At 59.2% G+C, this 57152-nt stretch carries 57 protein-coding genes and 1 tRNA gene (1 of these 58 running past the window's edge); 49 read left to right on the top strand and 9 right to left on the bottom strand.

Annotation, left to right across the window (positions count from 1 at the left end):
• The 17 genes from QD461_RS14320 to lpxB all read left to right on the top strand — a co-directional run.
• Positions 1 to 714, top strand: the 3' portion of a protein-coding gene (locus QD461_RS14320; protein WP_414088352.1) for a toxic anion resistance protein. It extends 366 nt beyond the left edge of the window; only the last 714 of its 1080 coding nucleotides appear in the window; its start codon lies off the left edge, out of view; it ends in the stop codon at positions 712 to 714.
• Between the two features lie 5 nt (positions 715 to 719).
• A complete protein-coding gene (locus tag QD461_RS14315; RefSeq protein ID WP_414088351.1) occupies positions 720 to 2294 on the top strand; it encodes a substrate-binding domain-containing protein in 1575 nt (524 codons plus the stop codon).
• 7 nt (positions 2295 to 2301) lie between these two features.
• Positions 2302 to 2919 carry a 5-bromo-4-chloroindolyl phosphate hydrolysis family protein gene (locus QD461_RS14310; protein WP_414088350.1) on the top strand — a complete coding sequence of 206 codons (618 nt, stop codon included), beginning with the start codon at positions 2302 to 2304 and terminating at the stop codon, positions 2917 to 2919.
• Positions 2919 to 4025: a hypothetical protein gene (locus QD461_RS14305; protein ID WP_414088349.1), complete on the top strand. Its 1107-nt coding sequence runs from the start codon at positions 2919 to 2921 to the stop codon at positions 4023 to 4025. Before QD461_RS14310 ends, QD461_RS14305 begins: the two co-directional genes overlap by 1 nt.
• 188 nt (positions 4026 to 4213) lie before the next feature.
• Positions 4214 to 4981, top strand: a complete 768-nt coding sequence (gene rpsB / locus QD461_RS14300; protein WP_184708509.1) for a 30S ribosomal protein S2 — start codon at positions 4214 to 4216, stop codon at positions 4979 to 4981.
• 376 nt (positions 4982 to 5357) lie between these two features.
• A complete protein-coding gene (tsf, locus tag QD461_RS14295; protein ID WP_184708507.1) occupies positions 5358 to 6284 on the top strand; it encodes a translation elongation factor Ts in 927 nt (308 codons plus the stop codon).
• A gap of 135 nt (positions 6285 to 6419) precedes the next feature.
• Entirely contained in the window at positions 6420 to 7139 is a 720-nt protein-coding gene (gene pyrH / locus QD461_RS14290) for a UMP kinase (RefSeq protein ID WP_414088348.1), read from the top strand.
• A gap of 55 nt (positions 7140 to 7194) precedes the next feature.
• Positions 7195 to 7755 (top strand): ribosome recycling factor, encoded by a 561-nt coding sequence (gene frr / locus QD461_RS14285; RefSeq protein ID WP_184708503.1) that lies wholly within the window; start codon positions 7195 to 7197, stop codon positions 7753 to 7755.
• Between the two features lie 106 nt (positions 7756 to 7861).
• A complete protein-coding gene (locus QD461_RS14280; protein WP_184708501.1) occupies positions 7862 to 8608 on the top strand; it encodes an isoprenyl transferase in 747 nt (248 codons plus the stop codon).
• Entirely contained in the window at positions 8608 to 9441 is an 834-nt protein-coding gene (locus QD461_RS14275) for a phosphatidate cytidylyltransferase (RefSeq protein ID WP_414088347.1), read from the top strand. Before QD461_RS14280 ends, QD461_RS14275 begins: the two co-directional genes overlap by 1 nt.
• A gap of 121 nt (positions 9442 to 9562) precedes the next feature.
• The gene (rseP, locus tag QD461_RS14270) at positions 9563 to 11236 is read left to right on the top strand and encodes an RIP metalloprotease RseP (protein ID WP_414088346.1); all 1674 of its coding nucleotides are present in this window, start codon (positions 9563 to 9565) and stop codon (positions 11234 to 11236) included.
• Between the two features lie 202 nt (positions 11237 to 11438).
• Complete coding sequence (gene bamA / locus QD461_RS14265) at positions 11439 to 13772, top strand: outer membrane protein assembly factor BamA (protein WP_414088345.1); 2334 nt, start codon at positions 11439 to 11441, stop codon at positions 13770 to 13772.
• A 51-nt stretch (positions 13773 to 13823) separates the two neighbouring features.
• Positions 13824 to 14891 (top strand): UDP-3-O-(3-hydroxymyristoyl)glucosamine N-acyltransferase, encoded by a 1068-nt coding sequence (gene lpxD, locus QD461_RS14260; RefSeq protein WP_414088344.1) that lies wholly within the window; start codon positions 13824 to 13826, stop codon positions 14889 to 14891.
• On the top strand, positions 14884 to 15357 hold the full coding sequence (gene fabZ / locus QD461_RS14255) for a 3-hydroxyacyl-ACP dehydratase FabZ (RefSeq protein WP_184708490.1): 474 nt from the start codon (positions 14884 to 14886) through the stop codon (positions 15355 to 15357). The genes lpxD and fabZ overlap by 8 nt, the downstream gene beginning before the upstream one ends.
• Complete coding sequence (gene lpxA, locus QD461_RS14250) at positions 15354 to 16172, top strand: acyl-ACP--UDP-N-acetylglucosamine O-acyltransferase (protein WP_414088343.1); 819 nt, start codon at positions 15354 to 15356, stop codon at positions 16170 to 16172. Before fabZ ends, lpxA begins: the two co-directional genes overlap by 4 nt.
• Before the next feature lies 1 nt (position 16173).
• Positions 16174 to 17055: an LpxI family protein gene (locus tag QD461_RS14245; RefSeq protein ID WP_184708485.1), complete on the top strand. Its 882-nt coding sequence runs from the start codon at positions 16174 to 16176 to the stop codon at positions 17053 to 17055.
• Positions 17052 to 18233 carry a lipid-A-disaccharide synthase gene (gene lpxB / locus QD461_RS14240; protein ID WP_414088342.1) on the top strand — a complete coding sequence of 394 codons (1182 nt, stop codon included), beginning with the start codon at positions 17052 to 17054 and terminating at the stop codon, positions 18231 to 18233. The genes QD461_RS14245 and lpxB overlap by 4 nt, the downstream gene beginning before the upstream one ends.
• 28 nt (positions 18234 to 18261) lie before the next feature.
• On the opposite strand, the gene gltA is transcribed toward lpxB, so the two are convergent.
• A complete protein-coding gene (gene gltA / locus QD461_RS14235; protein ID WP_092845187.1) occupies positions 18262 to 19551 on the bottom strand; it encodes a citrate synthase in 1290 nt (429 codons plus the stop codon).
• Between the two features lie 281 nt (positions 19552 to 19832).
• On the opposite strand from gltA, the gene QD461_RS14230 reads away from it, so the two are divergent.
• Genes QD461_RS14230 through QD461_RS14215 form a run of 4 tightly spaced genes read left to right on the top strand, consistent with a single transcriptional unit; the run spans position 19833 to position 22289 of the window.
• Positions 19833 to 20786, top strand: coding sequence for a DUF4131 domain-containing protein (locus QD461_RS14230; RefSeq protein ID WP_414088341.1), 954 nt, complete (start codon positions 19833 to 19835; stop codon positions 20784 to 20786).
• On the top strand, positions 20696 to 20938 hold the full coding sequence (locus tag QD461_RS14225; RefSeq protein WP_414088340.1) for a ComEC/Rec2 family competence protein: 243 nt from the start codon (positions 20696 to 20698) through the stop codon (positions 20936 to 20938). Before QD461_RS14230 ends, QD461_RS14225 begins: the two co-directional genes overlap by 91 nt.
• Before the next feature lie 2 nt (positions 20939 to 20940).
• A complete protein-coding gene (locus QD461_RS14220) occupies positions 20941 to 21540 on the top strand; it encodes a ComEC/Rec2 family competence protein (RefSeq protein WP_414088339.1) in 600 nt (199 codons plus the stop codon).
• The gene (locus tag QD461_RS14215) at positions 21540 to 22289 is read left to right on the top strand and encodes a hypothetical protein (protein ID WP_414088338.1); all 750 of its coding nucleotides are present in this window, start codon (positions 21540 to 21542) and stop codon (positions 22287 to 22289) included. Before QD461_RS14220 ends, QD461_RS14215 begins: the two co-directional genes overlap by 1 nt.
• Here QD461_RS14215 and lexA read toward each other — a convergent pair.
• The gene (gene lexA, locus QD461_RS14210) at positions 22270 to 22992 is read right to left on the bottom strand and encodes a transcriptional repressor LexA (RefSeq protein ID WP_414088337.1); all 723 of its coding nucleotides are present in this window, start codon (positions 22990 to 22992) and stop codon (positions 22270 to 22272) included. The genes QD461_RS14215 and lexA overlap by 20 nt on opposite strands.
• 418 nt (positions 22993 to 23410) lie before the next feature.
• Between lexA and QD461_RS14205 the strand changes: the two genes are divergently transcribed.
• From QD461_RS14205 to QD461_RS14140, 14 genes are all read left to right on the top strand, one after another.
• Positions 23411 to 24298, top strand: coding sequence for a VOC family protein (locus QD461_RS14205; protein WP_414088336.1), 888 nt, complete (start codon positions 23411 to 23413; stop codon positions 24296 to 24298).
• Positions 24295 to 25134 (top strand): 3-deoxy-8-phosphooctulonate synthase, encoded by an 840-nt coding sequence (kdsA, locus tag QD461_RS14200; protein ID WP_414088335.1) that lies wholly within the window; start codon positions 24295 to 24297, stop codon positions 25132 to 25134. The genes QD461_RS14205 and kdsA overlap by 4 nt, the downstream gene beginning before the upstream one ends.
• Before the next feature lie 147 nt (positions 25135 to 25281).
• Positions 25282 to 26556: a phosphopyruvate hydratase gene (gene eno / locus QD461_RS14195; RefSeq protein WP_184708473.1), complete on the top strand. Its 1275-nt coding sequence runs from the start codon at positions 25282 to 25284 to the stop codon at positions 26554 to 26556.
• 234 nt (positions 26557 to 26790) lie between these two features.
• Entirely contained in the window at positions 26791 to 27102 is a 312-nt protein-coding gene (locus tag QD461_RS14190; protein WP_414088334.1) for an FtsB family cell division protein, read from the top strand.
• Positions 27103 to 27259: 157 nt separating this feature from the next.
• The gene (gene pdhA / locus QD461_RS14185) at positions 27260 to 28303 is read left to right on the top strand and encodes a pyruvate dehydrogenase (acetyl-transferring) E1 component subunit alpha (RefSeq protein WP_414088333.1); all 1044 of its coding nucleotides are present in this window, start codon (positions 27260 to 27262) and stop codon (positions 28301 to 28303) included.
• A gap of 16 nt (positions 28304 to 28319) precedes the next feature.
• Positions 28320 to 29702 (top strand): pyruvate dehydrogenase complex E1 component subunit beta, encoded by a 1383-nt coding sequence (locus QD461_RS14180; protein WP_414088332.1) that lies wholly within the window; start codon positions 28320 to 28322, stop codon positions 29700 to 29702.
• 15 nt (positions 29703 to 29717) lie between these two features.
• The gene (locus tag QD461_RS14175; protein ID WP_414088331.1) at positions 29718 to 31088 is read left to right on the top strand and encodes a pyruvate dehydrogenase complex dihydrolipoamide acetyltransferase; all 1371 of its coding nucleotides are present in this window, start codon (positions 29718 to 29720) and stop codon (positions 31086 to 31088) included.
• A gap of 24 nt (positions 31089 to 31112) precedes the next feature.
• Complete coding sequence (locus QD461_RS14170) at positions 31113 to 31754, top strand: SGNH/GDSL hydrolase family protein (RefSeq protein ID WP_414088330.1); 642 nt, start codon at positions 31113 to 31115, stop codon at positions 31752 to 31754.
• 52 nt (positions 31755 to 31806) lie between these two features.
• Positions 31807 to 33252 (top strand): dihydrolipoyl dehydrogenase, encoded by a 1446-nt coding sequence (gene lpdA / locus QD461_RS14165; RefSeq protein ID WP_414088329.1) that lies wholly within the window; start codon positions 31807 to 31809, stop codon positions 33250 to 33252.
• 55 nt (positions 33253 to 33307) lie between these two features.
• Positions 33308 to 33562 carry a GlsB/YeaQ/YmgE family stress response membrane protein gene (locus QD461_RS14160; RefSeq protein ID WP_414088328.1) on the top strand — a complete coding sequence of 85 codons (255 nt, stop codon included), beginning with the start codon at positions 33308 to 33310 and terminating at the stop codon, positions 33560 to 33562.
• Positions 33563 to 33632: 70 nt separating this feature from the next.
• Positions 33633 to 33881 (top strand): GlsB/YeaQ/YmgE family stress response membrane protein, encoded by a 249-nt coding sequence (locus QD461_RS14155; RefSeq protein ID WP_414088327.1) that lies wholly within the window; start codon positions 33633 to 33635, stop codon positions 33879 to 33881.
• A gap of 35 nt (positions 33882 to 33916) precedes the next feature.
• Complete coding sequence (gene lipA / locus QD461_RS14150; protein WP_414088326.1) at positions 33917 to 34888, top strand: lipoyl synthase; 972 nt, start codon at positions 33917 to 33919, stop codon at positions 34886 to 34888.
• 157 nt (positions 34889 to 35045) lie between these two features.
• Positions 35046 to 35639 carry an AAA family ATPase gene (locus QD461_RS14145; protein ID WP_414088325.1) on the top strand — a complete coding sequence of 198 codons (594 nt, stop codon included), beginning with the start codon at positions 35046 to 35048 and terminating at the stop codon, positions 35637 to 35639.
• Positions 35640 to 35648: 9 nt separating this feature from the next.
• Positions 35649 to 36095 carry a type II toxin-antitoxin system RatA family toxin gene (locus QD461_RS14140; RefSeq protein ID WP_414088324.1) on the top strand — a complete coding sequence of 149 codons (447 nt, stop codon included), beginning with the start codon at positions 35649 to 35651 and terminating at the stop codon, positions 36093 to 36095.
• A gap of 12 nt (positions 36096 to 36107) precedes the next feature.
• Here QD461_RS14140 and QD461_RS14135 read toward each other — a convergent pair whose 3' ends face one another.
• Both QD461_RS14135 and QD461_RS14130 read right to left on the bottom strand, forming a co-directional pair.
• Positions 36108 to 36602 carry a CinA family protein gene (locus tag QD461_RS14135; RefSeq protein ID WP_414088323.1) on the bottom strand — a complete coding sequence of 165 codons (495 nt, stop codon included), beginning with the start codon at positions 36600 to 36602 and terminating at the stop codon, positions 36108 to 36110.
• On the bottom strand, positions 36602 to 37822 hold the full coding sequence (locus QD461_RS14130; protein ID WP_414088322.1) for a bifunctional 2-C-methyl-D-erythritol 4-phosphate cytidylyltransferase/2-C-methyl-D-erythritol 2,4-cyclodiphosphate synthase: 1221 nt from the start codon (positions 37820 to 37822) through the stop codon (positions 36602 to 36604). The genes QD461_RS14135 and QD461_RS14130 overlap by 1 nt, the downstream gene beginning before the upstream one ends.
• 225 nt (positions 37823 to 38047) lie before the next feature.
• Here QD461_RS14130 and dusB point away from each other — a divergent pair, with 225 nt between their 5' ends.
• The 8 genes from dusB to hflX all read left to right on the top strand — a co-directional run bounded on the left by dusB (position 38048) and on the right by hflX (position 48264).
• Entirely contained in the window at positions 38048 to 39073 is a 1026-nt protein-coding gene (gene dusB, locus QD461_RS14125; RefSeq protein WP_414088321.1) for a tRNA dihydrouridine synthase DusB, read from the top strand.
• A complete protein-coding gene (locus QD461_RS14120) occupies positions 39070 to 40227 on the top strand; it encodes a two-component system sensor histidine kinase NtrB (RefSeq protein WP_414088320.1) in 1158 nt (385 codons plus the stop codon). Before dusB ends, QD461_RS14120 begins: the two co-directional genes overlap by 4 nt.
• Complete coding sequence (gene ntrC / locus QD461_RS14115; RefSeq protein WP_184708442.1) at positions 40224 to 41675, top strand: nitrogen regulation protein NR(I); 1452 nt, start codon at positions 40224 to 40226, stop codon at positions 41673 to 41675. Before QD461_RS14120 ends, ntrC begins: the two co-directional genes overlap by 4 nt.
• A gap of 283 nt (positions 41676 to 41958) precedes the next feature.
• Positions 41959 to 44232 carry an ATP-binding protein gene (locus QD461_RS14110; RefSeq protein WP_414088319.1) on the top strand — a complete coding sequence of 758 codons (2274 nt, stop codon included), beginning with the start codon at positions 41959 to 41961 and terminating at the stop codon, positions 44230 to 44232.
• Positions 44222 to 45586 carry a sigma-54-dependent transcriptional regulator gene (locus QD461_RS14105; protein WP_184708438.1) on the top strand — a complete coding sequence of 455 codons (1365 nt, stop codon included), beginning with the start codon at positions 44222 to 44224 and terminating at the stop codon, positions 45584 to 45586. The genes QD461_RS14110 and QD461_RS14105 overlap by 11 nt, the downstream gene beginning before the upstream one ends.
• A gap of 49 nt (positions 45587 to 45635) precedes the next feature.
• Positions 45636 to 46499 carry a D-amino-acid transaminase gene (locus tag QD461_RS14100; protein WP_414088318.1) on the top strand — a complete coding sequence of 288 codons (864 nt, stop codon included), beginning with the start codon at positions 45636 to 45638 and terminating at the stop codon, positions 46497 to 46499.
• 109 nt (positions 46500 to 46608) lie between these two features.
• Positions 46609 to 46851, top strand: a complete 243-nt coding sequence (gene hfq, locus QD461_RS14095) for an RNA chaperone Hfq (protein ID WP_003539403.1) — start codon at positions 46609 to 46611, stop codon at positions 46849 to 46851.
• A 78-nt stretch (positions 46852 to 46929) separates the two neighbouring features.
• A complete protein-coding gene (hflX, locus tag QD461_RS14090; protein ID WP_414088317.1) occupies positions 46930 to 48264 on the top strand; it encodes a GTPase HflX in 1335 nt (444 codons plus the stop codon).
• Positions 48265 to 48270: 6 nt separating this feature from the next.
• Here hflX and mazG read toward each other — a convergent pair whose 3' ends face one another.
• Complete coding sequence (mazG, locus tag QD461_RS14085) at positions 48271 to 49119, bottom strand: nucleoside triphosphate pyrophosphohydrolase (RefSeq protein WP_414088316.1); 849 nt, start codon at positions 49117 to 49119, stop codon at positions 48271 to 48273.
• A 22-nt stretch (positions 49120 to 49141) separates the two neighbouring features.
• On the bottom strand, positions 49142 to 49729 hold the full coding sequence (locus tag QD461_RS14080; protein WP_414088315.1) for a deaminase: 588 nt from the start codon (positions 49727 to 49729) through the stop codon (positions 49142 to 49144).
• 287 nt (positions 49730 to 50016) lie between these two features.
• Between QD461_RS14080 and cysG the strand changes: the two genes are divergently transcribed.
• The 5 genes from cysG to QD461_RS14055 all read left to right on the top strand — a co-directional run bounded on the left by cysG (position 50017) and on the right by QD461_RS14055 (position 55033).
• A complete protein-coding gene (gene cysG / locus QD461_RS14075; RefSeq protein WP_414088314.1) occupies positions 50017 to 51459 on the top strand; it encodes a siroheme synthase CysG in 1443 nt (480 codons plus the stop codon).
• 3 nt (positions 51460 to 51462) lie between these two features.
• Positions 51463 to 51777, top strand: a complete 315-nt coding sequence (locus QD461_RS14070; RefSeq protein ID WP_184708427.1) for a DUF2849 domain-containing protein — start codon at positions 51463 to 51465, stop codon at positions 51775 to 51777.
• A gap of 17 nt (positions 51778 to 51794) precedes the next feature.
• Positions 51795 to 53471: a nitrite/sulfite reductase gene (locus tag QD461_RS14065; protein ID WP_414088313.1), complete on the top strand. Its 1677-nt coding sequence runs from the start codon at positions 51795 to 51797 to the stop codon at positions 53469 to 53471.
• Between the two features lie 12 nt (positions 53472 to 53483).
• Complete coding sequence (locus tag QD461_RS14060) at positions 53484 to 53996, top strand: DUF934 domain-containing protein (RefSeq protein WP_184708423.1); 513 nt, start codon at positions 53484 to 53486, stop codon at positions 53994 to 53996.
• Positions 53997 to 54220: 224 nt separating this feature from the next.
• Entirely contained in the window at positions 54221 to 55033 is an 813-nt protein-coding gene (locus QD461_RS14055; RefSeq protein ID WP_414088312.1) for a ferredoxin--NADP reductase, read from the top strand.
• Positions 55034 to 55087: 54 nt separating this feature from the next.
• Here the strand turns inward: QD461_RS14055 and QD461_RS14050 are convergent, their stop codons facing one another.
• The 3 genes from QD461_RS14050 to QD461_RS14040 all read right to left on the bottom strand — a co-directional run bounded on the left by QD461_RS14050 (position 55088) and on the right by QD461_RS14040 (position 56510).
• The gene (locus QD461_RS14050; RefSeq protein WP_184708419.1) at positions 55088 to 55702 is read right to left on the bottom strand and encodes a GntR family transcriptional regulator; all 615 of its coding nucleotides are present in this window, start codon (positions 55700 to 55702) and stop codon (positions 55088 to 55090) included.
• Positions 55703 to 55898: 196 nt separating this feature from the next.
• Positions 55899 to 56090: a hypothetical protein gene (locus tag QD461_RS14045; protein WP_184708417.1), complete on the bottom strand. Its 192-nt coding sequence runs from the start codon at positions 56088 to 56090 to the stop codon at positions 55899 to 55901.
• A 162-nt stretch (positions 56091 to 56252) separates the two neighbouring features.
• Positions 56253 to 56510 carry a GlsB/YeaQ/YmgE family stress response membrane protein gene (locus QD461_RS14040; protein WP_184708414.1) on the bottom strand — a complete coding sequence of 86 codons (258 nt, stop codon included), beginning with the start codon at positions 56508 to 56510 and terminating at the stop codon, positions 56253 to 56255.
• A 375-nt stretch (positions 56511 to 56885) separates the two neighbouring features.
• Between QD461_RS14040 and QD461_RS14035 the strand changes: the two genes are divergently transcribed.
• Positions 56886 to 56961: transfer RNA gene (locus QD461_RS14035), tRNA-Lys, on the top strand.
• Positions 56962 to 57152: the final 191 nt, after the last annotated feature.

The raw sequence follows: 57152 nt of genomic DNA, 5'->3' as shown, positions 1-57152 counted from the left end.
GGGCTGGAGCTTGATCGCCATAAGGACGTTTTGCGCCGTGATATCGCGCTTCTCGATGACCTGCACGAAGAAACCAAGCAGTCCATCCTGCAGCTCGACGCCTATGTGCAGGCGGGAAAGGCGTTCGCCGAGCGTTTCCGCGCGACCGAACTCCCGCGCCTGAAGAGTGCCGCCGAAGCGGCGACCGTCAATCCAGGCGGCGGCATGCTGGAGGCGCAGATCTATCAGGACAGCCTGCAGGCGCTCGATCGGCTGGAGAAGCGCGTATTCTACCTGCAGCAGGCGCGTCAGCTCGGCATCCAGCAATTGCCGCAGATCCGTATCGTGCAGGCCGGTGACGAAACCCTGATCGAAAACCTGCAGGCGACTTCGGCGCTGACGGTGCCGGCCTGGAAGCAGAAGATGGTGATCCTGCTCGGCCTGACCCAGCAGAAATCGGCGCTCGAATTGCAGAAGACCATTACCGACGCCACCAACGACATGATCCGCGAGGCCTCAAGGATGATGAAGGACCAGGCGATTGCCATAGAACAGCAATCGCAGCGCGGTATCGTCGACATCGACACGCTCGCTGCGGCCAATCGCGATCTGATCGACACGATCGGCGGCGTGCTGAAGGTGCAGGAGGATGGCCGCGCCAAGCGCGCCGAGGCCGAGCAGCGGATGCAGAAAATGACCGTCGAGCTGAAGAAAGCAATGATCGAGGCCCGGTAATCGGCATGGCAATCCGTACACTTGTTACCGGCCTGACACTTGTGCCAGCTCTCGCGCTGAGCGGCTGCGACGTCGGCGGCCAAGGCCCGAAATTCTCGATCGTCTCCGGCTCGGAGAACACGGTCCTTCAGCCGATCGTCGAGGGATTTTGCAAGCAGAAGAACGCGTCTTGCACCTTCTCCTACGAAGGTACACTGGATATCGGCCTCGCTCTCCAGAGCGAGAAAGGTGTCGAGCAGGATGCCGTCTGGCCCGCATCGAGCGTCTGGGTCGACATGTTCGACGCCAAGCGCCGGGTGAAATCACTCACCTCGGTCGCGCAGATGCCGGTCATTCTCGGTGTGCGCAAATCCAAGGCCGATGCGCTCGGTTGGACCGGCAAACCGGTTTACATGAAGGACATTCTGGCAGCGGTGAAGAACGGCTCGCTGAAGTTTCTCATGACCTCGGCCACCCAGTCCAATTCCGGTGCGAGCGCCTATCTCGGCATGTTGTCGAGCGCGCTTGGCAATAAGCCTGTGATCGAGCCGGGCGATCTCGACAAGTCCGACGTTCAGAGCACCGTGCGTTCGCTCCTCGGCGGCGTGGAGCGTTCTTCTGGCTCGTCGGGCTGGCTGGCCGACCTCTATACGGATTCGGCGAAAAAAGGCGTCCTCTATGACGCCATGTGGAACTATGAGGCGGTGCTGAAGGAAACCAACGACAAGCTCGTGGGCATGGGTAAGGAACCGCTCTATGCGATCTATCCGGCTGACGGTGTCGTGGTGGCGGACTCGCCCATCGGCTTCGTCGATCACGGGCGAGGGCCGAAGGTCGAGACCTTCTTCAACCAGCTTGCCGAATATCTCCGCTCCACGCCAGTGCAGAAGCGCATCGCCGATACGGGCCGCCGAATCCCGCTTGCCGAGGTCTCCGCCAAGCCGGATCCGTCGTGGAATTTCGATCCGACGCGGTTGGTCACCGCCGTTCGTATGCCGGAGCCAGCCGTTATCCGCCAGGCGCTCGATCTCTATCAGGTGGCATTGCGCAAACCGTCGCTGACGGCCCTCTGCCTGGATTTTTCCGGATCGATGGAGGGGCAGGGCGAGGGGCAGTTGCAGGCGGCAACGCGGTTCCTGTTCAATCCGGATGAAACCGGCAAGGTGCTGGCGCAATGGACGCCGGCCGATCGCATTATGGTTATTCCCTTCGATGTCAATGTGCGCGCGACCTACGAAGGTTCGGGAAACCCAGCCCAGCAGAAGATGCTTGTCGACCGGGTTTCCCGCCAGCGAGCAGGCGGCGGCACGGACATGTATGCCTGTGCTAGCCGGGCGCTCGACTGGATTAAAAGCGCGCAGAACTTGCCGTCCTATCTGCCCGCCATCGTCATCATGACTGACGGCAAGTCTGATGATGCCAATCGCGATTTCATGAGCCGTTGGGCATCGGTAAATCCGCACGTGCCGGTGTTCGGCATCACCTTCGGCGACGCTGACAAGCGGCAGCTGGACGCCCTCGCGCAAGAGACCTCGGGACGCGTATTCGATGGACGTGGCGATCTGGTCAGCGCATTCCGGGCGGTGCGCGGTTACAACTAGGACAATAATGCGGAACTGGTTTAGCAATGACGGGAATTGGATCGTGGCGGGGCTTGCCGCCGCGGTTGTGGTTCCTGCGCTGAGCTTCCTGGCCGGTATGCCGGTCTGGATCGCCGCCATCATCGGCTTCCTGGTTTTCGTCGGCCTCATCTTCGTTCTGGCGCCAAAGCGCATGTTCGAAGGTCTGGATGCGAAGGCGATCGGCAGGGGACGTCTGGATTTCGCCCGTGATCTGCTGAGCGCGGCGGCACCGGCCGCGCAAAGACTGGAGGCTTCGGCCAGCCAGATCTCTAGCAAGGAGACGGCAAAACGGGTGCGTCATCTGGCGGAGATTGCCACCGATGTGTTTGCCAAGGTGGAGGCCAATCCGGAAAGCGCCGGCACGGTCCGGCGTTTCCTCAGCTATTACCTGCCGCGTGCCGCCGAGGTAGCGGAAGGGTTTGCCGCGATCGAGGCGAAGCGCCAGCCGGACACCGCTCGCCTCCGGGAGGTCGAGCTGGTTCTGACCAAACTTGAAGATGCATTCGTGCACTATTCCGACAGCCTGATCGACGACAGGCTCGATACGCTTGATACCGAGTTGCGCCTTATACAGGCATCGCTCAAAGAGGATATAGGACGCTGATGGCCATTTCCCGCCGCGCCTTCGGAGTAGGGCTTCTTGCTGCCGGCGTTGCCGGAACCGGCGGCTATTTCGCCGTCAAGGGTCGACCGGAACTGCAGGGACTGCTTGGCAACCGCACCAAGCTGTTCGGCTTCATCGGCGGCGAGAAGGAAGCATTCCTCGCCGATCAGGATGTGATTTCGGCGCTGCACGGCCACGGGCTTGAGATCAATAACCGTGTCGCCGGTTCTGTCGAAATGGTGCGCGAGCAGGCGCTGCTCTCACAGACGCCGTCGTTTCTGTGGCCTTCATCCTCGATCATGGTCGATATCGCCCGACAGAACGGCATCAAGATCCGCAACGACCGCGTTATTCTGAACACACCCGTTGTTGTCTATTCCTGGCAGCCCGTTGTCGATGGGTTGACCAAGGCCGGGCTTGTCACGACGACATCGCAGGGGCAGCATCAGCTCGATCTGAAGGCGCTGCTGGATGCGGTGCTGTCCGGTGCGAGCTGGTCAAAGCTCGGCGTCGGAGCACTCTATGGGCAGTCGAGGATCGTTTCCACCGATCCCAATCGTTCCAATTCAGGCTTCATGTTTGCCGGACTGGTGCTAAGTCTTCTGAGCGGCAATGTCGCGAGTGCCGCCAGTCTTTTCCAGTTCGGCGACAAGGCGCAGGCCATCTTCCGCAACATGGGCTTCAAGGCGTCGTCATCGGGCAAGCTCTTCGAGCAATATCTCGCGGGCGGTATCGGTGGCGAGCCGATGATTGTCGGCTATGAGAATCAGTTGGTGGAATGGATTCTCGCCGATCCGCAGCGATGGAAGAGAATCCAGGCTAGTAATGGAGCGAAGCCCGTCGTGCTTTATCCGCATCCGACTGTTTATTCCTCCCATCCGCTCATTGCCATCGATGAACAGGTCGACCGGATGATCGACGCGCTGATCAGCCCGCGATTGCAGGAGCTCGCCTCGACCAAGCACGGCTTTCGCGGACCGCTGGGAACCGTAACCGGCGACGCGGACAGCGCGATTGCCGGCTTGCTGCCGGCGGAAATCGATGCTGTCTTGCCTATGCCGGATGCCAATGTCATGCTGGCGCTACTCGATAAACTGGCTACCTGAGGGCAGGGTACGGTTATTTTTCGCTGCCAAAGCCTTGCATTCCACGCGAATCGAATGTAAGGGCACCCGCATTCCACACGTAAGGCATGGGATTGTCCGGGAGAAATCCGGATCGTTCCGCCCGGTGGCATTCTCGAAGAGGATGCTGTTCGCCTTGCGGAGGTTCAACCGGTAAAGGAGACAAAGGCATGGCATTGCCTGATTTTTCTATGCGCCAGCTTCTGGAAGCTGGTGTTCACTTCGGTCACCAGACGCACCGCTGGAACCCGAAGATGAAGCCTTACATTTTCGGCGATCGTAACAACATCCACATCATCGACCTCGCTCAGACGGTTCCGATGCTGAACCGTGCTCTGCAGGTTGTCAGCGATACCGTTGCTCGTGGTGGTCGCGTTCTGTTCGTCGGCACCAAGCGTCAGGCGTCCGAACTGATCGCCGACAGCGCAAAGCGCTCGGCTCAGTACTACGTCAACGCTCGCTGGCTCGGCGGCATGATGACCAACTGGAAGACGATCTCCAACTCGATCCAGCGTCTGCGCAAGCTCGATGAAATCCTCTCCGGCGAAGCCCAGGGCTTCACCAAGAAGGAGCGTCTGAACCTCGAGCGCGAACGCGAAAAGCTCGACAAGGCCCTCGGCGGTATCAAGGACATGGGCGGCACGCCGGACCTGATGTTCATTATCGACACCAACAAGGAAAAGATCGCGATCGACGAAGCCAAGCGCCTCGGCATCCCGGTCGTTGCCATCATCGACTCGAACTGCGATCCGGACCTGATCGACTATCCGATCCCGGGCAACGACGACGCCTCGCGCGCCATCGCTCTCTACTGCGACCTGATCTCGCGCGCTGCCATCGACGGCATCGCTCGCCAGCAGGGTGCATCCGGCCGTGACCTCGGCGCTTCCGAGGAAGCCCCGATCGAGCCGACCCTGGCGGACGGCACCGAAGCCTGATCGCGCCTGGAGGCGGGCAGTGGACTGTCCGCCCAAGCGCAATGACATCCGGGATAAGGCCGTTTGCGACTTAAATAAGTTCGAGCGGCCTTATCGCGTTTTGGATAACGCCTTGCCTCTTGCGTAATTCCTTAAATCGGAAACGATTTGAGGGAGAAATTATGCAGTAGATTTAAAGTGTTGCAGCGACCTTTGCGCGTCACTTGTGACGCGCGGCGCTGTAGGCGGTAAATCCAGGCTTGTTCCAATCAAGAATTCCACAGTATGACGCTGCTTCATAACGCTGTCATACTTAAGGGTACATTTCGTCCCTCAAATCGGTGCGCTTCGGTCGCAAACCGCATGCCGCACCACATGAACCCACAAGAGGAAGCTTATGACCGAGATTACGGCTGCACTGGTGAAGGAACTGCGCGAAAAGTCTGGCGCAGGCATGATGGACTGCAAGAAGGCGCTGACCGAAACCAACGGCGATATCGAAGCAGCGATCGACTGGCTGCGCGCCAAGGGCATCTCCAAGGCCGACAAGAAGTCCGGCCGCACCGCCGCTGAAGGCCTGGTCGCCATTGCCGGCGCCGGTCACAAGGCCGTTGTCGTCGAGCTCAATTCCGAAACCGACTTCGTTGCCCGTAACGATGCCTTCCAGGACCTCGCTCGCGGCGTCGCCGAAGTAGCTCTGTCCACCGACGGCACGGTCGAAGCCATCTCGGCTGCGACCTACCCGGCATCCGGCAAGCCGGTCGCCGACACCATCAAGGACGCGATCGCAACCATCGGCGAAAACATGACGCTCCGTCGTGCGGCCAAGCTCGAAGTCGAGCACGGCGTTGTCGCGACCTACATCCACAATGCTGCCGGCGACGGCATCGGCAAGCTCGGCGTTCTGGTCGCCCTGAAGTCCGTCGGCGACAAGGCCGTTCTGACCTCGATCGGCCGCCAGGTTGCCATGCACATTGCTGCTACCAACCCGCTGGCGATCCGCGCCGAAGAAGTAGATGCTGCAGTCGCCGAGCGCGAGCGCAACGTCTTCATCGAGCAGTCCCGCGAATCCGGCAAGCCAGAAGCCATCATCGAAAAGATGGTTGAAGGCCGCATGCGCAAGTTCTTCGAAGAAGTCGCTCTTCTCTCGCAGGCTTTCGTCATCAATCCGGACCTGACGGTTGCTGCTGCCATCAAGGAAGCTGAAAAGACCGCTGGCGCCCCGATCGAAGTCGTCGGCATGGCCCGTCTGCTCCTCGGCGAAGGCGTCGAAAAGGAAGAAACCGACTTCGCCGCCGAAGTTGCTGCTGTCGCCAAGGGCTGATTAGCAAAAAGAAGACATATCCCGGTTTGGTGAAACCATATCAGGGAAAACATCAGGGCATCGCGTGACAACGCGGTGCCCTTCGTGTATCCGGCATTCACAATCATTCCCCGGTGATCACTTCAAGGAGCTACCATGTCCCAGCCGATCTACAAGCGCGTGTTGCTCAAGGCCTCCGGTGAAGCTCTGATGGGCAGTCAGGGTTTTGGTATCGACGTCACCGTTGCGGACCGGATTGCGTCCGATATCGCCGAAGCACGCGCCATGGGGGTCGAGGTCGGTGTCGTGGTTGGCGGCGGCAATATTTTCCGCGGCGTTGCGGTGGCCTCGAAGGGTGGCGACCGTGTGACAGGCGACCATATGGGAATGCTCGGCACCGTCATCAATGCGCTGGCGCTGGCAACCTCGCTGCGCAAGCTCGACATCGAGACGGTGGTGCTTTCGGCCATTTCTATGCCTGAGATCTGCGAGAGCTTTTCGCAGCGCGCCACGCTCTATCACCTTTCGCTTGGCCGCGTAGTGATCTTCGCCGGCGGCACCGGCAACCCATTCTTCACCACCGATTCGGCCGCTGCATTGCGCGCTGCCGAAATGGGCGCGCAGGCCATCTTCAAGGGTACGCAGGTTGACGGCATCTACTCGGCCGATCCGAAGAAATTCCCCGATGCGGAGCGCTTCGACCATCTGACTCACAGTCAGGTGCTCGAGAAGGGGCTGGCTGTCATGGATATCGCCGCCGTCGCGCTCGCTCGAGAAAACGCAATTCCGATCATCGTCTTCTCCATCCACGAGAAGGGCGGGTTCGCCGAAATCTTGACCGGCGGCGGCCGCAAGACCATCGTATCAGACAACTGACATTCCTGTGGCGTCGGGTAAACCCGGTGCCGCCTTGTTACAGGGGAGCATAGACATGAGTGAAGCCACCGATCTCAAGGAACTGAAGCGTCGCATGGACGGCGCCATTGCGGCATTCAAGAGCGACATCGCCTCGTTGCGCACCGGGCGCGCATCCGCCAATATTCTGGATCCGGTCACGATCGAAGCCTATGGCTCGCGCATGCCGCTGAACCAGGTTGCCAACATCACCGTGCCGGAACCCCGCATGCTGACCGTATCGGTCTGGGACAAGTCGATGGTCGGCGCCGTCGAGCGCTCCATCCGCGAGTCCAATCTCGGCCTCAACCCCATCGTCGACGGCCAGAACCTGCGTATTCCATTGCCGGAACTCAACGAAGAGCGCCGCCGTTCGCTGGTGAAAGTCGCCCATGAATATGCCGAGAAGGCAAAGGTCGCGATTCGTCACGTGCGCCGCGACGGCATGGATGGCCTCAAGAAGGCTGAAAAGGATGGCGTAATCGGCCAGGACGAGAGCCGCTCACTATCCGAGCGTGTGCAGAAGATGACGGATGAGACGATTTCCGAGATCGACCGCTTGCTAGCCGATAAAGAAAAGGAAATCATGCACGTCTGATCGTAGCCTGGGACGCGTCGCTTTCTGTCCGAAAACATTTGAAAGCGGCGACAGCGCCCTAGATTACGAGGCCAGAGCATCTTCTGCCGAACGAAACCGGATCCAAATGTCAGCTCCTACGTTCTCTGTCGTACCCGAACACGTTGCCATCATCATGGACGGCAACGGGCGTTGGGCCAACGCGCGCGGCCTGCCGCGCACCATGGGCCACCGCAAGGGCGTGGAGGCGGTTCGGGAAACGGTGCGGGCAGCCGGTGATATCGGCATCAAATATCTGACGCTTTTTGCCTTTTCTTCTGAGAACTGGCGTCGCCCGGAGACCGAGGTGAGCGATCTCCTCGGCCTGCTGAAGGCATTCATCCGGCGGGACCTCGCCGAGCTTCATCGCCAGAATGTGCGGATCCGCGTCATCGGCGATCGCAGCAATCTGCGCGGCGATATCCTGCCACTGCTGCTCGAAGCCGAGGAGACCACCAGGAACAATACGGCTCTGACGCTGGTCATCGCTTTCAATTACGGCTCGCGCGACGAAATTGTGCGTGCCTTTGCGAGCCTGGCGAGGGATGTGGAGGCGGGACGGCTTCGCCCGCAGGACATCAGTCCGGAACTGGTCGACGCACGCCTGGATACGGCCGGAATTCCCGATCCGGACCTGATTATCCGCACGAGTGGCGAGGAGCGCCTGTCGAACTTCCTGCTTTGGCAGGCCGCCTATTCGGAATTCATGTTCATGCCGGAATTCTGGCCTGATTTCAGCCGTGACCTCTTCTTTGCAGCGCTGGAGAAATATGCCGCGCGCGACCGGCGCTTTGGCGGTCTTTCCGCCAAGCCGGCGGCGGCCGTGGGGTCCTGATGAGCCGCGAACTGAGGCTGCGTATCATCTCCGGCATCATCCTTGCCGCGATCGTTCTTGCCGCCACATGGCATGGCGGCCTCAGTTTCCGGCTTTTGGCCGCCGCAATCAGCCTGCTCGTCTATTATGAATGGTCGACCATATCGGATCTGCACGGAAGCGATCCGAAGGGAAATGCGCTTGGCTGGGTCGGTTTGGTCCTGATCGCCGGTGCGACAGTGACGGGCGAATCGGTCTACTCCATGGAGGTTCTGGCCGCCTTTGTCGTCGTCTCGGCGATCATGGTCGCCCTTCGGCAAAAGAGCTGGTGGCTGCCCGGTGGCATACTCTATTCCGGCCTGACCGCGATCGCCCTTGCCGAGATACGTGACGAGGATCTTCGCGGTTTCATATTGATGCTGTTCATCTTCGCGACCGTTTGGGCAACCGATATCTTCGCCTATTTCGTCGGTCGCGCGATCGGCGGTCCGAAGCTTGCGCCACGCATATCGCCGGGCAAGACTTGGTCGGGCGCGATCGGCGGCGCCGTTGCGGCCGTCATCGCCGGAACCGCGATCGTCTGGAGCTATTTTTCTGCCGATGACCTGCGGATTCCCATGCTTGCGCTGGTGCTGTCCGTTTGCAGTCAGGTCGGCGACCTGTTCGAGTCCTTTATGAAGCGTCGCTTCAATGTAAAAGATTCGAGTCACCTTATTCCCGGGCATGGCGGCGTCATGGATCGGGTCGATGGACTAATTTTTGCTTGTTTTGCAGCGTTTTTGTTGGCTATCGTAATATCGCTGACAATGAGCGGCGAGACCTTGTCATTGGGCGGCGTTCTGCTCGGGGTCTGATACCAAAGCAATTCCAGGGAAAGTGCGCAGCGGTTTTCCGCACGGAATTGCGAAAACAGAAAGATGGAGCGGTTCAGGTTTCAGTGAAACCGAACGGCTCTCACACGAACAGGATCGTTGCATGGGTAGCGCGGCAGGCTTCATCGGTTTTTTGACAAACAACGTCATCACGTTTGTTTTTGTCTTGTCGCTGCTCGTTTTCGTGCACGAAATGGGCCACTATCTCGTTGGCCGCTGGTCCGGCATTCGCATCATGGCCTTCTCGATCGGCTTCGGCCCGGAGATTGCCGGCTTCACTGACAAGCACGGTACACGCTGGAAGCTTTCGCTCATTCCGCTCGGCGGCTATGTGCGCTTCTTCGGCGACGAAGATGCCTCCAGCAAGGTCGACGTCGATCAGCTCTCGGCCATGACCGAAGAGGAGCGCGCGCAATCCTTTGCCGGTGCCAAGCTCTGGAAAAGAGCGGCGACCGTTGCCGCGGGGCCGATTGCGAATTTCATTCTCGCCATTGCAATCTTCGCCGTCCTCTTCAGTGTTTATGGCCGCACGGCAGCCGATCCCGTCGTTGCCATGGTGACGCGCGACGGCGCGGCCGCGGAAGCCGGCATAAAGCCCGGCGATCGGCTTGTGGCTATCGACGGCGTCAACGTGACCACTTTCGACGAGGTGCAGCGCTACGTCAGTCTGCGCCCGGGGCGCACGATCGCTCTGACGGTCGAGCGCGATGGCCAGAAGCGCGATTTCCAGATCGTGCCGAAACTAGTCGAAGACACAGATCAATTCGGCAACAAGATGGAGATGGGCCGCATCGGCATCGCGCTCATCGATCCTGTGGTGACGGTAGTCGAGCCCGCCGGGCCGGCCGCAAAGGCAGGCATACTGGCTGGGGATCGGCTGATTGCCATCGATGGCAACAATGTTGCCACCTATTACGACATTGGCCGCTACGTCAGCGATCGTCCTGGCAAGAACGTTGTGCTGACGATGCAGCGCAATGGCCAGATGCGCGATTTCCCGGTTGTTCCCAAGACCGTGACCGACACCGATGCCTCCGGCAACAAGAGGGATGTCGGCAGCATCGGCATCGGGCCGATCGATCCGCTGATCGGGTCGATTGCATCCAATAGCCCGGCCGCGTCCGTCGGACTGGAACTCGGCGATCGCATTCTTTCTGTGGATGGACGTGCGGTCGGCTCTGTCGGCGAAGTACAGCGCTATGCAGCAGCTCACGCCGACAAGCCCGTTTCGCTGTCCGTCGAACGCAATGGCCAGACACGCGACGTCTCGGTGACGCCGAAGGTGTCGGAGGAACTCGATGTGTTCGGTGCGTCAGCGAAGATCGCCAGCATCGGCATCACGGACGGCCAGAAGCCGCCCAAGCTACGTTATCAGTCCTATGGGCCGCTCCAGGCGATCGGCGAGGGCGTCAAGCAGACCGTCAACATCGTTTCCGGTACTTTTGATTATCTCGGCAACGTCATCGGCGGCTATATGAAGGCCGATCAGCTAGGTGGCCCCATCAGGGTTGCGCAAATGTCCGGTCAAATGGCAACCCTGGGCTTCTCCGCGGTGTTGCAATTTGCCGCCATACTTTCTGTTTCAATAGGGTTATTAAATTTGATGCCCGTGCCGGTACTTGATGGCGGGCACTTGATGTTCTATGCGATTGAAGCCGTAAGGGGAAAACCTTTGGGTGCACGGGCTCAGGATATCGCCTTCCGGATTGGATTTGCGATGGTGCTCTCACTCATGGTGTTTGCGACATGGAACGATATTAGTTCCCGGCTAGGCTAGAGGGGCAAAGCGAGAGGGAAAATTACGATTTATTTACGATGTTTCAAAGCTGTAGTGGCGAATGGGTCACGCTTTGAAATGAAGTAAACGGAAATTAACTTGCTCCCTTGCTTGTATGTCAAAAGCGGGTAAAACGACACACGTGGCCGGAATCGGGTTCGCTCGGGGCTGGGGACGACTGAAAAAAAGGTAAGAAGTGAAAATGAAGGCTGGTTCAAGATTATTGAACGCAGTGTCGGCGGTAGCGCTGTCTGCTGGTGTTGTTGCGTCGGGCGCTGGTGTTGTCACACTTGCCTCTGCCTCAGTCGCGGAAGCCGCTGTGATTCAGCGGGTCGATGTTCGTGGTGCGGAGCGCATCGGAGCGACGGCTGTCCGTGATAATATCACGATCAAGCCTGGCAAGAGCTTCTCTCCGGGCGACATTGATGCATCGGTGAAGCAGCTGTATGCCACCGGATATTTCTCTGATGTTCACGTCAGCGTTTCGGGCAGCACTCTGATCGTTTCGGTCAAGGAAAACCAGCTCATCAACGCTGTGGTCTTCAACGGCAACCGCAAGATCAAGGACGACAAGCTGCAAGGCATCGTCCAGACGCATGCTGCCGGTCCCTACAACGAAGCAACCGTTCAGGCCGACATCAAGACCATCAAGGACGCTTACGCCTCCATCGGTCGTAACGATGTCCAGGTGACGACGCAGACCGCACAGGTCGCGCAGGGCCGGCTCAACGTGGCCTTCGTCATCAATGAAGGTGATCGCACCAAGATCGACAAGATCAACTTCTCTGGCAACCAGGCTTACAGCAGCGGCCGTCTTGCATCGGTCATCAGCACGAAGAAGAGCAACTTCCTCTCCTTCCTGACCCGTAAGGACGTCTACAGCCCTGAGCGTCAGCAGGCCGACCAGGATACGCTGCGTCAGTTCTACTACAATCATGGTTATGCCGACTTCCGCGTCGTCAGCGCCGATGCGACGCTGAACGAGCAGAACAACGAATACACGCTGAACTTCAACGTCGACGAAGGTCCGCGCTATACCTACGGCGATATCAACGTCGTTTCGACGGTTGAGGGCATCAATGCCGACGAACTGAAGGGTCTTGTCGTAACCCAGAAGGGGTCCGTCTACAGCGCCAAGGACATTCAGACCTCGATCGAGAACATTTCCAAGCGCGTGGCCTCTGCCGGTTATCCGTTCGCTCGCATCACGCCGCGCGGTAACCGCGATCTGACGGGTCACACGATCGGTATCGAATATCTCGTCGACCAGGGCGAGCGCGCCTATGTCGAGCGCATCGAAATCCGCGGCAACACCCGTACGCGCGATTACGTCATCCGTCGCGAGTTCGACCTGAACGAAGGCGATGCGTTCAATCAGGAAATGATCTCGCGCGCCAAGCGTCGCCTGGATGCTCTCGGCTACTTCACGAAGGTCGATATCTCGACCGCACAGGGCAGCGCTCCGGATCGTGTTGTCGTGATCGTCAATGTCGAAGACCAGCCGACCGGCTCGTTCGGTATCGGTGCCGGCTACGCTGTTGGTAATAACGGCGGTCTGCTGCTCGAGGCTTCGGTCGAAGAAAAGAACTTCCTTGGTCGCGGTCAGTACATCCGTATCGCCGCAGGCGCCGGTACAGAAGGCAATCGTACCTACAACATCTCTTTCACCGAGCCTTATTTCCTCGGTTATCGTCTGGCTGCAGGTTTTGACGTCTTCAAGAACCAGACTTCGAGCGACGATTTCTACGACTACTCGGAAGAAGGCTTCTCGCTGCGCGTCACCGCGCCGATCACCGAGAACCTGGCGACGACCCTGCGTTACAACTACAAGCGCCTGACATACGATGGCACGAACGATTGGCAGAACAATCTTTCGGCTCCGTATCTGAATCTTGTCAACGACGGTCCGTGGACCCAGTCGACTGTGTCGCAGACCTTTACCTACAACACGTTGGACGATCAGAATCTGCCGCGTGAAGGTATTATCGCCAAGTTCACGCATGAATTTGCAGGCCTCGGCGGCGATTCGAACTTCTACAAGCTGAGCGGCAAGGCTCGTTACTATCAGATGATCAGCGACGAAGCCGATATCATCGGTTCGTTCACGGTTGGCGCCGGTTACGTCATGCCGACCGATGGAAAGCTGAACGTCTTCGACCAGTTCACCCTCGGTGGTCGCGAAATCCGTGGTTTCGAGAATGCTGGTATCGGTCCGCGCTCGTCGCACGGCGATCCGCTCGGTGGTACGACCTACTTCACCGCTTCGGCTGAAGCGAGCATGCCGATGCCGGGCGTCCCGCAGGATATCGGTCTGCGCATCGCGGCTTTCGCCGATGCTGGTACGCTCTACGGCAATAAGGCGAACCTCTTTGGCGATACGCTGAACAACGACAGTTCGCTTCGTGCATCGCTCGGTGCTGGTCTTATCTGGTCTTCGCCGTTTGGTGTCATCCGTGTCGACTACGCGGTGCCTGTCGCCAAGGAAAGCTACGACAAGGTTCAGAATTTCCGGTTTGGCATCGCTAACCAGTTCTGATATCGGCAGTCCAGAACTGCGGGCTTGAACACCGTTCTGGAGCTGGTGCTTATGGAACATACTGGTTTTTTCCCGCCCCATGGTGGTGTCAACTTGAAACAGTTGGCTGAGCATCTTGGGGCGGAGCTTGATGATACGGCCTCTGCGGAGGTCGTCATCAGGTCTATCGCTCCTGTCTACCGGGCAGGTGAAGGCGATATATGCTATATCCTTTCTCGGAAGAATCGTGTCGAACTTGAGACATGCAAGGCTTCGGCGATTATTTGCCTGCCAGCACTGAGGTCTTTCGTTCCGGACCATATCCCGGTTATTTTGTCCCGGAAGCCGCACACGGATTTCGCGCTTGTCGGTGCTTTGTTGCATCCGCAGGCTATGCAGCCGATCACGTTTACATCGAGCTCTGGAACGATTTCACCGGCTGCGGTCATTGATCCGTCGGCAAGGCTCGAGGCGAACATAGGCGTCGAGCCTGGCGCAGTCATCGGTGCTGGAGCTGAAATCGGCGAGGGAACCTATATCGGCGCCAATGCACTTATCGGACCTGGCGTGAAGATCGGCCGCAATTGCAGCATCGGCGGCGGCGCGAGCGTGCTCTGCGCCTATCTCGGCAACGGCGTCATCATCCATAACGGCACACGCATCGGCCAGGACGGCTTCGGCTATGCGCCGGGGCCGCGCGGCATGATCAAGATCGTGCAGATCGGCCGTGTCATCATTCAGGACAATGTCGAGATCGGCGCCAATACAACGATCGACCGCGGCACGATGGATGACACCGTGATCGGCGAGGGCACCAAGATCGACAACCAGGTGCAGATCGGACATAACGTCCGCATCGGCCGCCATTGTGCTATCGTGAGCCAAGTCGGTATCGCCGGCAGCACGGTGATCGGCGATGGCGTGCAGATCGGTGGACAGGCGGGTCTGAATGGTCACATCCACATCGGCGACGGCGTGCAGATCGGCGCCAAGAGCGGCGTTATGAATAGTATTCCGGCCGGCGAGCGCTATGCTGGTCTTCCAGCGCGGCCGCTTTGGGATTTTCTAAGAGAATCGGCGGAGATCGCGAAGCGGTCAGGAGCCAGGGACAAGAAGGACGGGAGTTCGGAGCATGACTGAGGAAGCCAAGACGTCGTTATCGTCGGCCGATGTTCTGGAAATAATGAAGCTGTTGCCGCATCGCTATCCTTTCCTGATGGTCGACAAGATCATCGAGATCGATAGCGATAATTCCGCAATCGGCATCAAGAACGTAACGGCAAACGAGCCGCAGTTTACCGGACACTTCCCGGAGACGCCGATCATGCCGGGGGTGCTGCTGATTGAAGGCATGGCTCAGACGGCCGGCGCAATCTGCGCAAAGAAAGACGGAATCGGCGGAAACCTCGTCTACTTCATGACGATCGATAATGCCCGTTTCCGCAAGCCGGTTGTTCCGGGTGATCGTGTTGAGTTTCATGTGGTTAAGCTGAAGCAACGCGGGACGATCTGGAAATTCCACTGCGATGCCAAGGTCGATGGTAACCTGGTAGCCGAAGCGGATATCGGGGCCATGATCGTACGGAAGGATCAGAAAGAGGCATGAGCAGCAGCATCGCAAAAAGCGCGCGCATCCATAAGCTCGCGGTCGTTGAGGATGGTGCGGTCATCGGCGAGAATGTCGTCGTCGGGCCTTTCTGCCATGTCGGCCCCAAGGTCGTGCTGCATGACAATGTTCACCTGCTGACGAATGCCGTTGTGAGCGGCCGCACGACGATCGGCAAGGGAACGAAAATATTTCCGATGGCCGTTGTCGGCGGTGATCCGCAGAGCGTTCACCATGGCGGCGAAGAGACGACGCTGGATGTCGGTGAAAACTGCACCATCCGCGAAGGCGTGACGATGAATACCGGCACGGCCGATTTCGGCGGCAAGACGATCGTTGGCAACAACAATCTGTTCCTGGCGAATTCGCATGTGGCGCATGATTGCCGCGTCGGCAACAATGTCATCATGTCGAACAACGTCATGCTCGCGGGACATGTGGTCGTTGAGGACCGCGCTATTCTGGGCGGCGGCTGCGCGGTGCATCAGTTTACCCGCATCGGCCGGCAGGCATTCGTTGGCGGGCTTTCTGCTGCCAGCTACGATGTCATTCCATACGGTATGCTCAACGGAAATCCGGGCGTGCTTTCAGGTCTCAATATCGTCGGCATGACGCGCGCCGGCATCGATCGTGCGGTCATCCATCGTGTTCGGCGCGCCTATAAGAGCATCTTCGAAGGCGAAGGCTCTATCCGGGACAATGCCGCGGCTATCCGTGAGGAATATGCCGACTGCAAGGAAGTGGTCGAGATCCTCGATTTCATCGCAGCCGATAGCGATCGGGCATTGTCGTCCCCCAATCGCGGTAAGAGCTGACGTGGTTTCGGCCGGCCAAGACGGCAAGGGCAGGCTGGCGATTATCGCGGGCAGTGGTTTTTTGCCTGTTTATGTCGCCGACGCTGCCCGGCAGGCTGGCGAAGATCCCGTTGTTATCGCACTGACCAATGAGGCGGACCGCGACTGGTCCAGCTTCGATCACGCCAATCTCGGTGTTGGAAATTTTGCCGGCCTTGAAGCGATGTTCCGCCGCTATGGCGTCGATCGTGTCGTCATGTCCGGCGGCGTGGCGCGGCGACCTGCCTGGCGGGAAGTGCATCCGACTTGGCGCGTCATCAGGGAATTGCCCTCGACGATACGAACCCTCCTGTCCGGCGGCGATAATGCCGTCCTGCAGATGGTCATTCGCCTCATCGAAGCCGGTGGCGTTCGCGTCGTCGGGGCGCATGAAATTGCGCCAGATCTCCTGGCTTCCACCGGGCCTCTCGGTCGGCTTTCGCCCTCGGATGAGGATCTTCGCGATATCGCACAGGGCGCCAAGGCTGCCGATGCGCTCGGCCTTCTCGATGTCGGGCAGGGTGCGGTGAGCGTTGGCGGTCGCGTCGTCGCGCTAGAGGGCGCCGAAGGCACCGACAAGATGATCGAGCGTGTCGCCGAGCTACGCGCCGAAGGTCGCATATCGACGCGCCGCCGCGGCGTGCTGGTCAAACTGTGCAAGCCGCAGCAGGATGTTCGCGCGGACTTGCCGTCGATCGGCGTTTCAACTGTGCACAATGCGAAGAAGGCCGGGCTGGCCGGCGTTGCGGTAGAGGCAGGCAGAGCTTTGGTTCTCGACCGTGAAGCAGTGATCGCGGCGGCCGACGAGGCCGGCATTTTCGTCTGCGGTATCGATCGAGGCTTGAGCGCGGAGGGCTTCTTTTGAGTGCTGCGCCTTTGAAACTTGCGGTCGTGGCGGGTGAGGTTTCGGGCGACCTTCTCGGCGGCGATCTCGTTGCGGCGTTGAAGCGGCGATATGCCGGACCGGTTGAACTGGTCGGTGTTGGCGGCGAGGCGCTGGAGGCCCAAGGCCTTCGGTCGCTGTTTGATTATTCCGAGCTTTCGATCATGGGCTTTATCCAGGTGATCAAGCGGCTGCCGAAGCTGCTGGCGCGCATCCGCCAGACGGCCGACGCCATCGTCGCCGCCAGACCCGATGCTCTTCTGATCATCGACAGCCCCGATTTTACCCATCGCGTCGCCAAGCGCGTCCGCAAGGCTCTGCCCGATCTGCCGGTTATCAACTACGTTTGCCCCAGCGTCTGGGCGTGGAAGGAATACCGCGCGCAGAAGATGCTCGCCTATGTCGATCACGTGCTCGCCGTGCTGCCGTTCGAGCCCGAGGCGATGGAGCGGCTGGGTGGCCCGGCGACGACCTATGTCGGCCATCGTCTGACTGTCGACGCGGATCTGCGCGAGACGCGCCGACTGCGCGCGCTGCGCGATCCCAGTGCCGGCGACAATACGAAGACCGTGCTTCTATTGCCCGGTTCGCGTGGCTCGGAAATCCGTCAGCTTGTGCCGGTTTTTGAGCAGGCTACCGAAGAACTTAGTCGGCGAAACGATAATGTCCGCTTTTTGTTGCCGACCGTGCCGAAGCAGGAAGCTCTGGTGCGCTCACTGCTTGAAAACTGGCGTATCAAGCCGGACATCGTCGTCGGCCAGAAAGCAAAATGGGAGGCTTTCGCGCAGGCAGATGCCGCCATGGCCGCGTCAGGCACAGTAATTCTGGAGCTGGGTCTCGCCGGCGTTCCGGTCGTTTCGACTTACAAGACGGAGTGGCTCGCCAAATTCGTGATGTCGCGCATCAAGATATGGACAGCAGCTCTTCCGAATATTATTGCCGACTATGCCGTGTTGCCCGAACTCATCAATGACGTTCTGCGGCCGGGCATGCTTGCGCGCTACATGGAGCGCCTGTCGAAAGATACTCCGGAGCGTGCGGCTATGCTTGCCGGCTATGACCTTGTCTGGCAGCGAATGCAGACGGAAGAACCACCCGGTGACAAGGCGGCGGCGATCGTTCTCGAAGTTCTGTCCAACAAAAAAGCCGGTCATTTCTAACCGGCTTTTTTAGTGTCATTTCCGAAGCTTAGCGCTTGGAAACCGGTACGTACTCGCGCAGCGGGGCGCCGGTGTAGAGCTGGCGCGGACGGCCGATGCGCTGATGCGGATCTTCGATCATTTCGTTCCACTGAGCGATCCAGCCGACGGTGCGGGCGAGAGCGAACAGAACGGTGAACATGGTCGTGGGGAAGCCGAGAGCCTTCAGCGTGATGCCGGAGTAGAAGTCGACGTTCGGATAGAGCTTCTTCTCGATGAAATATTCGTCCGTCAGGGCGATGCGCTCGAGCTCGATCGCGATATCGAGCAACGGATCGTCCTTGATGCCGAGTTCGCCGAGAACTTCGTGCGCCGTCTTCTGCATGATCTTGGCGCGCGGATCGTAGTTCTTGTAAACGCGGTGACCGAAGCCCATCAGACGGAACGGATCGTTCTTATCCTTGGCGCGCGCGATGTATTCCGGAATGCGGTCAACCGAGCCGATTTCGCTCAGCATGTTCAGCGCGGCTTCGTTGGCGCCGCCGTGAGCCGGACCCCAGAGGCAGGCAATGCCTGCTGCGATACAGGCGAACGGATTGGCACCCGAAGAGCCGGCGAGGCGAACCGTCGAGGTCGATGCATTCTGCTCGTGGTCGGCATGCAGGATGAAGATGCGGTCCATGGCGCGAGCGAGCACCGGATTGACCACATATTCTTCGCAAGGAACGGCAAAGCACATGCGCAGGAAGTTCGATGCGTAGTCGAGATCGTTCTTCGGATAAACGAAGGGCTGGCCGATATGGTACTTATAAGCCATGGCGGCGAGCGTCGGCATCTTGGCGATCATGCGCAAGCTTGCGACCATACGCTGATGCGGATCGGTGATGTCGGTCGAGTCGTGATAGAAGGCCGACAGAGCGCCGACGCAGCCGCACATGACGGCCATCGGATGCGCGTCGCGGCGGAAACCGGTGAAGAAGCGCGACATCTGCTCATGCACCATCGTGTGGTGCACGACGCGATAGTCGAAGTCCTTCTTCTGGGCTGCCGTCGGCAATTCGCCGTAGAGGAGCAGGTAGCAGACTTCCAGGAAATCGCCGTGTTCGGCCAGCTGATCGATCGGATAGCCGCGGTGCAGCAGGACGCCTTCGTCGCCATCAATATAGGTGATACTGGACTCGCACGACGCGGTCGAGGTGAAGCCAGGATCGTAGGTGAACGTGGAGGTGTTCTTATAAAGGGCACCAATATCAATGACACTTGGGCCGATGGTTCCGGTCTTGACCGGCAAGTCCACCGTCTTTTCGCCCCAAGTTAGTTTCGCGCTTTGTTCCGTCATGCTGATCCTCCAAGATTTGGCGGGATTGACGCCATAAAAAGCGCCAAAAGGTTAAGCGACTACCGACTAGCTATATGATCCAGAGCCTAATGCCAAGTTATCCGAGTGCCGATTTGTGCATCGCAGTATCAACTTTTGGGCACTGCACTAAATGCGTTGGTCATAGCGTGTGACGCGCGAGGCTCTTTTTCGTCGCAATCATGCGGATTTTGGTTGAAATCACCTGGTGGTGACGGCAAAAATCGCGCGGAAGCTGTGGTTTTGCGTGGGGCAGGCGGCGAATGCCTAATTTGGAGGCACCGGAGCAGCAGGAGGATGGCCGGGACCTTGCTCTGCCTTCGCTGGATCGTCATGCCGTCGCCTCAATCACCTTGCGTATCAAAACCGGGCAACGGGAGCGTACGCAAGATCAGGTATCGCTGATCGTGCGGTTTTATCTCGCCCTTGGTCGCATGCGAGTCGCGATCGGCCGGCTGATTGAAGAGGAGGCGGTCCACGGTCGCGCTATCCTGCTTGCGCCGATCTATATGGGCGTCGGCGCGATCTTTTGGTTCACCTTTGACAGCGATCCTCCCCTGCAAACGGTTCTGGCAGTGCTTCTTCTGCTGACATGCGGATTTGTGTTCAATAGGGAGGCGGGCCGGTTGCTTCGGCACCTGCTGTTCGCCGGCATGCTCACAAGCCTCGGCATGGCCCTTGCGCACTGGGAAAGCTGGCGGGCTTCGACCATCATGCTCGACTCGGCCGTGACGACGACCGTGACCGGTCGGATCGAGAGGCGCGAGACCTACGACAATGGACGCTGGCGGTACATCGTTAAAGTCGACGCGACCGAGAATCCTTCCATTCACAGGCCACCGGAGCGCGTGACCATCTACGTGCGCAAACAGGCCGAACCCTTCAATCTGGGCGACCGCATTCAGGTGAGGGCGAGACTGACGCCGCCCGCCGGCCCCGCATTGCCGCGTCTCAACGATTTCGCCTTCAGTGCCTATTTCAACGGCATTGGCGCGAATGGCTTTGCCTATGGCCCGCCGATACTTTTATCTCTGAGTAGTGACAATTCGGAGACGTCGTGGCTGGCCAAGGTGGACATCTGGCTCGCCGGTCTTCGCAACAGCATTGGGACAGGATCCGAAGGACTTTGCCCGGCGATACCGGAGCCTTTGCGGCGGCACTTGTCGCCGACGAGAGACGGGCGATTTCGGACGACACGACCGAAGCGCTCCGAGTAGCCGGGCTCACCCATATCATCGCCATTTCCGGCCTGAACATGGCATTGTCGGCGGGTATCTTCTATGTCGGGCTGCGCTATTTATTTAGCCTTTTCCGGGTCTTGCCCAGGCTTACCCAACCAAGAAGATCGCCGCCTTCGGCGCGCTTCTGACAGTGACCGCCTATTACCTCATTTCCGGCTTCGGCGTATCGGCGGAGCGGGCCTTCATCATGATGGCGATCATGCTGGTCGCGGTTCTGTTCGATCGACCGTCGCTCAGTCTGCGAAACGTGGCGCTCTCGGCAATCGTCATCCTCATCCTTTCGCCGTCGCAGGTGCTTGGGCCTAGCTTTCAGATGTCCTATGCAGCAACGCTCGCGCTGGTATCAGGCTATACGCTTTGGAAACGACGGCCGCATCGCGAAAATATGCTTTCGCGCTTTAGGTTCCTCGGCCCATTGCTGTTCGTTGCACGCTTTTTCGGTGGGATATTATCGACCTCATTCATCGGCGGCGCATCGACGGCAATCTTCTCGATAGAGCATTTTCATCGTTTGGCGACATATGGCCTTCCCGCCAATCTCGCCGCTATGCCGATCGTTTCTTTCATCGTGATGCCATTCGGCATGGCTGCGATGTTGATGATGCCTTTTGGTCTCGACGGGCCATTCTGGAAAGTCACGGGGAGGGACTGGAGCTCGTCATTCTGGTCGCCAAGACGGTCGCCGGCTGGGGCGGCGATATTACGTTTGGACGTCAGCCGCCGTGGCTGATGCCGACCTTCATTGCCGGCTTTCTGATGATGAGCGTTTTGCGCACCAAGCTGCGCCATCTCGGACTGTTGCTCGCGCTTGCAACGATTGGGGCAGCGGCTTTGGGTTCGGGCGTATCCAAGCCCGATCTCATGATTTCCGAGGATGGTGTCCTGGTCGCACTAGAGCAGGACAATATATTGGCGACTAACCGGGAAAGGCCGCAGGCTTTCATTTTCGAGCAATGGCAAACGGCACTCGTCGCATTCGAACATCAGCCTCCCACCATGCTTGTTGCCGACAGCAGCCTGCCTAAGATCAGCAAGGCCGAGCGTCGCCGTCGATTGAACAACGACGAACAGAAGGCGGTCCGCAGGGCAATGGAGGATGCTCTCGATCGAACCATGCAGGGGCGTTTCGCCTGTCAGAAAGGTGCGTGGTGCGTGGCGATGCTTGAAAATGGCGCCGTGTTGGTAACGATCGAAAATGCCGCCTATCTTCCACCGGCCTGCGATACGGCGAATATCGTCGTCACATCAATACGTCTGCGCCTCGATCATTGTCGCTCCGGCGCAACGCTTTATACAGGCGCGACATTAAGGCGGACCGGCTCGGTCGAAATGGATCTGAGCGGCGACAAGCCCACTGTCCTTACAGCATTCGAAGATCCGCAACGGCCATGGACGCGGCAACGAACCTATGATCGGCGCACGGGGACATTCGGCGCGCCAATCGCGCCGGTGTCACCTGTCAGTGATAACGCCGAATGAGCCCGACAAGCTTGCCCTGAACCTTGACGCGATCCGGTCCGAAAATACGGGTCTCATAGGCAGGGTTGGCAGCCTCGAGAGCGATCGATGCACCCTTGCGACGGAAGCGCTTCAGCGTTGCTTCTTCGTCGTCGACAAGCGCAACGACGATATCACCGGGGTTTGCTGTCGTCGAATTGCGAATGATGACTGTATCGCCGTCGAAAATGCCGGCGTCGATCATCGAGTCGCCTCGCACCTCCAAGGCATAATGATCACCAGCGCCGAGCATATCGGCGGGGACGGTTATGTCATGCGTATTGTTCTGAATGGCCGAGATCGGAACGCCGGCAGCGATGCGGCCCATCACGGGTACGGATACCGAACTGCTGTGATCTTCATGGGTTACTTTCGGCGGAGGCGGGGGCGCGACCGGCTGGAGCTTGCCGAGGCTGCCCTCGATAACGCTTGGCGAAAAGCCGCGGCGCGGCTGCAAGCTCGGATTATAGGCATCCGGGAGCTTGATGACCTCAAGTGCCCTGGCGCGGTTCGGCAGGCGACGGATGAAGCCGCGCTCCTCCAATGCCGTGATGAGGCGGTGAATGCCGGACTTGGAGGCCAGATCCAGCGCATCCTTCATCTCGTCGAAGGATGGCGGAACGCCGGACTCCTTCATCCGCTCGTGAATGAAGAGAAGCAGTTCCTGTTGCTTGCGCGTCAACATCGTCTTGGAACCCCAGAATCAAGAAAAGGTCGTGAAACAAATCCAGAACGGACACTATATGTTCCATATGTGTTCCGCAAGCACTTAAATTTCGTTAAAAGCTTGCTCGGACAATTAAATAATTATCACCCGCGAATGGACGGGCTGTAAAAGCCAGCGTGCTGAAATAGATATAACATTGTGAAAAATATGGGGAATTCCTCCTTTTCAGGCCTAGGTTGACACCGGATTTTTCCGTCTGCGTTCTGGTTCGGCGATCTCGAAATCAAGCCAGCTGAGCCGGCTACAGGGGAGAATCAGCAATCACGTTTGCGCGATCATATTGCGCACTTGGAGCTGTCGTCGCGCGCTTCGCTTTCATCTTGAAATACGCGATGGATGGGCGCAAATCTACCGCCGTTGGGAAAGAGGAGAAGCCATGACTTCGTTGCCGCATCCGCTGGATCATCTCGTGTTGCCGACGATCAACATCGCCCTGGCGCGCGAGCGGCTCGGCAAGCTCGGCTTTACGGTTGCTCCCGATGCGCGCCATCCCTTCGGCACCGAAAATGCCTGCGTCTTCTTTTCCGACAAGACCTATCTCGAACCTTTGGGTGTAGCCTCGCAAGAACAGTGCGAGGCGAGCTTTATCGAAGGCAATGTCTTCGTGGCGCGCGACCAGGCCTATCGCTTTCGCGTCGGAGAAGACGGATTCTCTGCCGTGGTTTTCGGAACGAATGATGCCGTAGCGGATGATGAGCGCTTCAAAGCCGCAGCGATCTCGGCCGGCCCGATGCTGGATTTCTCACGGCCGATGAAAATGCCTGACGGAACGGAAACCGTGGCCGGATTTCGCCTGGCCTTTGCGTCCGACCTGCGTTCGCCCGATTTGCTCGCATTCAGCTGCCAGCGCATCAATCCGCTGCCCACCGATCGCGGTGTGCTTGAGCGCCATGCAAACGGTGTCAGCGGCATTGCGCGGGTAGCGATCTCGGCAACGCGGCCGGCCGCCTTCCGCAGCTTTTTCGAAGAGGTCGTCAGCGGACCAAAGGTATCGGAGCATTCCTTCGGACTGACGGTAAGATCTGCCAATGCCGATATCGAGCTTCTGACCCCGGAGGGCATGGAAGCCTTTTACGACTTGCGGGTCGGCAACGAAGATCCGGGTCTGCGGGCGCGGGCAATCCTTTTCAAAACACGCGATCTTTCCGTGACATCGTCGCATTTCGCTGCTAACGGCGTCACATATACGCGTAAGAACAATCGTATTTTGGCGCGGCTGGCGCCTGAACATGGCGCAGTGTTCGCCTTCGAGGAGATAGCATGAGCACGAATTCCGAAGTGGTTGTCGGCGAGGGAGCCTCCAAGGTTCTGTTTTCCAACACCGCCAAGCTCTCCCTGATTGCCGGTCCCTGCCAGATGGAAAGCCGCGAACATGCCTTCATGGTCGCCGGCGTTTTGAAGGAGCTCTGCGACAAGCTCGGCATCGGCCTCGTCTACAAATCCTCTTACGACAAGGCGAACCGTACTTCGCTGTCGGGCAAGCGCGGCATCGGTCTTGAGAAGTCGATGGAAGTCTTTGCTGATCTGAAGAAGGAATATGGCTTTCCTGTTCTGACCGATATCCACACAGAAGAGCAATGCGCTGTCGTTGCCAAGACGGTCGATATCCTGCAGATCCCGGCCTTTCTATCGCGCCAGACCGATCTTCTGGTCGCCGCCGCCCAGACCGGCCGCGTCGTCAACGTCAAGAAGGGCCAGTTCCTGGCGCCATGGGACATGAAGAACGTGCTTGCCAAGCTCAATGACAGCGGCAATCAGAACATTCTGCTTTGCGAGCGCGGCGCCTCCTTCGGCTACAACACGCTCGTCTCCGACATGCGCTCGCTGCCGATCATGGCGGCGATGGGTGCGCCCGTCATCTTTGATGCGACTCACTCGGTGCAGCAGCCCGGCGGGCAGGGTGGTTCGACAGGTGGCGACCGCCGGTTCGTCGAGACGCTGGCGCGCGCCGCCGTTGCTGTCGGTGTTGCCGGCGTCTTCCTCGAAACGCATGAGGATCCGGACAACGCGCCGTCAGACGGCCCGAACATGGTGTATCTGAAGGATATGCCGCGGCTTCTCGAGAAGCTGCTGGCCTTCGACGCCATCGCCAAGGCTTGAAAATACAGGCATTCAACAGGCTGACATGAATTTGCACTAGGCGGCCTGTAGGAGTGTCAAATCAAGGCGCGGTTCCGCATTGAAATTTCCGCGCCTTCGATTATGACGATTTAAATCGATTTATAAACCAGCGAGCAGGAAGCTATCATGACCGCAATCACCGACATTATCGCCCGCGAGATTCTCGACAGCCGTGGCAATCCGACTGTCGAAGTCGATGTCTACCTCGAAGATGGCAGCATGGGCCGCGCGGCGGTTCCGTCGGGCGCGTCGACCGGCGCACATGAAGCCGTCGAGCTTCGCGATGGCGGCAAGCGCTACCATGGCAAGGGTGTTGAAAAGGCCGTCGAAGCCGTCAACTCGGAAATCTTCGATGCGATCGGCGGCATGGATGCCGAAAATCAGATCCAGCTCGACAACATCATGATCGAGCTCGACGGCACGCCGAACAAGTCGCGCCTCGGCGCCAACGCCATCCTCGGTGTTTCGCTTGCTGTCGCCAAGGCTGCTGCCCAGAGCGCCAACCTGCCGCTCTATCGTTATGTTGGCGGCGCTCACGCCCGCCTGCTGCCGGTTCCGATGATGAACATCATCAACGGCGGCGCCCACGCTGACAACCCAATCGACTTCCAGGAATTCATGATCCTGCCGGTTGGCGCCGAATCCATCCGCGACGCCGTTCGCATCGGTTCGGAAATCTTCCATGTCCTCAAGAAGGAATTGGCAGCGCAGGGCCACAACACGAACGTCGGCGATGAAGGCGGTTTCGCGCCGGGCCTTTCGAGCGCTCCGGCCGCCCTCGACTTCATCATGAAGTCCATCGAAAAGGCCGGTTACAAGCCAGGTGAAGAAGTTGCTCTCGGCCTCGACTGCGCTTCGACCGAATTCTTCAAGGACGGCAAGTACGTGCTCGAAGGTGAAGGCCGCACGCTGGAATCCGGCGCTATGGCAGAGTACCTCGCTCAACTCGCAGCTCAGTATCCAATCATTTCGATCGAAGACGGCATGGCTGAAGACGACTGGGAAGGCTGGAAGACGCTCACCGACCTGATCGGCAAAAAGACACAGCTCGTCGGCGACGACCTGTTCGTCACCAACTCTGCTCGCCTGCGCGACGGTATCCGCATGGGCGTTGCCAACTCGATCCTGGTCAAGGTCAACCAGATCGGCTCGCTCACGGAGACCCTCGACGCCGTCGAAACCGCGCACAAGGCCAACTACACGGCCGTCATGTCGCACCGTTCGGGCGAAACGGAAGATTCCACCATCGCCGATCTCGCCGTTGCCACCAACTGCGGCCAGATCAAGACCGGCTCGCTGTCGCGCTCCGACCGTCTCGCCAAGTACAACCAGCTTATCCGCATCGAGGAAGCGCTTGGCCCGCAGGCGAAGTACGCCGGTCGCTCCATCCTGCGCGGCTGATGCCTGATCCGCGGTATCCTCACGGATCCGCACCTCGCACGATGTGCTGAAGTCGAACCGCGCCCCAGGGCGCGGTTTTTTGTTGGCCGCCGTAGTTAGAGTCAACGGACGGTTAATCTCTGCCGGTTAATTTAGCGCTAGGTGTTTGATTTGATGTGATCTTGTCTACGGCCGCAATGTTCGCGGCGCTGGCCTTGATGAGATCGCCTAACGGCAAGAGCGTTTCGAGCGAGTATGTGGACAAAGTATCATAAGAAGAAAAAGTTCGGCCGTTTCATTCTGCCCGCCATTACGATCGCTTTTGTGAGTTACTTCGGTTATCATTGTGTTCACGGCGATTATGGCCTGAAGGCAACCGAGGTTTTCGAACAGCGTCGCATCGACCGTAGCAAAGAGTTGGCGGATCTCGTCGCCAAGCGCGAGCACCTCGAAAAGGAGGTCGCTCTGCTGAGCGACGGCTCCCTGGATAAGGATATGCTCGACCAGTATGCGCGCTATCAGTTGACGTATTCCAAGGCGAACGAGATCGTCATTTTCAATAAATAGCCATAATTAACCGAATTTCGGTTAATTGGATTTTTTATAGCTATATCAATAACTTGCAAAGAATATGAGCCATGCAATTATGGCATTGCTGTAGCGGATAATCTTGCCTATGTTACGCCTCGACAAGAAACGAGGCTACTCACACAGGGAGGGTTGAATGGCGCCGCGAAAAAACGCGTCCGTTTCCAGCCGTAAAACAGCATCAAGATCCGTCAAGGAAACCAATGGCGGTCCGATCGCGGATTTCGATCGTGATGCGGAGCTCAACGCTTATCGTGAGATGCTCTTGATCCGCCGCTTCGAAGAGAAGGCCGGCCAGCTTTACGGCATGGGCTTCATCGGCGGCTTCTGTCATCTTTACATCGGTCAGGAAGCTGTCGTCGTCGGCATGCAGATGGCTTTGAAGGATGGCGACCAGGTCATCACCGGCTATCGTGATCACGGCCATATGCTGGCAACCGGCATGAGCGCACGTGGCGTCATGGCTGAGTTGACCGGGCGTCAGGGCGGCTATTCCCGAGGGAAGGGCGGCTCCATGCACATGTTCTCCAAGGAAAAGAATTTCTACGGCGGCCACGGCATCGTCGGTGCCCAGGTCTCGCTCGGTACCGGCCTCGGCTTTGCCAACTGGTATCGCGGCAATGACAATGTCAGCGTCGCCTATTTTGGTGATGGCGCTGCCAATCAGGGCCAGGTCTACGAAAGCTTCAACATGGCGCAGCTCTGGAAGCTGCCGGTGATTTTCGTCATCGAAAACAACCGTTACGCCATGGGCACCTCGACCGCCCGCGCAACGGCACAGGCTGACTTCTCCAAGCGCGGTGCCTCCTTCGGCATTCCAGGCATCCAGGTCGACGGCATGGACGTTCGTGCGGTGAAGGCCGCGGCTGACGAAGCCGTTGCGTATTGCCGCTCCGGTAAGGGCCCGATCATCCTTGAAATGCTGACCTACCGTTATCGCGGTCACTCGATGTCCGATCCGGCGAAGTATCGCTCCAAGGACGAAGTGCAGAAGATGCGCTCCGAGCATGACCCGATCGAGCAGGTTCGCGCTCGCCTTCTCGAAAAGGGCTGGGCGACCGAGGACGATCTGAAGGATATCGACAAGGATGTCCGCGACATCGTCGCAGACAGCGCCGATTTCGCCCAGAACGATCCGGAGCCGGATGCATCCGAGCTCTACACCGACATTCTGCTCTAAATCGGGGAGGGACACTATGCCCATCGACATTCTCATGCCCGCCCTTTCTCCGACGATGGAAGAGGGTACACTTTCGAAATGGCTCAAGAAGGAAGGCGACAAGGTCGTTTCCGGTGACGTCATTGCCGAAATCGAAACCGACAAGGCTACCATGGAAGTGGAAGCCGTCGACGAAGGCATCATCGGCAAGCTGCTGGTCGACGCCGGCACCGAAGGCGTCAAGGTCAACGCCAAGATCGCTATCCTATTGCAGGATGGTGAATCGGCCGATGCCATTTCGTCGGCGAAGGCAGCTCCTGCTGCTGAGCCGGTAAAGGCCGAAGCTCCCGCCGCCGCTCCGGCTCCAGCAGCTGCGCCGGTTCCGGCCCAGCCGAAGGTTGCCGCTGCCGCCGATCCGGAAATTCCGGCCGGCACCGAAATGGTGTCGATGACGGTGCGTGAAGCGCTGCGCGACGCGATGGCCGAAGAAATGCGCGCCAACCCGGACGTTTTCGTCATGGGTGAAGAAGTGGCCGAGTACCAGGGCGCCTACAAGGTTACCCAGGGCCTGCTGCAGGAATTCGGCGCTCGCCGCGTCATCGACACCCCGATCACCGAGCATGGTTTTGCCGGTATCGGCGTCGGCGCTGCAATGGCCGGCCTTCGCCCGATCGTCGAGTTCATGACCTTCAACTTCGCCATGCAGGCGATCGACCAGATCATCAACTCCGCCGCCAAGACGCTCTACATGTCCGGTGGCCAGATGGGCGCTCCGATCGTCTTCCGCGGTCCGAACGGGGCGGCAGCGCGCGTCGGCGCCCAGCACAGCCAGGACTATGCTTCGTGGTACAGCCATATTCCGGGCCTCAAGGTCGTCATGCCCTACACGGCAGCCGACGCCAAGGGTCTGCTCAAGGCTGCGATCCGCGATCCGAACCCGGTCATCTTCCTTGAGAATGAAATCCTCTACGGTCAGCACTTCGACGTGCCGAAGCTGGATAACTTCGTTCTGCCGATCGGCAAGGCCCGCATCCACCGTCCGGGCAAGGACGTCACGGTCGTCTCCTTCGGTATCGGCATGACCTATGCCACGAAGGCCGTCGCCGAGCTGGAAGCCCAGGGCATCGATGTCGAACTCATCGACCTGCGCACCATCCGTCCGATGGATCTTCCGACGATCATCGAATCGGTCAAGAAGACCGGTCGCCTGGTCACCGTCGAGGAAGGCTATCCGCAGTCCTCCGTCGGCACGGAAATTGCCACCCGCGTCATGCAGCAGGCCTTCGACTATCTCGATGCGCCGATCCTGACGATCGCTGGCAAGGACGTACCCATGCCATACGCCGCCAACCTCGAAAAGCTGGCGCTCCCGAGCGTCGCTGAAGTGGTCGATGCGGTGAAGGCCGTTTGCTACAAGTAAGGGGAGGGCTCATCGATGCCTATCAACATCACTATGCCTGCCCTCTCGCCGACCATGGAAGAGGGTAACCTCGCCAAGTGGCTCGTCAAGGAAGGCGACAAGATCAAGTCCGGCGATGTGATCGCCGAGATCGAGACTGACAAGGCAACGATGGAAGTCGAGGCCGTCGATGAAGGCACCGTCGCCAAGATCGTCGTTCCAGCCGGCACCGAAGGCGTGAAGGTCAATGCCCTGATCGCCGTGATCGCCGCCGATGGTGAAGATGTCGCTGCTGCAGCTTCCGGCGCGGCCGCTGCTGCTCCGGCTGCCAAGGAAGCACCGAAGGCAGAGGCGGCCCCTGCGGCCGCTCCCGCTGCGGCGCCTGCTCCGGCAAACGTTTCGGCTCCTGCCGCACCCGCCTCGGCTCCGGTCGCATCGGTTCATGCTGCAAACGACGGTCATCGCACCTTCGCGTCGCCACTCGCACGCCGTCTTGCCAAGGAAGCCGGCATCGATGTGACGGCAGTTTCCGGCACAGGCCCGCATGGCCGCGTCATCAAGAAGGACGTTGAAGCTGCTGTTTCCGGCGGCGCCGCCAAGGCTGCTCCGGCAGCAGCGCCGGCTGCTCAGCCCGCCGCCGCTGCTGCTCCGGCCGCACCGAAGGGCATGTCCGACGATGCCGTCCTCAAGCTGTTCGAGCAGGGTTCTTACGAGCTCGTGCCGCATGACGGCATGCGCAAGACGATCGCCAAGCGCCTGCAGGAATCCAAGCAGACGATCCCGCACTTCTACGTCTCGGTCGATTGCGAACTCGATGCACTGCTGGCGCTCCGCACGCAGCTCAACGATTCCGCGCCGAAGTCGAAGGACGGCGTTCCGGCCTACAAGCTCTCTGTCAACGACATGGTCATCAAGGCCCTGGCGCTGGCACTGCGCGACGTTCCGGATGCCAACGTCTCCTGGACTGATAGCGCAATGGTCAAGCACAAGCATGCCGATGTCGGTGTTGCCGTCTCCATTCCGGGCGGCCTGATCACGCCGATCATCCGCAGCGCCGAGCAGAAGACGCTCTCCACCATCTCCAACGAGATGAAGGACTACGGCAAGCGCGCCAAGGAGCGCAAGCTGAAGCCCGAGGAGTATCAGGGCGGTACGACTGCCGTGTCGAACATGGGCATGATGGGCGTCAAGAACTTCGCGGCCGTCGTCAATCCGCCGCATGCGACCATTCTGGCCGTCGGCGCTGGCGAACAGCGTGTCATCGTCAAGAAGGGCGAAATGGTGATTGCCAACGTGATGACCGTCACGCTGTCGACCGACCATCGCGCTGTCGACGGTGCGCTCGGCGCCGAGCTTCTGGCAGCCTTCAAGGGCTACATCGAAAATCCGATGGGGATGCTCGTCTGAGCCTTGGCAATACGGAGGGCATGAATGACCAAGACTGTTCTGTGTTACGGCGACTCGCTGACATGGGGCTACAGCGCCGAGACGGTCGGCCGTCATGTCTATGAAGATCGGTGGCCGAGCGTGCTGCAAAAGGCGCTCGGCAACCAGGTACGCGTGATCCCGGAAGGATTGAACGGCCGCACGACCGCTTTCGACGATCATCTCGCCGACTGCGATCGCAACGGCGCGAGGATTTTGCCGACGATCCTGCAGAGCCACAATCCCCTAGATCTTGTGATCATCCTGCTCGGCACGAATGACATGAAGCCGGTTGTTGCCGGCTCGGCATTCGCTGCTCTGCAGGGCATCAGCCGGCTGGTTCAGCTTGTGCGCAATCACGCCTGGGGGTTCGACTATGAGGTGCCGGATATCCTCATCGTCGCCCCGCCGGCGATCTCCGAGACCGCCAATGCCGCTTTCGCGGCGAGCTATCTCGGCGCAGTCAAGGAATCGAGCAAGCTGCCGACGCTCTATAGCGATCTGGCCGACGAACTGGGCTGCGGCTTCTTCGATGCCAATACAGTTGCCGTCACCACGCCGCTCGACGGCGTACATCTCGATGCGGAAAATACCCGAGCTCTTGGTCGCGGCCTCGAGCCGATCGTGCGGATGATGCTCGGTCTCTGATACAGTTAAGGCGCCGGCTTCGATCCGCCGCCACCAATAAGGCAGGAAACACATGGCTGAGAATTACGACGTCATTATCATCGGCTCCGGTCCCGGCGGTTATGTCGCCGCCGTGCGCGCCGGCCAGCTTGGCCTGAAGACCGCGATCGTCGAGCGCGAGCACCTGGGCGGCATCTGCCTCAACTGGGGTTGCATCCCCACAAAGGCGCTGCTCCGTTCTGCTGAGATCCTCGATCATTCCAACCATCTCAAGGATTACGGCCTCGTTCTCGAAGGCAAGGTGAGTGCTGATGTGAAGGCGGTCGTCGCCCGCTCGCGCGGCGTTTCCGCCCGCCTCAACACCGGCGTCGGCTTCCTGATGAAGAAGAACAAAGTCGACGTCATCTGGGGCGAAGCCAAGATCACCAAGCCCGGCGAAATCGTCGTCAGCAAGTCGACCAAGCCGGTCGTCGAGCCGCAGCATCCGGTGCCGAAGAATGTCAAGGGCGAGGGTACCTACACCGCCAAGCACATCATCGTGGCGACTGGCGCACGTCCGCGCGCTCTGCCCGGCATCGAGCCGGATGGTAAGCTGATCTGGACCTATTTCGAGGCGCTGAAGCCGGACTTCCTGCCGAAGTCGCTGCTCGTCATGGGCTCGGGCGCGATCGGCATCGAATTCGCAAGCTTCTATCGCTCGATGGGCGTCGACGTCACCGTCGTCGAAGTCATGCCGACGATCATGCCGGTCGAGGATGCCGAAATCTCCGGAATCGCCCGCAAGCAGCTTGAGAAGCGCGGCCTGAAGATCTTCACCAAGGCGAAGGTCATCAAGGTCGACAAGGCTGCCAACAGCGTTACCGCCCATGTCGAAACCGAAGACGGCAAGGTTCAGCAGATCGTTGCCGACCGCATGATCTCGGCCGTCGGCGTGCAGGGCAACATCGAAAACCTCGGCCTCGAGGCGCTGGGCGTGAAGACCGACCGCGGTTGCGTCGTCATCGACGGTTACGGCAAGACCAACGTACCGGGCATCTATGCCATCGGCGACGTTGCCGGTCCGCCGATGCTGGCTCATAAGGCCGAGCATGAGGGTGTCGTCTGCATCGAGAAGATTGCCGGCCTGCCGAACGTTCACCCGACGGACAAGAGCAAGGTCCCGGGTTGCACCTATTGCCATCCGCAGGTCGCTTCAGTCGGCCTGACGGAAGCCAAGGCCAAGGAACTCGGCCGCGACATCCGCGTTGGCCGCTTCTCCTTTGTTGCCAACGGCAAGGCGATCGCGCTCGGTGAGGATCAGGGCCTCTGCAAGGTCATCTTCGACAAGAAGACCGGCGAATTGCTGGGCGCACACATGGTCGGCGCAGAAGTGACCGAACTCATTCAGGGCTTCGTCGTCGCCATGAACCTGGAGACGACCGAAGAAGAGCTGATGCACACGATCTTCCCGCATCCGACCGTTTCGGAAACGATGAAGGAAGCTGTGCTCGATGCCTATGGCCGAGTGCTGAACGCTTGATAATTTCCTGCCATGCCCTTTATCCGAAGGGTGGAAAACAGGAAGGGAAATCAACATGTCTATAGCTGCGCAAGGTTGGGTCGTCTTTCTTCTCATCGGTCTGGTCGCGGGGTTTCTCGCGAGCCTGATCGTCGGTGGCGGCGGCCTCATCAGTTGTCTGGTGAGCGGCGTGATCGGCGCTTTTGTGGGCGGTTTCCTGTTCAACTATTTCGGGATCTCGCTCGGCATTGAAAATGCGCTGGTGGTGGAAATCATCCATGCCACCGTCGGCGCGATCGTCGTGGTGCTGCTGGCGAGATTGATCGTGTAGCGCATTATCGGTAAGAGGCAGCGCGGCGTTCGGCAGAATTGTCCTGAGTTGCGCTTGAAACGAGGGTTTGATGGAAAGCGTTGGTTGGCTGGGTCTGATCATCATCGGGGGTCTTGCGGGATGGCTCGCTGGCAAGCTGATGGATACGCGCTATGGCATCATTCTCAACATCATCCTCGGTATTGCCGGCTCGGTAGTCGCTACAGGGCTTTTGGTGGCCCTGCATGTTGGCGTACCGGGCGGCCGGCTCGGCTTTTTCATCACCGGTTTCATCGGTGCATGCATTCTGATATTCCTCGCCAAAGTCGCACGGCGATGAAGGGCCGCATTTGAGCGGCGGAAAGTAGACGTTTCATGGTCACCATTCTCGACACGATCAACTCGGAAGCCAAGCGCGTACGACACCCGGAGAAGGCGCATCGGCCGGATACCGAAGTTCTGCGCAAGCCGGACTGGATCCGCGTGAAGGCGCCGACCTCGAAGGGCTATGCCGAAACGCGTTCGATCGTGAAGGAGCACAAGCTCGTCACGGTCTGTGAAGAGGCCGGCTGCCCGAATATCGGTGAGTGCTGGGACAAGAAGCACGCCACCTTCATGATCATGGGCGAGATCTGTACGCGCGCCTGCGCCTTCTGCAACGTCGCGACCGGCAAGCCGAACGCGCTCGACATGGCCGAGCCGGGAAATGTGGCGAAAGCCGTCAAGGAGATGGGCCTCAGCCACGTCGTCATCACCTCGGTCGACCGCGATGACCTGGAAGATGGCGGTGCCGAGCATTTCGAGAAGGTGATTTGGGCGATCCGCGCCGCTTCGCCGGGGACCACGATCGAAATCCTGACGCCGGACTTCCTGAAGAAGCCGGGCGCTCTGGAGCGCGTCGTCGCCGCCAAGCCCGACGTCTTCAACCACAATATGGAAACCGTGCCTGGCAATTACCTCACGGTACGCCCCGGTGCACGCTACTTCCATTCGGTTCGCCTGCTGCAGCGGGTGAAGGAACTGGACCCCACCATGTTCACCAAGTCGGGCATCATGGTCGGCCTCGGTGAAGAGCGTAACGAAGTCCTGCAGCTGATGGATGACCTGCGCACCGCCGACGTCGACTTCCTGACCATCGGCCAGTATCTGCAGCCGACGCGCAAGCATCATCAGGTCATGAGTTTCGTCACGCCAGAAGAGTTCAAGTCCTATGAGACTGTGGCTTACACCAAGGGTTTCCTCATGGTGTCATCGAGCCCGCTGACGCGCTCCTCGCATCATGCAGGTGACGATTTCGAGCGCCTGCGCGCCGCTCGCGCCAAGAAGCTGATGCTGGCAGCAGAGTAAGCCGAAAACCATCCAGCTTTATCTTTTGAAGGAACCGCGGCGATTGTGCCGCGGTTTTTGTTCGCGCCGTCATGTCTTCGTCATGTGAGCGGCTTAGGGAACACGCCGCCGTTTGTGATCGATGTCGGCGCTTTAGATGAGACTATGGAGCTGGACCGTGGAGCAGACTGTTGCGCCGCAGGCGCTTTCCCATGCCGTTGATCTTGAAGAGGCTGCTACCCTTATTAGACGGGCGAATCGCATTCTCGTCATGGGTTGCTCCGGTGGCGGGAAATCGACTCTATCACAGAAGATCGCCACTCGTTTCGGCCTAACCTATGTCTCCATCGATCGCGACGTCCTGTGGCTGCCCGGCTGGGTGCAGCGCGATAAGGAAGAGCAACGCGCTATCATCGTCGCCAAGGTTCAGGAAGAGCGATGGATCCTGGACGGCACCAACCCGTCGACATTTGATGTGCGCCTGCCGCGCACCGATTTCGTCATTTGGGTGCGGATGCCGCGTCTGCTATGTGTCTGGGGTGCAATCTCCCGCTGGATCAAGTGGATGGGCCGCACGCGCCCTGAAATGGCGCCGGGCTGTATCGAGAAAGTTGACTGGGAATTTCTGCATTTCATCTGGACATTTGAAGAGAAATTCTCGCCCAAAGTTATTGCCGGCCTCGCGCAGCATGGCCCGAACGTGCCCGTTTTACAGCTGAAATCCCGCGGCGAAATGCGTCAGCTTCTTGATCTTCTTGGCCGTCCTGCTTAATTGCGGCTCATGCCTCAGTTCGAAACTCATCGCCCCGTTCCGCATTCCCCCGACCAGATGTTCGATCTCGTAGCCGACGTCGAGCGCTATCCGGAATTCCTGCCGCTTTGCGAGGCGCTCATGATCCGCAATCGCAAGGAGCGTGACGGCAAGATCCTGCTGGTTGCCGATATGACCGTCGGTTACAAGGCGATCCGCGAGACCTTCACGACGCAGGTGCTGCTGAACAAGGCTGAACGGGCCATCGATGTGAAATATATCGATGGCCCGTTCAAATATCTCGACAATCGCTGGCGTTTCCAACCGTCGGAAAATGGCGGTAGCGTCATCGATTTCTTCATCGATTACGAGTTCAAGAGCCGCATTCTCGGCGCCTTGATGGGGTCGATGTTCGACCGGGCCTTCCGCATGTTCACGGATGCCTTCGAGACGCGTGCCAACAAGATCTATGTCTGATGCCGCGTCCGGTCACTGACCGAGCGTAACGAGCATCTCCAGCGCCGTTTTCAAGGTGGCCAGCCGAACCTGATCGCGGCCGATATCGCCATAGCGCATTTCATGATGAATGAGTTTGTCATTGCGTGCCTTGGCGGCGAGGTGGACGAGCCCGACAGGCTTTTCCGCAGAGCCGCCGCCAGGCCCGGCGACGCCGGTGACTGCCACGGCAAAATCGGCCCGCGAGCGGAAGAGGGCGCCATGCACCATCTGCAGCGCTGTTTCCTTCGAAACCGCGCCGAATTGCGCCAGCGTCTGCTCCTGGACGCCGAGCATCTCCATCTTCGCGATGTTGGTATAGGTCACGAAGCCGCGATCGACGACAGCGGAGGAGCCGGGGATCTCCGTCAGTGCGCCGGCGATCAGGCCGCCGGTGCAGGATTCAGCTGTGGCGACCATCCAGCCCCTGGCTGTGAAGTCGGTGACGATCTTCTGAGCGAGAGCGATAATCTCATCGGGAAAATGCATTAAGCCTTACCTCCGCGATAGACGACGGTCGCGGTCGCGATGGCTGCAATGCCCTCGCGGCGACCGATGAAGCCGATCTTTTCGTTTGTCGTTGCCTTGACCGAGCAGCGATCGATGCTGATGCCGAGAAATTCGGAAAGCTTGGCCCGCATGACATCGCGGTGCGGCCCGACCTTCGGCGCCTCGGCGATCAGCGAGACGTCCGCGTTCATGATGGTGCCGCCGCGTTCGCGCACGATCTTTGCCGCATGTTCGATGAAGATGCGGGACGGCGCACCTTTCCATTGCGGATCGGAGGGCGGAAAATGGTCGCCGATATCGCCGGCGCCGCATGTGGCAAGCAGGGCATCCGTAAGGGCATGCAGGGCCACATCGGCATCCGAATGCCCCTTCAGCCGCTGGTCGTGCGGAATAAGGACGCCGCAAAGGGTGACGCCGTCGCCTGGCTCCAGCTGGTGGACGTCATAGCCATTGCCGGTGCGTACGTCAGGCAAAAGTCCGGCGGTCAGCTTTTCATCGGCCATGGCGATATCCCTCTTGATCGTCAGTTTCACATTATCCGCGCTGCCGGTCACCAATGTCACCGGCAGGTTACACCATTCGGCGATTGCTGCATCGTCGGTGAAATCGCTTTTGCCGTCGGCCGCTGCTTTCTCATGCGCGGCAAGAATATCGGTAAAGCGGAACGACTGCGGCGTTTGCGCAGCGTGAAGTCCGTCGCGAGGCACGGTCTCGGCCACCAAGCCACTCGCGTTGCCACGCTTCAGCGTGTCGCTGACCGGCATGGCGGGCAGCACGGCCGGCGCGCCAGCTGCAAGGGCCGCTGTGACGCGATCCAGCAGATCATGATCGAAGAAGGGGCGCACGGCGTCGTGGATCATCACATGCGTCACGCCGCTGTCCTTCAAATGCCTTAGCCCGGCAAGCACGGACTGCTGGCGCGTCGCGCCGCCAAAGGCGATCTCGATCTCAGGCATTTCGGCGACTTGGCCCAGCGCGGAGCGGAGTAGTTTTTCATCATCTCGGTGAATGACGACGACGATCTTCGATGCCTGCGGCCATGTCACGAATCTTTCAAGCGTATGCGCAATAACCGCTTTGCCGCCGATCGGGCGATATTGCTTCGGGCCTTCTTCCGGAGAGCCTGCTCGTTCGCCACGCCCGGCGGCAACGATCACAATTCCCACCGACAACGGTTGCGTTGAATGCATTTGCGTCATAAACCCCCGAAATATGAAAGGCTCGGTCTTCGGCATGGCTTTGAAAAGCGTAAAGCTTTCCTTTGAACAAGCACATGCTAAATAGATCGCCAAAACGGGATCCTGCTTCAGCAGGGTCTATCGCCTCACTCAAGAACTTTCCAGCATTTGCCCAAAAAATATCGAGGCTCCTCGAAACCTCTTGGCAAACTTTTAAAGCGTGTCTAAAAATAGTGCAGATGTATAGTGTGCCCGAAAGATAATCACTTGCTTTCCTCCAAGCTCGCAGCCCCATTTTTCATCGGTCCGGTATCCATCCGTAATCGCGTCATTCTTGCGCCGATGTCGGGTGTGACCGACCTGCCTTTCCGACAGCTCGCTTTGCGTTACGGCGCGGGCCTTGTCGTCACGGAAATGGTGGCGAGTCGCGAGCTCGTACAGGATACGGCAGAGTCCTGGGCGCGCCTGAAGAGCGCCGGATTGAAGCCGCATATGGTGCAGTTGGCCGGCCGGGAGGCCTATTGGATGGCCGAGGCGGCCAAGATCGCGGCCGACAACGGCGCCGACATCATCGATATCAATATGGGCTGCCCCGCCAAGAAGGTCATTGGCGGCTATTCCGGTTCGGCATTGATGCGCGATCCCGATCATGCGCTGACTTTGATCGAAGCGACAGTCGGCGCGGTGAACATTCCCGTGACCTTGAAGATGCGCCTTGGCTGGGATGAGAATTCCATCAATGCGCCTCATATCGCGCGTCGTGCGGAGGAGGCTGGCATTCAGCTCGTCACTATCCATGGTCGCACGCGCATGCAGTTCTATGAGGGTAGGGCGGATTGGGATGCGATCCACGCGGTACGCGATGTCGTGTCCATCCCGCTCGTTGCCAATGGCGATGTCGAAACGATCGAAGACGCCGAGGAAATCCTGCGGCGATCCGGCGCCGACGTGGTCATGATCGGCCGTGGTTGCCAAGGCCGCCCATGGCATACAGGCGTTCTTGCTGGTCATCGCGAACCGGGCCGACAGGAGATCATCGAGGTCGCGCTCGAGCATTACCGCATGATGCTGGAGTTCTATGGCGAAGCCGTTGGCATCCGCCATGCCCGCAAGCATCTGGCCTGGTATCTCGATCGCTACGCGCCGGCAACGTCAGGTACCGACAAGGCGAAAATCATGACGTCGAGACAGAGCGGCGAGGTAGCCGCATCGTTCCATGCCGCGCTGCAGGCCGGCGCCGATCTCGCCCAATGCGTCCAGGAGGCTGCATGACTTCGAAATCAAGTTCCGGAGCCGAGGGCGACGCGGCCAATTCGGTAGCCATGGCGGTTCTCAATGCGATCCAGAACCCGGTCATCATGGTTGACGAGGCGGGCCTCATTGCCTTTGCCAACTGGGAGGCTGAAGCATTTTTCGGCGCCAGCGCTTCGCATCTCTCGCGCTATAAGATTTCGACATTCATCCCTTTCGGCAGCCCGCTGCTGGCGCTGATCGACCAAGTTCGCGAGCGCCGTGCGCCGGTCAACGAATATCGTGTCGACCTCAGCTCGCCACGCTTGGGACAGGACAAGCTTGTGGACCTCTATGTCGCCCCGGTGTCGAGCGATACCGGCTCTGTCGTCGTGGTGTTCCAGGAGCGCTCCATGGCCGACAAGATCGACCGGCAATTGACACATCGGGCAGCCGCCCGTTCGGTCACAGGCCTTGCCTCCATGCTGGCGCATGAGATCAAGAACCCGCTGTCTGGCATTCGCGGCGCCGCGCAGCTGCTCGAGCAATCGGTCGAGGATGATGATCGGGCACTGACGCGCCTGATCTGTGACGAAACCGACCGCATCGTGTCACTAGTCGACCGCATGGAAGTTTTCTCCGATGAGCGGCCGGTCGATCGCGTGCCCGTCAACATTCACTCGGTGCTCGATCATGTTAAGGCCGTTGCCAAGGCCGGCTTTGCCCGCAACATCAAGATCTCCGAGAATTACGATCCATCACTGCCGGCGGTTTTTGCGAACCGCGACCAACTTGTGCAAGTCTTCCTCAACCTTGTGAAGAACGCTTCCGAGGCGGTCGGCGACCGTCAGGACGGCGAGATCATGCTGACGACGGCCTATCGCCCCGGGATCAGGTTGTCGGTTGCCGGCACCCGCGAAAAGATCTCATTGCCGCTGGAGTTCTGCGTCATCGACAATGGTCCCGGCGTGCCGCCCGATCTCGTCCCGCATCTCTTCGATCCGTTCATCACAACGAAAACGAACGGAACCGGCCTCGGCCTCGCATTGGTCGCCAAGATCATCGGCGACCACGGCGGTATCGTCGAATGCGATAGCCAGAACCATCGCACTACTTTCCGTGTTTTGATGCCAGCCTCCAAGGGCATCACTTCAGAAGATGCCCCACTTCCGAACTCTACAGGGACTACTCGATGACAGCCACGATCCTTGTCGCCGATGACGATGCGGCCATCCGTACCGTGCTCAATCAGGCCTTGAGCCGCGCAGGTTACGATGTACGCATCACCTCCAACGCCGCTACCCTCTGGCGTTGGGTTTCCTCCGGCGAAGGCGACCTCGTTGTAACCGACGTCGTCATGCCCGACGAAAATGCATTCGACCTGCTACCGCGCATCAAGAAGGCGAGACCGGATCTGCCGGTTCTGGTCATGAGTGCGCAGAATACCTTCATGACCGCGATCAAGGCATCCGAAAAAGGTGCGTATGATTATCTGCCGAAGCCGTTCGATCTGACGGAGCTGATCGCGATCGTCGGCCGCGCTCTCGCCGAGCCCAAGCGGAAGCCGACGAAGATCGATGACGACGTGCAGGACGGCATGCCGCTCGTCGGCCGCTCGGCGGCGATGCAGGAAATCTATCGCGTGCTCGCGCGCCTGATGCAGACCGATCTAACGCTGATGATCACTGGCGAATCCGGCACGGGCAAGGAGCTGGTGGCGCGCGCCCTGCACGATTACGGCAAGCGCCGCAATGGCCCGTTCGTCGCCATCAATATGGCTGCGATCCCACGCGATCTGATTGAGTCCGAACTGTTCGGCCACGAGAAAGGTGCCTTCACCGGCGCTCAGGCCCGCTCCACGGGACGTTTCGAGCAGGCCGAGGGTGGCACGCTGTTCCTCGATGAAATCGGCGATATGCCGATGGATGCGCAGACCCGCCTGCTGCGCGTTCTGCAGCAGGGCGAGTACACGACCGTCGGCGGCCGCACGCCGATCCGCACCGACGTGCGCATCGTCGCCGCCACCAACAAGGATCTGAAGCAGGCGATCAACCAGGGCCTCTTCCGCGAAGATCTCTATTATCGCCTCAATGTCGTGCCGCTGCGGCTACCGCCGCTGCGCGATCGTGCCGAGGATATCCCCGATCTCGTCCGCCATTTCATACAGCAGGCCGAAAAGGAAGGCCTTGGTTCCAAGCGTTTCGATCAGGAGGCGCTGGAGCTCATGAAGGCCTATCCCTGGCCGGGCAACGTTCGCGAACTGGAAAATCTCATTCGCCGTCTGATGGCGCTCTATCCGCAAGATGTCATCACCAAGGAGATCATCGATGCGGAACTGCGCGCCGACGTGCCCGACAGCCCGATCGAGAAAGGCCCGGTCCGCACTGGCACCATGACCATCGCGCAGGCCGTCGAAGAAAACATGCGGACCTATTTCTCGAGCTTCGGCGACAATCTTCCACCGCCCGGCCTCTACGACCGCGTCCTGACGGAAATGGAGTATCCGTTGATCCTCGCCGCGCTTACTGCCACGCGCGGCAATCAGATCAAGGCTGCCGATCTGCTGGGACTGAACCGCAATACGCTGCGCAAAAAGATCAGAGAACTGGGAGTTTCGGTTTACAGGAGCTCCCGAACGGCTTGACAACGCAAGCATATGCGTTGCATTTTCGCCACAATGCGTTGCTTAAAGGTCACGCAGCAGATTCGTCGTTCTTGCGATGATGATTCATCTGGCGTTTTTCCATTGAGATGGGACTTCGTGCGATTTTTCAATGTGTTGCAGAGATGATTTGAGTTAATGGTTTCGCTTTCTGGCGAAACCGGATGACGGTTTCGGCCTAGCCTGTCGCTTGTGCTTTAGCCGAATTGGTGGGGCGCGGATCGGCAAGGCTGCCAATCGTCGTTCGGGCGTGGAGATGATGGGAATGATCAAGGACGCGGTGTCGCCGGCGGCGAGCGACGAGGCGGCTGTCAAGGTGACAGACCGTCGTGCTTCCTTCGCCCTACCTGGCCTTGTTCTGGCCGGCGGCGCGCTTCTGTGCGCGATCGCCACGCTGCTGATGCTTCTCGGCCTGACGCCGGTTGCCCCGACGTCTTCGGTCGTCTTTACCTCCGTCGTCATCAACGGCCTGTTCGTATTCGGATTGATCGCACTCATCGTGCGCGAAGTCGCACGGCTGATGAAGGCACGTAGCCGAGGCCGCGCGGCGGCGCGTCTGCATATCCGCATCGTTGCACTTTTCTCCATCGTGGCGATCACGCCGGCCATTCTGGTCGCCATCGTCGCAAGCCTCACCCTGAATATCGGTCTCGATCGCTGGTTCGGCGTGCGCACGCAGCAGATCATCAGCTCCTCGCAGAATGTCGCTCAAGCCTATCTGATGGAGAACGCCAGCTACCTGCAGGGGCAGACGGTGTCGATGGCGAACGATCTAGAGCGCAATCGTTCGCTTTACAGCCTCGATCGCACCGGCTTTGCCGATCTGATGACGCGCCAGGCCCGCGGGCGCGGCTTGCTCGGCGCTTTCCTCGTGCGTCGTGACGGCACCGCCATCGTCCAGGCCGAAATCAAGACAGAACGGCCGCTCCCGGCGATCCCGAAAGATGCGCTGGATTCATCGGCCAATGGTCAGCCGACGCTCATTCCGCCCGGCGTGACCAATCTCGTCGGTGCGGTCATCAAGCTCGACGAAATCCCTGGCTCCTTCCTCTATACGGTGCGTGCCGTCGATCCGCGCGTGATGAACGCCATGCGGATGGTGGAGGATAACACCGCTGAATACAAGGCGATGGAAGAGGGGCGTATGTCCCTGCAGATCGCCTTTGCGGTTCTCTATATCGGCTTTGCGCTGATCGTGCTTTTGGCCGCGATCTGGACTGCAATCGCTATCGCCGACCGTATCGTACGGCCGATCCGTCTTCTCATCAGTGCCGCGGACAATGTTGCCTCCGGCAACATGAACGTGTTGGTCCCGGTGCGCTCGGCAGATGGCGACGTTGGCAGCCTGTCGCGCACCTTCAACAAGATGATCTCGGAAATTCGTACGCAGCGCGATGAAATCCTCGAAGCCAAGGACGAGGTCGATGACCGTCGCCGCTTTATCGAGGCGGTGCTGTCGGGCGTAACGGCGGCTGTGATCGGTGTCGAGCACGATCGCCGCATCGCGATCGTCAATATTTCCGCAGAAGATCTGCTGGGACTGACGAGCGACGAACTCGTCGGCCAGAACCTGGCGGAAATCGCACCCGAGGTCGAGCAGGTCGTCACCGAGGCGACGACGCGCCATCGAAACGATTTCCGCAAGCAGATCAGCCTGGTGCGCGGTGGTACGGTGCGGACGCTGAGTGTTCAGGTGACGCGGGAGGAATCGCGCGATGCCAATGAATCCTATGTCATTACCCTCGACGACATCACCGATCTGGTCATTGCGCAGCGTTCGACCGCCTGGGCAGATGTCGCGCGCCGCATCGCCCATGAAATCAAGAACCCGCTGACGCCGATCCAGCTTTCCGCCGAACGTATCCGCCGGCGTTTCGGCAAGAACATCGCCGAAGCCGATCGACCGGTCTTCGATCAGTGCACAGATACGATTATCCGGCAGGTGGGTGATATCGGCCGCATGGTCGATGAGTTCTCCTCGTTTGCCCGCATGCCTAAGCCGACGATGGAGCCTAGCGATCTGCGCGATATCCTGCGTGACTCGGTGTTCCTGCGCGAAATGGGCAACAACCACGTCAAGTTCGAACGAGAGCTGGGTGACGAGCGGCTCGAGGGCATGTTCGATGCCCGCATGCTTGGCCAGGCCTTCGGCAATCTCATCAAGAATGCCGTCGAGGCAATCGAGGGTGTGCCAAGCGACGAGGCGCGCGATCAGCCGAAAGTTCTGGTGCGCGCATCTCTGGATCAGGATCGCGATCGCTTTACCGTCGACATCATCGACAATGGCCGCGGCCTGCCGGTGGAGAACCGTCACAGCATTCTCGAACCTTATATGACGATGCGGGACAAGGGCACGGGCCTCGGTCTCGCCATCGTCAAGAAGATCATTGAAGACCATGGTGGGCAGCTGGAGCTCCACGATGCCCCCGCCGATTTCGACCAGGGCAGGGGAGCCATGATCCGCGTGCATTTGCCACGCCGTGAGCAGGCTACCGTCGCCCAGACAGCAAGCGATAAGGAAAGCGTCTATGGCATCTGATATTCTCGTAGTCGACGACGAGGAAGACATTCGCGAAATCGTTTCGGGAATTCTTTCGGATGAGGGGCACGAAACCCGCACGGCACATGATAGCGACAGCGCTCTTGCCGCCATTTCGGATCGAGCGCCGAGGCTGATCTTCCTCGATATCTGGATGCAGGGCAGCAAGCTCGACGGCCTCGCGCTGCTGGACGAGATCAGGGCGCGTCATCCGGAATTGCCCGTGGTCATGATTTCCGGTCACGGCAATATCGAGACGGCCGTCTCTGCCATCAAGCGCGGCGCGTTCGACTTCATTGAAAAGCCCTTCAAGGCTGATCGGTTGATCCTGATTGCCGAGCGCGCGCTGGAAAACTCAAAGCTGAAGCGAGAGGTTTCAGAGCTGAAGCGCCGCACCGGCGATGCGGTGGAATTGATCGGCACGTCGGTTGCCGTCTCGCAACTGCGCCAGACGATCGACAAGGTGGCGCCGACCAACAGCCGCGTCATGATCTTCGGCCCCTCCGGCTCCGGCAAGGAGCTGGTGGCCCGGATGATCCACAAGAAATCGACCCGCGCCAACGGTCCTTTCGTTGCGCTAAATGCAGCAGCGATTACACCGGAGCGCATGGAAATCGCGCTCTTCGGCACGGAAGGTTCTCCGGGGCAGGCGCGCAAGATCGGCGCCCTGGAAGAGGCTCATCGCGGCATCCTCTATCTCGATGAAGTCGGTGAAATGCCGCGCGAGACGCAGAACAAGATCCTGCGCGTGCTGGTCGATCAGCAGTTCGAGCGCGTCGGCGGCTCGAAGCGGGTGAAGGTGGATGTGCGCATCATTTCGTCCACGGCCTATAATCTGGAAAGCCACATTGCCGAGGGCCTGTTCCGCGAAGATCTCTATCATCGCCTGGCCGTTGTCCCGGTTCGCGTTCCGGCACTTGCCGAACGACGCGAGGACATTCCGTTCCTCGTCGACCAGCTCATGCGCCAGATCTCCGAACAGGCCGGCATTCGTCCGCGCCGGATCGGCGATGACGCCATGGCGGTGCTGCAGGCGCATGACTGGCCGGGCAATATCCGCCAGTTGCGCAACAATATCGAGCGGCTGATGATCCTGGCGCGCTCGGATGGAGCCGATACGCCGATCACCGCCGAAATGCTGCCGACCGACCTTGGCGATATGCTGCCGAAGGTTTCCGCCAAGAACGACTATCACATCATGACCTTGCCGCTGCGTGAAGCGCGCGAAATGTTCGAGCGCGATTATCTCATCGCCCAGATCAACCGCTTCGGCGGCAACATCTCGCGCACGGCGGAATTTGTCGGCATGGAACGTTCGGCGCTGCATCGCAAGCTGAAGTCACTAGGGGTCTGAGCGGCTACCGGGCGCTTCGGAATATACGGAATTTTGATCAGGGGCTTCCATGCCGAGAATAGCTTATGTGAACGGCCGCTACGTCAATCATAGCGATGCAACGGTGCATATCGAGGATCGCGGCTATCAGTTTGCCGATGGCGTCTACGAGGTTTGCGAGGTGCGTCATGGCGTGATCGTCGATCTGACGCGCCATCTCGATCGGCTCAACCGCTCGCTGAGCGAACTGCGCATCGCCTGGCCGATGGCACGCGCGGCGCTCGTTCTCGTGATTCGCGAGACGCTGCGTCGCAACCACGTCCGCAACGGCCTGTTTTATCTGCAGGTCACCCGCGGCGTTGCCCGGCGCGATCATGTTTTCCCGCCGGCCAGCACGCCATCTTCGATCGTCGTCACCGCCAAGAGCACGGACCAGTCCGTCATCGCGAAGAAGAACGCAAACGGTATCAAGGCGATCACCGTCCGTGACAACCGCTGGGATCGCGTCGATATCAAGTCGGTCGGCCTGTTGCCGAACGCGATGGCCCGCCAGCAAGCGAAGGAAGCCGGCGCGCACGAAGCGATCTATATCGACCACAACGGCATGGTGAAGGAAGGGGCTGCCACCAACGTCTGGATTATGGATCATGACGGAAATCTAGTAACGCGTCCGGCCGAACACGGCATTCTGCGCGGCATCACCCGCGCGACCCTGATGGATGTCGCGGCCAAGCTCGACGTGACGATTGTGGAGCGATTCTTCTCCGTCGAGGAGATGATGAAGGCGCGCGAAGTTTTCATCACGGCGGCGACAAGCATATGTTTTCCGGTCGTTTCCATCGACGGCGAAACCATTGCCAACGGCCATCCGGGCAGCATGTCACAGAAAATTCGCGAAGCCTTTTTCGACGTTGCGGAAAAGACTGCGATTTGATACCAACATGCGCTGGGTAGGAGAGAATGAGGGCATCTCCAGTCCCGGGGTCTCTGTATATCATGATATTTCACCGACTTAGGTCGGCAAAAAAGAAAGAAGCGGCGCGATGGCGGAACGTTCTCAGAACTTGCAGGACTTGTTTCTCAATACTGTTCGCAAGCAAAAGATTTCACTGACAATTTTTTTGATTAACGGTGTGAAGCTCACAGGTGTCGTGACCTCGTTCGACAATTTCTGTGTTCTGCTCCGCCGCGATGGCCATTCGCAGCTCGTTTACAAGCATGCGATCTCGACGATCATGCCGGGTCAGCCCATGCAGATGTTCGAGAGCGAAGAAGCCGCATCCTAACCAGGACTTTCTACTATCACGACACGCGATACCAAAAATGATTCCCTCATCCCGGAGACCGTAAAGCACCGGGATGACATGCGCGCTGTTGTCGTCGTGCCTGTGCTCAAACAGGCGCGTGCGGCGCGCTCCGCTCAGGCCGATAGCGCCATCTCCGTCTCGCGCCCGTCCGAAAGCCGGCTGGAAGAGGCCAAGGGTCTTGCGCTCGCCATCGACCTTGAGGTCGTCAACGGCTCGATTGTCCCGATCAACGATCCGCGGCCGGCGACCTTGCTCGGCACCGGAAAGATCGAAGAAATTCTTGCGCTGCTCGACGAATTCAACGCCGGGCTTGTCATCGTCGATCATCCCCTGACGCCGGTGCAGCAGCGCAATCTCGAGAAAGCATGGAACGCCAAGGTCATCGACCGTACCGGCCTCATTCTTGAAATTTTCGGACGCCGCGCCTCCACCAAGGAAGGTACGCTGCAGGTCGAGCTTGCGCATCTGAACTATCAGAAGGGCCGTCTGGTTCGAAGCTGGACCCACCTTGAGCGCCAGCGTGGTGGCGCAGGTTTCATGGGTGGTCCCGGTGAAACGCAGATCGAGGCTGACAGACGCATGCTGCAGGAGCGGATTATCCGGCTAGAGCGAGAGCTCGAGCAGGTCGTCCGAACTCGTCAGCTGCATCGCGCCAAGCGCCGGAAGGTGCCGCATCCGATCGTTGCGCTGGTCGGCTATACCAATGCCGGCAAGTCGACGCTGTTCAACCGCATTACCGGCGCCGGCGTTCTGGCGGAAGACATGCTATTCGCGACGCTCGACCCGACGCTGCGTCGCATGAAGCTGCCGCATGGGCGCACCGTCATCCTTTCCGATACCGTCGGTTTCATTTCCGATCTGCCGACTCACCTCGTGGCGGCGTTTCGTGCGACGCTGGAAGAGGTGCTGGAAGCCGACCTCATCCTCCATGTGCGCGATCTCTCGGATGACGACAACCAGGCCCAGAGCGCCGATGTCATGCGCATTCTTGGCGATCTCGGCATCGGCGAGGCCGAAGGCGCAGAGCGCATTCTCGAGGTCTGGAACAAAATCGATCGCCTGGAGCCGGAAGCACACGATGCCATCGTTCAGAAGGCATCGACGACGGAAAACGTCCTTGCCGTTTCTGCGAAGAGCGGCGAGGGTGTCGATGGCCTGATGGATGAAATCAGCCGTCGTCTCTCCGGCGTTTTGACGGAAACGACCATCACGTTGCCTGTCGAAAAGCTGGCGCTGCTACCCTGGCTCTACAATCACGCCATCGTCGATAACCGCGAGGATAACGAGGACGGCACGGTGACGCTTGAAGTGCGCCTGACGGAAACCGAGGCAGTCGAACTGGAGCGGCGCATGGGCAACGGCCCGAAGCCGCAGCGCGAGGACTGGGAGTAGGCAGCCTTACGCCGTCTTGACGCTCGTCAGCTGCCGTTCGATAGCCTTGGCCGACTGCCAGATTTCCTCCATGCGCTCCAGCGAGGCGCCCTCGAGTGTCTCGCCTTCGGCCTCAAGTGTCGTTTCGATGTGATGGAAGCGGCGGCGGAACTTGGTGTTCGTGCCGCGTAGGGCCTGCTCCGGATCGGCATTCACATGGCGGCCGATATTGACGACAGCGAAGATCAGGTCGCCAAGTTCATCGCTGACTTTTGTTTTGTCGCCACTCGCGAGCGCTACCCGTAGCTCGCCGATCTCCTCCTCGATCTTGTCGAGGATCGGTTCCGGCGCCGACCAGTCGAAGCCGACCTTGGCTGCGCGCTCCTGCAGCTTCAAAGCTTCGGTCAGGGCAGGGAAGGTGCGTTGCACCGAGCCCAGGAAGCCGGCCTTGAAATCCTCGGTAATCCCGCTCCTGGCGCGGCGTTCGGCCCGCTCGCGCTTTTCCTCCGCCTTGATCCGATCCCATTGCAGCGTCACCGCATCTTCGGTCTTGGCATGGGAGATGGCAAAGACATGCGGATGGCGGCGGATCATCTTGCGGGTGATGGCATGCACGACGTCGCCGAAGGAAAAGGCTCCGGCCTCTTCGGCGATCCGGGCATGGAATACGACCTGAAGCAGGAGATCGCCGAGCTCGTCGCAAAGATCGTCATTATCCTTGCGCTCGATCGCATCCGCAACCTCATAGGCCTCCTCGATCGTATAGGGCTTGATGGTCTCGAAAGTCTGGACGATATCCCAAGGGCAACCGCTCTCGGGATTTCGCAGCGCCTCCATAATGTCGATCAGACGGGAAATGTCTCGCGATGCTTCCATCGGTGCCTCGGGTCTTGCTCTATCAGTTTAGGGGGATGTCGTTGTCGCTCTTCGACGCTTGGTAGCTGTCGGACAGTTCGGCATAGGCCGCCTTGATACGCGCCGTCTGCCCCTTCAGTGCACCTTTGCATGGATCCGCTTCCGTCTCGACAAGATCGGAAATCGCAAAGCTGTTCCAGAACGCATTGCTTCGGCGATAGCCGCCCGGTTCCAGACCGAAGACTTCTTTCAGGATCTTGAGATCATGCGGGATTGCAAAGGCATCCCGGGAATCCTCGTGGCTGAAGAAATAATAGAAATTGTCGAAACCAGCCCAGGTGATGGCCGACATGCACATGGTGCAGGGTTCGTGGGTCGACAGGAATATCAGATCCTTGGTCGCCGGCTTCTCGCCCAGTTCGTAAAAGCGCTTCAGCGCGTGCACTTCTCCATGCCAGAGCGGATTTTCCAACTCGTTGTTGGTTTCGGCAATCACAAGGGAGAGGTCGGATTTGCGCAGGATGGCCGCTCCGAAAACCTTGTTTCCTGCCGCCACCCCTTCTCGGGTCAGCGGCAGTATGTCATGTTCGACGACGTCGAGAAGGCGGGCTGCGATCGTGTTGTCCGACAAGGAAATGCTCCGGAAAATTTCGTTCAATCTAGCGGGATTACCCGTCGGGCGGAATGCGCAAAAGACAATAGGGCACCGTTTGCCACAGGCAATGAAATCGCCGAGGGTTACAGTGATTTCTAAAAGTCTATAGATTTCCTGTATTTAAATCAATCTGCTCGCCCGGTGAGTTTTGCTCAAATCCTTGCCATGTCGAGCAAAAGAATACGCTCATGCAGGGGCATTAGAATTTCTGTTTCTTCAATCTCTTGGCCGCTGAGGCGATATTCAGCGAACTTCGAATTGGAATGACGATGCCTCCCAGGACTGAACAGCTTTCGGTGTTTCCCGCCTTCTTCCGTATCGACGGAAGGGTTGCGGCCGTCTTTGGCGATGGTGACGAAGCCTTTGCCAAGGCTAGATTGCTGATGAACACCCGGGCAAAGATCGTTTCCTATGTTCAGGCGCCGGAGGCTGATTACCACGCATTCCTCATCGCCAATAGCATCGAGGCGGTACGTGGTGCGTTCTCCTCGCATCAAGTCAAAGGCGCGACGCTTGTTTTCGCCGCCACCGGTGATGCAGAGGCGGATCGCCGGATCGTCGACGCGGCTCGTGCCGAGCGAATTCCCGCAAATGCCGTCGATCAGCCTGACTATTGCGATTTCTATACGCCGGCACTCGTCAACCGCGCGCCCGTGGCTGTTGCCATCGGCACGGAAGGCGCCGGTCCGGTGCTGGCGCAGATGATTCGGGCGCAGATCGATCAGATGCTGTCGCCTTCGCTCGGCAAGCTTGCGGAACTGGCGACGCGCTTCCGCAAGCCGGTCGAGCATCTCGTGCCGCGCGGCGTAGCGCGCCGTGTCTTCTGGCGTCGCTTCTTCTCCGGACCGGTTGCTGACGCCGTCAACGCCGGCCATCTTTCGCAGGCCGAGCAGGCAGCCGGTCAGCTGTTGCGGTCATCCGGTGATGTCCAGGGTCGCGTCTGGCTGGTCGGCGCAGGTCCTGGCGCCGAAGACCTGCTGACGCTGCGGGCTCAGCGCGTGATGATGGAAGCCGATGTCATCGTCTATGATGCGCTCGTGCCGCAGGCGATCGTCGATATGGGCCGCCGTGACGCCGAGCGCCTGTCGGTCGGTAAGCGCAAGGGATGCCGTAGCAAGTCGCAGGAAGAGATCAACGATCTGCTGGTGCAGCTCGGCCGTGAAGGCAAGCGCGTGGTGCGGCTGAAGTCGGGTGATCCGCTGGTCTACGGCCGCGCGGGCGAGGAAATGGCAGCTCTGCGTGCCGCCGGCATCGGCTATGAGATTGTCCCCGGCATCACATCCGCTTTCGCTGCCGCTGCCGATTTCGAATTGCCGTTGACGCTGCGCGGCGTCGCCTCGTCGTTGGTCTTCACCACGGGTCACGATCTCACAGGCGATGTTCTGCCCGATTGGGCAAGCCTGGCCGTGTCGGGTGCGACGATCGCCGTCTATATGGGGCGCACCGTGGCCGCTTCTGTTGCCGGCCGCCTGATGCAAGCCGGGCTGCCGCCGGAAACGACCGTCGCCATTATCGAGAACGCCAGCCGTCGTGACCGCCGGCTGATGCATGGTATATTGCGGGATCTTCCAGACCTCGAGCACCGCGAGGAATTGAGCGGGCCGGTCATGGTTATTATCGGCGATGCCGTCGCCGGTGCGAATTTTGAACAATCCGAGCCGCTGGTCCGTCGTGAGACCGTCGCTCATGACTATGCAAGGAGCTGATTGATGGTCGACAAGGTTCTGACCGCAAACCGGCTCACCGATGGCGTCGCCGTTTGGCTGAACGCGAATGGTGAGTGGGCGACATCGCTGCAGGAGGCGCTGGTTGCACGCCACGCCGAAGCCGAAGCCTCACTGGAAGCGATCGGCAAGCAGGCCTATGCCGACAACAAGGTCGTCGACGTCAATCTCGTCGACGTTCGAGAAACCGATGGCAAGCTCTGGCCTCTGCGCCTGCGCGAGCGCATTCGTGCCGAAGGCCCCACGATGGAATATGCGCCGGGTTACGCCGCCGCCGATCCCGAATTCATTGCAGTCTGAGAAGTCCCGAGGAAATCATGTATCGTTACGACGAATTCGACCATGCCTTTGTCGCGGAACGTGTCGCACAGTTCCGCGATCAGGTGGAGCGACGCCTCTCGGGTGAGCTTTCCGAAGATGCCTTCAAGCCACTGCGCTTGATGAACGGGGTCTATCTGCAGCTGCATGCCTATATGCTGCGCATCGCCATTCCCTACGGCACGCTGAGCTCGCGCCAGATGCGCATGCTCGCCCATGTCGCGCGCACGTACGACCGCGGCTATGGCCACTTCACGACACGGCAGAACCTGCAATTCAACTGGCCGAAACTCTCCGAGATGCCAGACGCTCTGGCCGACCTCGCTTCCGTCGAAATGCACGCGATCCAGACCTCGGGCAACTGCATTCGCAACGTGACGGCAGACCATTTTGCCGGGGCTGCGGCCGATGAAGTCGCCGATCCCAGACCCTATGCCGAAATCCTGCGGCAGTGGTCTTCCGTTCACCCGGAATTCTCCTTCCTGCCACGCAAGTTCAAGATCGCCGTCACCGGCGCCGAGCGCGACCGCGCCGCGATCCAGGTGCACGACATCGGTCTGCATCTGAAGAAGAATGAAAAAGGCGGGATTGGCTTTGCCGTTTACGTCGGGGGCGGGCAGGGCCGCACGCCGCTGGTCGCCAAGCTGATCCGCGATTTCTTGCCGGAGGAGGATCTCCTCTCCTACACGACCGCAATCATGCGCGTTTACAATCTGCATGGCCGCCGCGACAACAAGTACAAGGCGCGCATCAAGATTCTCGTCCATGAAATCGGCGCCGAAGAACTGGCGCGCCAGGTCGAGCTCGAGTTTGACAAGCTCAAGGACACAGAACTGAAGCTGCCTGAAGCCGACGTTCAGGCGATTGCGGCCTATTTCGAGCCGCCGGCGCTGCCTGAGCGCGCCGAAGGCTGGGAAAGCCTTGCTCGCTGGAAGAAGGCGGATGCCGCCTTCGCCCGTTGGGTACAACAGAACGTCCAGCCACACAGGAACCCCGACTACGGCATGGTGACGATTTCGCTGAAGCCGATCGGCGGCATTCCGGGCGATGCTACGGATGTGCAGATGGATGCTGTGGCCGACATCGCCGAAGAATATGCCTTCGATGAAATCCGCGTCAGTCACGAGCAGAACCTCATCTTGCCGCATGTGGCGCTTGCCGATCTCGAAGCGGTTTATCGCGGGCTGGTCGCCATTGGCCTCGAAACGGCGAATGCTGGCCTCATTACCGATATCATCGCCTGTCCCGGCCTCGACTATTGCGCTCTCGCTAATGCCCGTTCGATCCCGGTTGCGCAGGAAATTTCCACGCGCTTCGGCTCGCCGGAACGTCAGGCTGAAATCGGCGAGCTGAAGATCAAGATTTCCGGCTGCATCAATGCCTGCGGCCACCATCACGTCGGCCATATCGGCTTGTTGGGCGTCGAGAAGAAGGGGGCCGAGCTCTACCAGATCACGCTCGGCGGTTCCGGCGACGAGCATACGTCGATTGGCGAAATCATCGGCCGCGGCTTCGAGCCCGACAAGGTGACCGATGCCATCGAGACGATCGTCGATACTTATCTCGGCTTGCGTCTGGACCCATCAGAGATTTTCCTCGACGCCTATCGCCGTGTCGGACCGCAGCCGTTCAAGGAGGCACTCTACGGCTCGTCTTCGGCAGCGGAAGCAGCGTAAGGAGAGATGATTATGACGAAGATCTGGCGGGAAACCGGTTTTGTCGAAAGCGATCCGTGGGTGATCGAAACGGATGAGGTGAAGGCAACGGAGACGCAAAAGCCGCTGCTTGGCCTCGATGCCCTCATCGCAAAGGCGGAAGACAGCAATGAGCCTGGCCTTGGTGTGGTCATAAAGCCGGCAGACGATGTAACGAGGCTTCAGCCATATCTTGATCGCCTCGCGATCGTGGCCGTTGCGTTTCCGGCCTTCAACGATGGCCGTGCCTTCAGCCACGCTTCGCTGCTACGCCAGCGCCTTGGTTATGCGAGCGAATTGCGGGCAGTCGGCGATGTGCTGATCGATCAGATTCCATTGATGCTGCGCGTAGGCATTGATAGTTTCGCAGTTACCAACGAAACGGCTTTGAAGCGGCTGTCGGAAAACCGTCTTCCCGGTATTCCGCACTATTATCAGCCAACGGCACGCCGCGCTGAGGGCGGGCAGGCCTATAGCTGGCGGCGACTGCCGGCAAAATCGGCCTAATGTCGATGGCTTGCGGCAATTTGACAGCCTCGGATTGCCGTATTCAGGCCTTTCGTTATATGTAATGTCGGCGATCTGGAATCTTGACTGGAATATACATATTTCAGTCCCATGCAGCCGGATGGAATGGAATGCCTTCCAAAACCGGCTATATTATAATATCAGCATCGCGTAATGAGCCTGCCAGGAAAGACGTGTAAGATTAATACGGGATCCGAGACAGAATGAACGCCCCCGCCAAATCAGATGAATTTGCTTCAGCAGTTCCCGCCGGCGTTTTCGCCGAGAAGGTGCTGAGCGTCACACACTATACCGACCGGCTCTTTCGCTTTACCATGACGAGGCCGCAAGGCTTCCGCTTCCGTTCGGGCGAGTTTGCCATGATCGGCCTGATGGTTGACGGTAAACCACTTTATCGCGCCTATTCGATCGCAAGCCCCGCCTGGGCCGACGAGCTCGAGTTCTTTTCCATTAAGGTGCCGGACGGTCCGCTGACCTCGCATCTGCAGAACATCAAGCCCGGCGACGAGGTTTTGATGCGCAAGAAGCCGACGGGCACGCTGGTGCTCGACGCGCTGACGCCGGGCAAGCGGCTCTATATGTTTTCGACGGGCACCGGCATTGCACCTTTCGCAAGCCTGATCCGCGATCCCGAGACCTATGAAAAGTTCGAGGAAGTCATCCTCACCCATACGACACGTGATGTCGCCGAGCTTAAATATGGCTTCGATCTAGTCGAGGAAATCCGCAACGACGAGCTGCTCAGCGAAGTTGTCGGCGACAAGTTGCGCCATTACGCAACCGCCACCCGCGAGGATTTCCCCTTCACGGGTCGTATCACCGACCTCATCGAGAACGGCAAGCTCTTCAGCGATCTCGGCGTACCCATGCTCGACATCGCAACCGACCGCGGCATGATCTGCGGCTCTTCTGCGATGCTGAAGGACACGAAGGATCTGCTCGAAAAGGCAGGCCTCACCGAAGGTGCGAACAGCAAGCCGGCCGAGTTTGTGATCGAACGGGCCTTCGTCGGTTAGGCTGGCACAGACAATCGGAAAGAGAGGGCGGCTTCGGAAACGAGGCCGCCCCTTTCATAGGCCGCTCAGGTGGTCGAGCAGCGCCGCCATCGCCGAGCGAGCGTTTTCCGCGTCACCCGCTCGAATAGCTTCGATAGCCTGAACATGCATCGCGATGGAATGGTCCATGCGATCGGACGTGCCGGTTGAATACCAGAGCCGACGCGCATGCGTCTGTACAGGTCCAAGGGCTGCCGTAATGAAGTTGTTGGGGCAGGCGTCCTCAAGAATCTCGTCGAATGTCTTGTCGGCAGCAAAGAAGCCGGGCAGGTCGCCAGTCACAGAACATTCTGCCATCCGATGGGCGCATATCTGCAGTGCCTCGCGTTGCTCTTCTCTGGCGTGCACGGCGGCTAGCGCCGCCGCAATCGGTTCCAGTTCTCGCCGGACTTGCATGACGTGGCGATGATCGTCGGGACGGATCTCCGAGATCTGCAGGCCGACGCGCGGCCGCACATGGATCAATCCCTGCCAGGCAAGTTTCTGGATCGCCTCGCGCACCGGCGTGCGTCCTTGACCTGCCATCTCGATCAGCTGCTTTTCGGTAACAAATGCACCAGGCTCAAGGGCAAGCGTCACGATCTGATGCTCGAGCGCCAGATAGGCGAGGTGGCTAAGCGAATTCTGCATGCGTTGAGTCCAAGCGGGTCGATATAGCACACAGTGTCATCTCGCGCCGCCGAAGGCAATCTATCGTGATATATCAGAATAGGCGCGCAGCGCACAGATTCCGTCATTGCAACAATCTGCCGAACTGGCAGATGGGGTATCCTCCATCTGCCACTTGCTTTACCTACGGGCAATCCTGGAATTGGCGCTCAGCGCGCTAGGAGAGGTAAGGTACCTTCCGCTTGGCGGCCATCAACAGGTCCAGTTCGGTAGCAGAAGGGCCGAACTTATAAAACAGGCGTTCGGCTTCATCGTCGTCGAGGCGGTATTTTCGAGCAAATTCGGCGATGCTGTAGGGGCGACCGCGAACGACTTTGCGCGCCGGTATCCGATTGGTGTTTTCCGTCATCTTCCAACCTCCTTTTCGGCTCCATCTCCATAAATAGGGCCGAGGACGGAGTTGAAAAGGCCTTTGGCGTGCGGACTTCAAACGAATGCAACAAAAAAGGGAAGACGGTGTCCGTCTTCCCTTCTCCTCATCCCTAAGGTGGGGTCTTGCCCCGATGCGCCGTTATCTCCTGATCAAGCGCCCGATGAAGATCAGGATGCAGGCGCCGATAAAGCCGGTAATCAGGTAGTTCAGCCAGGCGTGGAACGGCAGCCCGATATGGAGAACGCCAAACAGCCAGCTGGCGACAAGAGCGCCAACAATGCCGAGGATGATGTTCATGACAATGCCTGTGTTGCTCTTCATGATCATCTCGGCGAACCAGCCTGCCAGGCCGCCAATGATAATTGCTGCAATCCAACCGACGTGTGCGTCTTCCATAAAAGAACCTCCTGAGGACCCGACGGGTTGTTAACAATAACCGATATACACCAAAAACGATTCGCACCCCAAATCATTGCAGAACGAACGAACCTATCCTTCGATTGCAACCGTCATTATTGAGGGAAGTTGTTACGATTGTTCCGGCTGGACAAAGCTGCATTGTCGTTGCGCGTTGTTTTCCCCATAGATTCGAATCTCAGGCTCATGCCTCGTTTCCCGCTGAATTTGCGGGAAACGGCCGCATTCGACTGTCTGGAGATGAGGAAAAGCATCTCGGAGCCACCAAAACCGCAATTTTATGGGTTGACCGCAATGGGGCGTCTGCATATGTTCCGCGCACTTCCAGCCGGGGCGGAAATGCCCGCGGAGAGGGAGAGCGTAGCTCAGTCGGTAGAGCAACTGACTTTTAATCAGTAGGTCATGGGTTCGAATCCCATCGCTCTCACCATCGGCAGATTTGTCTAGCCCGGAGAGATAGGTAACAAAACGTACCTAACACATGGGTGACAACCTCGTGCCGAACGGATTGTCGATGGTTTGCAAGGACCTCTGCTCCAGGTCGATATATCCGAGATCATAGAGCATGAAGCTGACGAGCCAAATACCGTCGTCGACCTCCTTGATTCCCAGTTTCTGTCC

It is taken from the genome of Rhizobium sp. BR 314 (genome assembly GCF_047445805.1).
Lineage (GTDB): Bacteria > Pseudomonadota > Alphaproteobacteria > Rhizobiales > Rhizobiaceae > Rhizobium > Rhizobium lusitanum_B.
The sequence above is the reverse complement of the archived record's forward strand: the minus strand, read 5'-3'. Positions and strand labels throughout refer to the sequence as shown.

Coding starts and splice junctions, on each gene's coding strand:
- QD461_RS14315 (WP_414088351.1), top strand. CDS start 720: ATGGCAATCCGTACACTTGTTACCGGCCTGACACTTGTGCCAGCTCTC.
- QD461_RS14310 (WP_414088350.1), top strand. CDS start 2,302: ATGCGGAACTGGTTTAGCAATGACGGGAATTGGATCGTGGCGGGGCTT.
- QD461_RS14305 (WP_414088349.1), top strand. CDS start 2,919: ATGGCCATTTCCCGCCGCGCCTTCGGAGTAGGGCTTCTTGCTGCCGGC.
- rpsB (WP_184708509.1), top strand. CDS start 4,214: ATGGCATTGCCTGATTTTTCTATGCGCCAGCTTCTGGAAGCTGGTGTT.
- tsf (WP_184708507.1), top strand. CDS start 5,358: ATGACCGAGATTACGGCTGCACTGGTGAAGGAACTGCGCGAAAAGTCT.
- pyrH (WP_414088348.1), top strand. CDS start 6,420: ATGTCCCAGCCGATCTACAAGCGCGTGTTGCTCAAGGCCTCCGGTGAA.
- frr (WP_184708503.1), top strand. CDS start 7,195: ATGAGTGAAGCCACCGATCTCAAGGAACTGAAGCGTCGCATGGACGGC.
- QD461_RS14280 (WP_184708501.1), top strand. CDS start 7,862: ATGTCAGCTCCTACGTTCTCTGTCGTACCCGAACACGTTGCCATCATC.
- QD461_RS14275 (WP_414088347.1), top strand. CDS start 8,608: ATGAGCCGCGAACTGAGGCTGCGTATCATCTCCGGCATCATCCTTGCC.
- rseP (WP_414088346.1), top strand. CDS start 9,563: ATGGGTAGCGCGGCAGGCTTCATCGGTTTTTTGACAAACAACGTCATC.
- bamA (WP_414088345.1), top strand. CDS start 11,439: ATGAAGGCTGGTTCAAGATTATTGAACGCAGTGTCGGCGGTAGCGCTG.
- lpxD (WP_414088344.1), top strand. CDS start 13,824: ATGGAACATACTGGTTTTTTCCCGCCCCATGGTGGTGTCAACTTGAAA.
- fabZ (WP_184708490.1), top strand. CDS start 14,884: ATGACTGAGGAAGCCAAGACGTCGTTATCGTCGGCCGATGTTCTGGAA.
- lpxA (WP_414088343.1), top strand. CDS start 15,354: ATGAGCAGCAGCATCGCAAAAAGCGCGCGCATCCATAAGCTCGCGGTC.
- gltA (WP_092845187.1), bottom strand. CDS start 19,551: ATGACGGAACAAAGCGCGAAACTAACTTGGGGCGAAAAGACGGTGGAC.
- QD461_RS14230 (WP_414088341.1), top strand. CDS start 19,833: ATGCCTAATTTGGAGGCACCGGAGCAGCAGGAGGATGGCCGGGACCTT.
- QD461_RS14215 (WP_414088338.1), top strand. CDS start 21,540: ATGCCGACCTTCATTGCCGGCTTTCTGATGATGAGCGTTTTGCGCACC.
- lexA (WP_414088337.1), bottom strand. CDS start 22,992: ATGTTGACGCGCAAGCAACAGGAACTGCTTCTCTTCATTCACGAGCGG.
- QD461_RS14205 (WP_414088336.1), top strand. CDS start 23,411: ATGACTTCGTTGCCGCATCCGCTGGATCATCTCGTGTTGCCGACGATC.
- kdsA (WP_414088335.1), top strand. CDS start 24,295: ATGAGCACGAATTCCGAAGTGGTTGTCGGCGAGGGAGCCTCCAAGGTT.
- eno (WP_184708473.1), top strand. CDS start 25,282: ATGACCGCAATCACCGACATTATCGCCCGCGAGATTCTCGACAGCCGT.
- QD461_RS14190 (WP_414088334.1), top strand. CDS start 26,791: ATGTGGACAAAGTATCATAAGAAGAAAAAGTTCGGCCGTTTCATTCTG.
- pdhA (WP_414088333.1), top strand. CDS start 27,260: ATGGCGCCGCGAAAAAACGCGTCCGTTTCCAGCCGTAAAACAGCATCA.
- QD461_RS14180 (WP_414088332.1), top strand. CDS start 28,320: ATGCCCATCGACATTCTCATGCCCGCCCTTTCTCCGACGATGGAAGAG.
- QD461_RS14175 (WP_414088331.1), top strand. CDS start 29,718: ATGCCTATCAACATCACTATGCCTGCCCTCTCGCCGACCATGGAAGAG.
- QD461_RS14170 (WP_414088330.1), top strand. CDS start 31,113: ATGACCAAGACTGTTCTGTGTTACGGCGACTCGCTGACATGGGGCTAC.
- lpdA (WP_414088329.1), top strand. CDS start 31,807: ATGGCTGAGAATTACGACGTCATTATCATCGGCTCCGGTCCCGGCGGT.
- QD461_RS14160 (WP_414088328.1), top strand. CDS start 33,308: ATGTCTATAGCTGCGCAAGGTTGGGTCGTCTTTCTTCTCATCGGTCTG.
- QD461_RS14155 (WP_414088327.1), top strand. CDS start 33,633: ATGGAAAGCGTTGGTTGGCTGGGTCTGATCATCATCGGGGGTCTTGCG.
- lipA (WP_414088326.1), top strand. CDS start 33,917: ATGGTCACCATTCTCGACACGATCAACTCGGAAGCCAAGCGCGTACGA.
- QD461_RS14140 (WP_414088324.1), top strand. CDS start 35,649: ATGCCTCAGTTCGAAACTCATCGCCCCGTTCCGCATTCCCCCGACCAG.
- QD461_RS14135 (WP_414088323.1), bottom strand. CDS start 36,602: ATGCATTTTCCCGATGAGATTATCGCTCTCGCTCAGAAGATCGTCACC.
- QD461_RS14130 (WP_414088322.1), bottom strand. CDS start 37,822: ATGACGCAAATGCATTCAACGCAACCGTTGTCGGTGGGAATTGTGATC.
- QD461_RS14120 (WP_414088320.1), top strand. CDS start 39,070: ATGACTTCGAAATCAAGTTCCGGAGCCGAGGGCGACGCGGCCAATTCG.
- ntrC (WP_184708442.1), top strand. CDS start 40,224: ATGACAGCCACGATCCTTGTCGCCGATGACGATGCGGCCATCCGTACC.
- QD461_RS14110 (WP_414088319.1), top strand. CDS start 41,959: ATGATCAAGGACGCGGTGTCGCCGGCGGCGAGCGACGAGGCGGCTGTC.
- QD461_RS14105 (WP_184708438.1), top strand. CDS start 44,222: ATGGCATCTGATATTCTCGTAGTCGACGACGAGGAAGACATTCGCGAA.
- QD461_RS14100 (WP_414088318.1), top strand. CDS start 45,636: ATGCCGAGAATAGCTTATGTGAACGGCCGCTACGTCAATCATAGCGAT.
- hfq (WP_003539403.1), top strand. CDS start 46,609: ATGGCGGAACGTTCTCAGAACTTGCAGGACTTGTTTCTCAATACTGTT.
- hflX (WP_414088317.1), top strand. CDS start 46,930: ATGCGCGCTGTTGTCGTCGTGCCTGTGCTCAAACAGGCGCGTGCGGCG.
- mazG (WP_414088316.1), bottom strand. CDS start 49,119: ATGGAAGCATCGCGAGACATTTCCCGTCTGATCGACATTATGGAGGCG.
- cysG (WP_414088314.1), top strand. CDS start 50,017: ATGACGATGCCTCCCAGGACTGAACAGCTTTCGGTGTTTCCCGCCTTC.
- QD461_RS14070 (WP_184708427.1), top strand. CDS start 51,463: ATGGTCGACAAGGTTCTGACCGCAAACCGGCTCACCGATGGCGTCGCC.
- QD461_RS14065 (WP_414088313.1), top strand. CDS start 51,795: ATGTATCGTTACGACGAATTCGACCATGCCTTTGTCGCGGAACGTGTC.
- QD461_RS14060 (WP_184708423.1), top strand. CDS start 53,484: ATGACGAAGATCTGGCGGGAAACCGGTTTTGTCGAAAGCGATCCGTGG.
- QD461_RS14055 (WP_414088312.1), top strand. CDS start 54,221: ATGAACGCCCCCGCCAAATCAGATGAATTTGCTTCAGCAGTTCCCGCC.
- QD461_RS14050 (WP_184708419.1), bottom strand. CDS start 55,702: ATGCAGAATTCGCTTAGCCACCTCGCCTATCTGGCGCTCGAGCATCAG.
- QD461_RS14045 (WP_184708417.1), bottom strand. CDS start 56,090: ATGACGGAAAACACCAATCGGATACCGGCGCGCAAAGTCGTTCGCGGT.
- QD461_RS14040 (WP_184708414.1), bottom strand. CDS start 56,510: ATGGAAGACGCACACGTCGGTTGGATTGCAGCAATTATCATTGGCGGC.